The organism is Streptomyces sp. N35 (assembly GCF_016464295.1).
Classification (GTDB): domain Bacteria; phylum Actinomycetota; class Actinomycetes; order Streptomycetales; family Streptomycetaceae; genus Streptomyces.
This window is the reverse complement of record NZ_JAEIMH010000001.1, coordinates 109279-152071: the sequence shown is the minus strand read 5'-3', so window position 1 is coordinate 152071 and position 42793 is coordinate 109279. Positions and strand designations below refer to the sequence as shown.

At 71.1% G+C, this 42793-nt stretch carries 32 protein-coding genes and 1 pseudogene (1 of these 33 cut by a window edge); 9 read left to right on the top strand and 24 right to left on the bottom strand.

All coding sequences use genetic code 11. From position 1 onward, the window contains the following. Window positions 1-80: 80 nt before the first annotated feature. Window positions 81-1553: a VWA domain-containing protein gene (locus JAO81_RS00620; protein WP_199545710.1), complete on the top strand. Its 1473-nt coding sequence runs from the start codon at window positions 81-83 to the stop codon at window positions 1551-1553. On the opposite strand, the gene JAO81_RS00615 is transcribed toward JAO81_RS00620, so the two are convergent. Then, the gene (locus tag JAO81_RS00615) at window positions 1522-2133 is read right to left on the bottom strand and encodes an ATP-binding protein (protein WP_199545709.1); all 612 of its coding nucleotides are present in this window, start codon (window positions 2131-2133) and stop codon (window positions 1522-1524) included. The two genes, JAO81_RS00620 and JAO81_RS00615, sit on opposite strands and share 32 nt — an antisense overlap. 177 nt (window positions 2134-2310) lie before the next feature. Here JAO81_RS00615 and JAO81_RS00610 point away from each other — a divergent pair, with 177 nt between their 5' ends. The 3 genes from JAO81_RS00610 (at window position 2311) to JAO81_RS00600 (ending at window position 4638) form a co-directional block, all read left to right on the top strand. Further along, window positions 2311-2565: a DUF397 domain-containing protein gene (locus JAO81_RS00610; RefSeq protein ID WP_199545708.1), complete on the top strand. Its 255-nt coding sequence runs from the start codon at window positions 2311-2313 to the stop codon at window positions 2563-2565. 250 nt (window positions 2566-2815) lie between these two features. Then, window positions 2816-3742 (top strand): helix-turn-helix transcriptional regulator, encoded by a 927-nt coding sequence (locus tag JAO81_RS00605; RefSeq protein ID WP_199545707.1) that lies wholly within the window; start codon window positions 2816-2818, stop codon window positions 3740-3742. A gap of 86 nt (window positions 3743-3828) precedes the next feature. Further along, window positions 3829-4638, top strand: coding sequence for an SAM-dependent methyltransferase (locus JAO81_RS00600; RefSeq protein ID WP_199545706.1), 810 nt, complete (start codon window positions 3829-3831; stop codon window positions 4636-4638). A 22-nt stretch (window positions 4639-4660) separates the two neighbouring features. On the opposite strand, the gene JAO81_RS00595 is transcribed toward JAO81_RS00600, so the two are convergent. Both JAO81_RS00595 and JAO81_RS00590 read right to left on the bottom strand, forming a co-directional pair. Further along, window positions 4661-5080 (bottom strand): VOC family protein, encoded by a 420-nt coding sequence (locus JAO81_RS00595; RefSeq protein WP_199545705.1) that lies wholly within the window; start codon window positions 5078-5080, stop codon window positions 4661-4663. A gap of 69 nt (window positions 5081-5149) precedes the next feature. Then, window positions 5150-5524 carry a helix-turn-helix transcriptional regulator gene (locus JAO81_RS00590; protein WP_199545770.1) on the bottom strand — a complete coding sequence of 125 codons (375 nt, stop codon included), beginning with the start codon at window positions 5522-5524 and terminating at the stop codon, window positions 5150-5152. Between the two features lie 684 nt (window positions 5525-6208). Between JAO81_RS00590 and JAO81_RS43590 the strand changes: the two are divergent. Continuing rightward, a pseudogene (locus tag JAO81_RS43590) lies at window positions 6209-7216 on the top strand (polysaccharide deacetylase family protein); the annotation flags it as partial. Window positions 7217-7729: 513 nt separating this feature from the next. On the opposite strand, the gene JAO81_RS00580 reads toward JAO81_RS43590, so the two are convergent. Together JAO81_RS00580 and JAO81_RS00575 are read right to left on the bottom strand one after the other, a co-directional pair. After that, window positions 7730-9973 carry a glycosyltransferase gene (locus JAO81_RS00580; RefSeq protein ID WP_307813088.1) on the bottom strand — a complete coding sequence of 748 codons (2244 nt, stop codon included), beginning with the start codon at window positions 9971-9973 and terminating at the stop codon, window positions 7730-7732. Continuing rightward, on the bottom strand, window positions 9970-11241 hold the full coding sequence (locus tag JAO81_RS00575) for a nucleotide sugar dehydrogenase (RefSeq protein ID WP_199545704.1): 1272 nt from the start codon (window positions 11239-11241) through the stop codon (window positions 9970-9972). The genes JAO81_RS00580 and JAO81_RS00575 overlap by 4 nt, the downstream gene beginning before the upstream one ends. A gap of 338 nt (window positions 11242-11579) precedes the next feature. On the opposite strand from JAO81_RS00575, the gene JAO81_RS00570 reads away from it, so the two are divergent. Beyond that, complete coding sequence (locus JAO81_RS00570; RefSeq protein WP_199545703.1) at window positions 11580-13013, top strand: cellulose binding domain-containing protein; 1434 nt, start codon at window positions 11580-11582, stop codon at window positions 13011-13013. A 66-nt stretch (window positions 13014-13079) separates the two neighbouring features. Here the strand turns inward: JAO81_RS00570 and JAO81_RS00565 are convergent, their stop codons facing one another. The 11 genes from JAO81_RS00565 to JAO81_RS00510 all read right to left on the bottom strand — a co-directional run bounded on the left by JAO81_RS00565 (window position 13080) and on the right by JAO81_RS00510 (window position 32793). Next, window positions 13080-14387 carry an SPFH domain-containing protein gene (locus JAO81_RS00565; RefSeq protein WP_199545702.1) on the bottom strand — a complete coding sequence of 436 codons (1308 nt, stop codon included), beginning with the start codon at window positions 14385-14387 and terminating at the stop codon, window positions 13080-13082. Next, window positions 14384-16024, bottom strand: a complete 1641-nt coding sequence (locus tag JAO81_RS00560) for an SPFH domain-containing protein (protein WP_199545701.1) — start codon at window positions 16022-16024, stop codon at window positions 14384-14386. Before JAO81_RS00560 ends, JAO81_RS00565 begins: the two co-directional genes overlap by 4 nt. Before the next feature lie 262 nt (window positions 16025-16286). Next, complete coding sequence (locus tag JAO81_RS00555) at window positions 16287-17165, bottom strand: siderophore-interacting protein (RefSeq protein ID WP_199545700.1); 879 nt, start codon at window positions 17163-17165, stop codon at window positions 16287-16289. A gap of 81 nt (window positions 17166-17246) precedes the next feature. Next, window positions 17247-20324 (bottom strand): hypothetical protein, encoded by a 3078-nt coding sequence (locus JAO81_RS00550; RefSeq protein ID WP_199545699.1) that lies wholly within the window; start codon window positions 20322-20324, stop codon window positions 17247-17249. Between the two features lie 2 nt (window positions 20325-20326). Further along, window positions 20327-22153 carry an HSP90 family protein gene (locus JAO81_RS00545; protein ID WP_199545698.1) on the bottom strand — a complete coding sequence of 609 codons (1827 nt, stop codon included), beginning with the start codon at window positions 22151-22153 and terminating at the stop codon, window positions 20327-20329. Window positions 22154-22202: 49 nt separating this feature from the next. Beyond that, entirely contained in the window at window positions 22203-23183 is a 981-nt protein-coding gene (locus tag JAO81_RS00540; protein WP_199545697.1) for a hypothetical protein, read from the bottom strand. A gap of 157 nt (window positions 23184-23340) precedes the next feature. Beyond that, window positions 23341-27546, bottom strand: coding sequence for a S8 family serine peptidase (locus tag JAO81_RS00535; RefSeq protein WP_199545696.1), 4206 nt, complete (start codon window positions 27544-27546; stop codon window positions 23341-23343). Window positions 27547-27663: 117 nt separating this feature from the next. After that, window positions 27664-28662, bottom strand: coding sequence for a type I glyceraldehyde-3-phosphate dehydrogenase (gene gap, locus JAO81_RS00530; protein WP_199545695.1), 999 nt, complete (start codon window positions 28660-28662; stop codon window positions 27664-27666). A 141-nt stretch (window positions 28663-28803) separates the two neighbouring features. Beyond that, window positions 28804-29760, bottom strand: a complete 957-nt coding sequence (locus tag JAO81_RS00525; RefSeq protein ID WP_199545694.1) for a GlxA family transcriptional regulator — start codon at window positions 29758-29760, stop codon at window positions 28804-28806. A gap of 64 nt (window positions 29761-29824) precedes the next feature. Continuing rightward, window positions 29825-32176: a polysaccharide lyase family 1 protein gene (locus JAO81_RS42085; protein ID WP_233414729.1), complete on the bottom strand. Its 2352-nt coding sequence runs from the start codon at window positions 32174-32176 to the stop codon at window positions 29825-29827. Window positions 32177-32343: 167 nt separating this feature from the next. Continuing rightward, entirely contained in the window at window positions 32344-32793 is a 450-nt protein-coding gene (locus tag JAO81_RS00510; protein ID WP_199545693.1) for a carboxymuconolactone decarboxylase family protein, read from the bottom strand. 81 nt (window positions 32794-32874) lie between these two features. On the opposite strand from JAO81_RS00510, the gene JAO81_RS00505 reads away from it, so the two are divergent. Continuing rightward, window positions 32875-33765: a sigma-70 family RNA polymerase sigma factor gene (locus JAO81_RS00505; protein ID WP_199545692.1), complete on the top strand. Its 891-nt coding sequence runs from the start codon at window positions 32875-32877 to the stop codon at window positions 33763-33765. On the opposite strand, the gene JAO81_RS00500 is transcribed toward JAO81_RS00505, so the two are convergent. From JAO81_RS00500 to JAO81_RS00475, 6 genes are all read right to left on the bottom strand, one after another. After that, a complete protein-coding gene (locus JAO81_RS00500; protein WP_199545691.1) occupies window positions 33762-34274 on the bottom strand; it encodes a S26 family signal peptidase in 513 nt (170 codons plus the stop codon). The genes JAO81_RS00505 and JAO81_RS00500 overlap by 4 nt on opposite strands. Further along, window positions 34271-36175: an ABC transporter ATP-binding protein gene (locus JAO81_RS00495; RefSeq protein WP_199545690.1), complete on the bottom strand. Its 1905-nt coding sequence runs from the start codon at window positions 36173-36175 to the stop codon at window positions 34271-34273. Before JAO81_RS00495 ends, JAO81_RS00500 begins: the two co-directional genes overlap by 4 nt. Next, complete coding sequence (locus JAO81_RS00490; protein ID WP_199545689.1) at window positions 36172-36735, bottom strand: TlpA disulfide reductase family protein; 564 nt, start codon at window positions 36733-36735, stop codon at window positions 36172-36174. Before JAO81_RS00490 ends, JAO81_RS00495 begins: the two co-directional genes overlap by 4 nt. Before the next feature lie 116 nt (window positions 36736-36851). Next, window positions 36852-37385, bottom strand: a complete 534-nt coding sequence (locus JAO81_RS00485; RefSeq protein WP_199545688.1) for a MauE/DoxX family redox-associated membrane protein — start codon at window positions 37383-37385, stop codon at window positions 36852-36854. Between the two features lie 79 nt (window positions 37386-37464). Continuing rightward, window positions 37465-37644 carry a hypothetical protein gene (locus JAO81_RS00480; protein WP_199545687.1) on the bottom strand — a complete coding sequence of 60 codons (180 nt, stop codon included), beginning with the start codon at window positions 37642-37644 and terminating at the stop codon, window positions 37465-37467. A 72-nt stretch (window positions 37645-37716) separates the two neighbouring features. Further along, window positions 37717-38250 (bottom strand): hypothetical protein, encoded by a 534-nt coding sequence (locus JAO81_RS00475; protein ID WP_199545686.1) that lies wholly within the window; start codon window positions 38248-38250, stop codon window positions 37717-37719. Window positions 38251-38369: 119 nt separating this feature from the next. Here JAO81_RS00475 and JAO81_RS00470 point away from each other — a divergent pair, with 119 nt between their 5' ends. Further along, the gene (locus tag JAO81_RS00470) at window positions 38370-39167 is read left to right on the top strand and encodes an AfsR/SARP family transcriptional regulator (protein WP_199545685.1); all 798 of its coding nucleotides are present in this window, start codon (window positions 38370-38372) and stop codon (window positions 39165-39167) included. Between the two features lie 185 nt (window positions 39168-39352). Further along, window positions 39353-40507: an agmatine deiminase family protein gene (locus JAO81_RS00465; RefSeq protein ID WP_199545684.1), complete on the top strand. Its 1155-nt coding sequence runs from the start codon at window positions 39353-39355 to the stop codon at window positions 40505-40507. 198 nt (window positions 40508-40705) lie between these two features. Here the strand turns inward: JAO81_RS00465 and JAO81_RS00460 are convergent, their stop codons facing one another. Both JAO81_RS00460 and JAO81_RS00455 read right to left on the bottom strand, forming a co-directional pair. Then, window positions 40706-42001, bottom strand: coding sequence for a CehA/McbA family metallohydrolase (locus tag JAO81_RS00460; RefSeq protein ID WP_199545683.1), 1296 nt, complete (start codon window positions 41999-42001; stop codon window positions 40706-40708). Between the two features lie 107 nt (window positions 42002-42108). Then, a protein-coding gene (locus JAO81_RS00455; protein ID WP_199545682.1) for a GNAT family N-acetyltransferase crosses the window boundary here: on the bottom strand, window positions 42109-42793 show its 3' portion. Its footprint extends 53 nt past the window's final position; 685 of the gene's 738 nt are visible here — the last part of the coding sequence; its start codon lies beyond the right edge, outside the window; it ends in the stop codon at window positions 42109-42111.

Here is a 42793-nt window from a genome sequence, read left to right as displayed (position 1 = left end):
GGGGGGCGGGCGCGCGCGCCCGCCCCCCCCCCCGCCCCCCCCCCGGCGGGGGGGCGGGGGGGGAGGGGGTAACCACACCGATGCGCAAAGGCGCCAACATCCCGGTACCCGCCGCCTCCGTACGCGCGGTGCTCAGCTGGGCGGACCGGCCGGGCAGCCCCGACGCCGATGTCTCCGCACTGCTGCTCACCTCGGCCGGGCGGGTGCGCGACGACCTCGACTTCATCTTCTACAACCAGCCCGAGCACGCCTCGGGCGCCGTGCGCTACCTGGGCACCGAACGGCAGCCGGGCGTGGTCGCCAACTCCGTCGAGGTGCAGCTGTCGCGGCTCGAGGCGGAGATCGAACGGGTGGTGCTCACCGCATCGGCGGACGGCGGGACCTTCGGGCAGCTCGCCGAGCTCACGCTGCGGCTGCTCGACACCGGTACGGGCGCTGAGCTCGCGCGGTTCGAGACCGAGGCGGGGAGCGAGACCGCGTTCATCGGGGGCGAGCTCTATCTGCGCGGCGGGCAGTGGAAGTTCCGGGCCGTGGGGCAGGGGTACACCTCGGGGCTCGCCGGGCTCGCCACGGATTTCGGGATCAGCGTGGACGAGGAGGAGAGCGCGGCCCCGTCTCCCGGCGCCTCGTCTCCCGTTGCCCCGGCGCCCGTACCGTCGGCGCCCGTTCCGTCAGCGCCCGTACCGTCGGCGCCGGTGGCTCCCCCGCCCGCGCCGCCGTCCGCACCTCCTGTCGCGCCTCCGGTCGCGCCCGCCCCCTCCCTCGCGCCGACTCCCCCGCCTCCTCCCCGTATGACCAAAGGCGAGGAGAACCTCCCCGTCGACATGCGCAAGCGCCTCGACCTGCGCAAGGAGAAGGTCGCCGTCAGCCTCGCCAAGCACGGTGCCACCGGGGTACGGGCCCGGGTGATCCTGGTGCTCGACGCGTCCGGATCCATGTCGGCGCTCTACCAGCGCGGCACGGTCGCGAGCGTCGTGGAGCGGATGGCCGCCGTCGTCGCGCAGCTGGACGACGACGGGGCGATGCAGGCGTGGACCTTCGCGTCCAACCCGGCACGGCTGCCCGACCTGTGGCTCGGTGAACTGCCGCGCTGGCTCCAACTGCACGTGCGGGTGGGCGAGATCAGTCTGCTGCGGCCGAAGAAGCGCAAGAAGGGTTTGCTCGACGAGCAGGTCGACATGCGGCTCGTCGGCATCCAGAACGAGGAGCAGAAGGTCATCGCCGAGGTGCGCAGTTACGTCCGCGAGCATCCCTCGGCCGATCCGACCCTGGTGCTGTTCTTCTCGGACGGCGGGGTCTACCGCAACGCGGCGATCGAGGCCCAGCTGCGCGAGGCCGTCGAGGAACCGGTGTTCTGGCAGTTCGTCGGGCTCGGACGCGCCTCGTACGGCGTGCTCGAGCGCTTCGACACCCTGCCGGGCCGGCGCGTGGACAACGTGGGCTTCTTCGCCGTCGACGACATCGACAAGGTCTCCGACGAGGAGCTCTACGACCGGCTGCTGTCCGAGTTCCCGCAGTGGATCAGGGCTGCTCGGGGGGCGGGGATCCTCTGAACGGAGCTCCGCTCGCCGGGCCCTGGAACAGTCCCGTCACGCCCGGCGCCGCCTGCGCGGTGACCAGGCGGGGCCGCTCGTTGCCCGTGAAGAACTCCGCGAGGAGAAGCAGGCGTTGCACGGTGGCCGGTGCCGGGCCACCGCCGGACCGGGTCACCGCCGCCCATACGCCCTTGCCCCAGGGGCCCGGTTCGGTCCAGCCCCAGGCGTCGCTCACCGCGTCGACCACGTGCAGACCGTGGCCCGCCGCCTTGGCCGGGAGGCCAGGGCCCGGGTCGAAGACCGCGCACAGAAGGTCCGGGCCCTCGCTCAGGACGGCGACGACCAGCGGGTGCGGAAAGGGTTCTGCATCGGCGCCGGACAGGCCGTGTTCCAGCGCGTTGGCCACCAGCTCGCCGACGGCGGTGTGCACCCGGGGGGCGAGCGCGGTGCGCCGCCAGCGGTCCAGGGTCGCGTCCACGAACGCCCAGGCCGCCTTCTCCGAGCCGAAGTCGGCGGGGAGCGACAGCGTCGCCGAGTCGGCACCGGTCGCTGATGCGGGAAGCAACAGCTCCTCCGGGCGGCTTGCGGCAGTCGTCACCTGAACTCCCCTGTTCGAAAAGGCCCTTGGTCATGGGGCCATACGCCGACATGGTGGGGTGTCCCCCGCGTCACTGCAAGCACATCGGCAAGAACGCCTGCAAGAACGTCTGCAAGTACGTCTGTGCTTACGCTTGCAAGTGCATCCGCACGTACACGCCCAGGGGGAGAGATTCGCATGCGCTCACCACACGCCTTTACCGGGGACTATGACAACGGCATGTCCGCGGCCGCGCTCGAAGGTGTCCGGTGGCGCAAGAGCGGCCGCTCCAACGCCAACGGGGAGTGCGTCGAAGTCGCGGAACTCGCCGACGGGCAGATCGCCGTGCGCAACTCCCGCTTCCCCGACGGGCCCGCGCTGATCTATACGAGAGCCGAGCTCGCGGCGTTCGTCGCGGGAGCCAAGGACGGGGACTTCGACGACCTGACGTAGCGTCGGAGAACCGGTACGCGTACCGCGACTACCGTGCGTAGGCGCCCAACTAAGTCTGGACCACGTTTAGTTCGGAACGCTGTACACGTGGCGCGCGCCGGTGCGACACTGAGCCGCCGGGCGGCCCGGGCCCTGTTTTCTGCGCATGCGGGCCACCGGTCACAACAGAACTCGCCGGATCCACGGCGTACACAGCGGGGAGCACATGGGGTCTCCCCTGTTCGAGCGGATTCGAGAACTTGGGGATGGCATGACGGGCTCTCGGGCAGAGGGTGCTCCCGAGGTGGCGGGGGCGTCCGAACTCCGGTCGACACCTGCTCAGCGGCACGGCGGACCCACGGTGCTGCGCATCGTGCTCGGCACCCAGCTGCGCCGGCTGCGCGAGGCGCGCGGGATCACGCGCGAAGAAGCCGGTGACGCGATCCGCGGCTCGCACGCGAAGATCAGCCGCGTGGAGCTGGGCCGGGTGGCCCAGAAGGAGCGGGACGTCGCCGACCTGCTGACGCTCTACGGTGTCTCCGGCACCGACGAGCGGGCGGAGTATCTCGAACTGGCGCGGCGCGCGAGCAACCCCGGCTGGTGGCAGAAGTACAGCGACGTCATGCCCAACTGGCTGGAGACGATCCTCGGCCTGGAAGAAGCGGCCGCCGTGATACGCAGCTACCAGGTGCAGTTCGTGCCCGGTCTGCTGCAGACCGCGGACTACGCACGGTCCGTGGTGAGCCTCGGCGAGGCCCGCGGTTCGGTGCGCGAGATCGAGCGCAAGGTCGAACTACGGCTGCGCAGGCAGCAGTTGCTCACCCGGCCCGAGGCGCCGAAGCTCTGGTTCGTGGTGGACGAGGCAGCGCTGCGCCGTCCGATGGGCGGCCGCCTCACGATGCGTACCCAGCTGCGCCGCCTGATCGAGGTCGCCGGACTGCCCCATGTCACGCTGCAGGTGGCGCCGTTCGGCGCCGGCGGGCTCGCCGCGGCGGGCGGGCCGATAACGATTCTGCGCTTCGATGAGCCGGACCTGCCGGATATCGTCTATCTCGAACAGCTCACCAGCGCCCTGTATCTCGACAAACGCGCCGATGTCGAGAACTACATGATGGTGATGGACCAGGTCAGCGCGGCCGCCTCGACCACCGAGGACAGCGTGCGGTTCCTGGAGCAGCTGCTCGACGAGTACTACTGAGCCGACGAGTGTCCTCGCGTACCGCACGCAGGACGCGTGTCCCCACGTACCGCATACATCCTGTACGTCCCCTCAGGAGATGCCCCATGACCGCAGAAGCCCCCGCGCCCGGCCCGGCGATCGACATCACCGTCCCGTGCTCGCCCCGCATCTGGAACTACTGGCTGGGCGGCAAGGACAACTATGAGGTCGACCGCGCGGTCGGCGACCAGTTCTTCGAGATCTACCCGTCCATCGTGCCGATCGCCAAGCACTCGCGTGCCTTCCTCAGCCGCGCGGTGACGTATCTCGCGGGCGAGGCCGGCATACGGCAGTTCCTCGACATAGGCACGGGGCTGCCCACGCACGACAACACCCATCAGATCGCGCAGCGCACGGCGCCCGACGCGCACATCGTGTACGTGGACAACGACCCGGTCGTCCTCGCGCACGCGCGCGCCCTGCTCACGTCCAGCCCCGAAGGGGCCACGCACTACATCGACGCGGATCTGCGCGATCCGGACCTGATCCTGGAACGCGCGGGCAAGCTGCTCGACCTGGAGCGGCCCGTCGCGCTCTGCATGCTGAACATCCTCGGCCACATCGAGGACACCGCGGAGGCGACCTCGATCGCCAAGCGACTGGTGGACGCGCTGCCTTCGGGCAGCTACCTGGTCACCGCTGACGGCACCAACGTGGTCACCGGCGAGGCCTTCGAGCAGGCCATCGCCATCTGGAACCAGGTCGGCCGCCCGACCTACCACCTGCGCAACCCCGAGCAGATCGCCGGCTACTTCGACGGCCTCGAACTCCTGGAGCCCGGCGTGGTGTCCTGCTCGCGCTGGCGCCCGTCGGAGAATCCCTTCGGGCAGCCGGCGGAGGTCGACGAGTTCTGTGCGGTGGGGCGCAAGCCGTAGCCGCGCCCCACCAGCATGCGGCTCAGGCGGTCTTCGGGCGCTGGGCGAACCGCAGCAGGTTCCCGGCGGGGTCGCGGAAGGCGCAGTCGCGCACGCCGTACGGCATGTCCATGGGTTCCTGGATGACCTCGGCGCCCGAGGCCGCGAGCCGGTCGAAGGTCGCGTCGCAGTCCTCGGTCGAGAAGATCACGCCGCGCAGCATGCCCTTGGCCATCAACTCGGCCATGGCCTGGCGGTCGTCGGGCGAGGCGTTGGGGTCGGCCAGCGGCGGCTCGAGGACCACCTCGACATCGGGCTGCGTCGGCGAGGCGAGCGTCACCCAGCGCATGCCCTCGAAGCCGACGTCCTTCTGCACTTCGAGGCCGAGCGCGTCGCGGTAGAAGGCGAGCGCCTTGTCATGGTCGTCGACGGCGATGAAGCACTGCTTCAGCTTGATATCCATGGCGTTACGGTACGGCCGGGCGTGACCGCTCCGCTTCTCCATTCGTGACCGACCCGCCGAGGCCGCCTCCTAGCCCTTCTTCGGGTCCGGCTTGGCCTTCCGCAGCGGCCGCGAGTAGATCATCGCGACGCATGCCGGGATGTCGGAGACGTCCTCGTGGTCCCGCGCGCGGTACGCGCTGGGCGACTCCCCCACCAGCTCGGTGAAGCGCGTACTGAACGAACCCAGCGAGGTACAGCCGACCGCGAAGCACACCTCGGTGACCGACAGGTCCCCGCGCCTCAGGAGCGCCTTGGCGCGCTCGATCCGCCGCGTCATGAGATAGCTGTACGGCGTCTCGCCGAAGGCGGCCCGGAAGCTGCGCGAGAAGTGCCCGGCCGACATGTGCGCATGCCGGGCCAGCCGCTCGACGTCGAGGGGCTCCATGTAGTCGCGGTCCATCATGTCGCGGGCCCGCCGCAGCCGTACGAGATCGTCGAGCGGTACCTGTCCTGTCACTCGTCCAGGATCCCACGGCCCACGTCACAATCAGCCGCCGGCCGATGGCGGATTCTGCCGCGCGGCTATACTCCGGGCACATAAATCACATCTTCCGTTGCCTGACGTCGCAGGCGTGACGCCTCGCTGAGCCGGAAGTCGCAGGGGCCGGGGGAGCCGCAAGGTCCGGGGGATCCGGGGGGATCACGTCGACCGTCCTCACCCTGTAGGAACCGAGGAGTCGCCTTGAGCAACAGCAACTACCCGGCGGGCGGGCCCGAATACGGGGACCAGGATCCCGGATACGGATACTCCGAGGGCGGATACGGCCGGCCACGCACCGACCGTTACGGCCGGCCGCTCGACGAGGCGTACGGGCAGCCCGACTCCGCGTACGGCGGCCGACAGCCCGACCCGGCGTACGGCCAGCGCCCCGACCCCGCGTACGGCCAGCGCCCCGACCCGGCGTACGGCCAGCGCTCCGAACCTGCCTGCGGCCGGGAGCCCGCCCCCGTGCCCGGCGCGCCCGGGACCCCCGAGAGCCGACCGGAGGGGGGCGGGAACGAGGCCGGCGGCGATCGGCGAGCCGGCCGCGGCAAAGGCGGCGACGACGGCGGCAAGGGGCAGAACCGGCGCTCGGCCCTGAAGTTCATGGGCTTCGGTGGACTGCTGACCGCGGGCGGCGCGGCCGCGGGTGTGCTCGGCAAGGACCTCGTCATGCCGTCCACCGCGCAGGCGGCATCCGCCACCGGCGCCCTGAGCCTGCCCGCCGGCAGCCAGGTGGACGGTCTGACCGTGCCGTCGTTCGCTCCCTCGGGCCGTCGGCCGCGCTATCGCCGGGCCACGTGGAGCCAGCAGTTCCAGAAGGGGCACGGCTGGTCCATAGGCGGCTCCGGCACTGCTTCGTCCTCCCCTGACGACACCGAGGTGTTCACGCGCGGGACACAGTCCGCGCGGGCCACGACGACAGGTGCCGGAGCGCAGTCGTACATCCGCAAGTCCGCACTGCCGACGATGAACCTGACCGGCAAGATGCTCCGGCTCATCTTCCGGGTCGAGAACGTCGACCATCTGGCCAAGATGGTCTTCTACTTGGGCAGCGGCGGTTTCAAGGACACCTTCAGCTGGCGCTTCCACAGCCACTCGAAGACCGCCGCCAACTATGTGCAGTCCGGCGAATGGGTCACCGTCCACCTGCAGTGGGCCGATGTCGCCGCCGCTTCGGGCGCGTACGCGCTCTCGTCCACCGGGAAGCCCTCAGTGACGACCGGTTTCACCGATCTGTCCTTCGCGGTGTACGACGACGGCGTGGGCAAGGTGACCTACAACCTGCAGGCCGTGGAGGCCGTGCCGGATACGACGTCGAAGTTCCCCAAGGGCGTCGTGTCGATCACCTTCGACGACTCCCATCAGTCGATCCATGATCTGGGGCGCCCGGTCATGGACGAGCTGGGCATGCCCGGCACCATCTACAACATCGCCGACGCCATCGGCACCGGCACGTTTCTGACCATCGACGAGATGCGCAGCCTGCAGGATTCCTCGGGCTGGGAGATGGCCGGGCATTCGTACGCCAACTCGGCGCACACCGCGAGCTATGCGAAGCTCACGGCGGAACAAGTGGACGAGGACTTCCGGCGGTTGCGCGAGTGGCTGGTCGCCAACGGGTTCACCAGTGAGCACTTCGCGTATCCCCATGGCGCGTTCCAGAAGACCACCGACGGCGTGCCCGTCGATCTGCTCGCCGCGCGCCACTTCACCACGGCGCGGTCGATCATCTCCGAGACGATCGAGTCCTTCGCACCGGCGATGCCGTACCGCCTGAAGGCCCTGACGGGGATCAACGACGGCTCGGGGATCGGCGGTACGACGCTTGCCAAGGTCATCGGTCCCGGCGGGCAGCTGGACCGGTGTGCGGAGAGCGGTGACTGGCTGATCCTGTGTCTGCACAAGCTGACCGCGGGGCCGCCGAAGACCAGCACCGAGATCAGCCAGGCCGGACTGGGCAAGCTGCTCAAGGAGATCGAGAAGCGGGACATCGAGGTGCTCACCGTGCAGGAGGCCATGACGTACTACGCCGGCCGCCGGGGCCGCCAGGAACAGAGTCGTCAGGAACAGCAAGGGGCGGGGCCCGGTGCCGTGCCCCGGGCCCCGCCCCTTGCTGTTGCCCTGTCAGCGGCCTTCGCCGAACCACCCGTCCTGGGGGTGCGGTTCGCGGCTGCGCCGGGACTGACCGTACGCGGCCGCCTGCGGGTCCGTCCCGTCGTCGTACCCCTGCTGCCCGTGGCCGCCCTGCTGCGGCTGCTGCGGGATGCGGGGCGGCTGACCGCCCTGCTGATAGCCGCCTGCCTGGCCGGGGCCCTGCGGGTGCTGCCCCTGCGGGTAGCCCTGCTGCGGCCCGGACTGCCCTTGGCCGTACGGGACTTGGCCGCCCCGCGTCCGCCCGGCCATGGGGTGCGGCCCCTGCGGCTGCTGCGGGATGTGCCCACCCTGCGGGTGAGCGCCTTGGGGCTGGACGTACTGGCCCTGCTGGTACTGCCCCTGCTGGTGCTGGGCTGCCTGCTGGTACTGCCCCTGCTGCGGGTACTGGGCTTGCTGCGGGTGCGGCTCCTGCTGGTACCGGCCCTGGTGGGCCTGCGGCGGGTACTGGCCGTTCTGCGCCTGCGGCGGGTACTGGCCGTTCTGCGCCTGCGGCGGATACTGGCCGTTCTGCGCCTGCGGCGGGTACTGCCCGTTGTGCGCCTGCGGAACGTACTGCCCGCTCTGGTACACGGGCCGCTGGCCCTGCTGCGGGATGGGCTGCGGTTCGCCCGGCACGCCGCTCCATGCCACGCGCTGCTGCGGCATGCTGGCGCCGATGTCCTTCAACTCACCGTCGCTGTACTCGTCGTGATACGGCTGGCCGGCGAGCTGACGGCCGGTGTGGTGCGCCTGGGTGCGGGCGAGCGCGATGCCCTCGAGGCGCATCATCTCGATCGTGGAGGAGACCTGCTGCGAGGAGTTGAGGTCCTCTTCCTCCCAGACGGCGGAGAGCTCGTCCTCGTGGCCGGCCACCGAGACCTCGACACCGGCCTGGCGGGTGCCCCAGCTTCCCTTGTGCAGGGTGAGCAGCGCGTAGAAGCGCAGCGGCGTGAGCAGCAGGAGCTGGATCACTCCGTACAGCGGGGCGAGCAGGAACATGCCGAAGCGCTTGATGAAGCCCATGCCGCGGCGCGGGAAGTCCAGATAGCGGACGTTGCGCAGGTACCCCATCAGGACCATGAAGATCAGGTAGTCGCCGATGTGGTTGACGAACTGCGACGGGTGCATGATCGGCAGGATGACCATGGAGTAGAACATCGCCGAGCCGAAGATCAGCCACAGGGCGAGTTCCATGCAGGTCAGCCAGAACGCCGGCCGCCACTTCTTCTGGTTGCGGAAGGCCCACAGGGACTCGCGGAAGAAGGACTTGTTCCAGCGGACCTGCTGGCGCAGGAAGTGCGGGAGCTTCTCCGGAACGGCCGTGTAGCCGACGGCGGTCTCCTGGAAGACGACCTGGCCCTCGATCAGGCAGTAGTTCGTCATCCGGCGGTCGTCGCCGAAGACGGCGGGCTTGCCGAGGAACTGCTGGTTGAGGAAGTCCGGCAGGTACTTGCGTACGAGAGTGCCGCGGTAGACGGACAGGGCGCCGCAGCAGCACAGGACCGACTTCAGACGCGAGTACGCGGCCCGCTCGAAGAGGAACGAGTTGCCGTACCTGAGGTCCTGGAGGCGGGTGAAGATGTTGCTGTCGTGGTTGAGCGCGAGCACCATGCCGGTCGAGGCCATGATCTTCGGGTCCGCCATCGGCAGCAGCAGCTCACGGACGGTGTCGCGGGAGAGCACGGTGTCGGAGTCCACACACAGGAACAGGTCCGTGTACGGAGCCGCCTCGAAGCCCAGCGCGAGCGCCTCACGCTTGCCCTTGTTCTCGGGCTGGATGCTGACGGTGTACTTGACGCCCCTGGCCTCGAACTCGCGGCGCATCTTCTTGGCCGCTCGGATGCCGCCGGCGTCGGCGCTGCAGTCGTCGATGATGTGGATCTCGTTGGGCAGCCGGCTCTGCGCGAGCAGGGAGCGCATGCCCTGCTCGAACATCACCGGGTCCTCGTTGTAGATCGGGATGACCGCGGTGACCCACGCGTTGTCCAGGTACATCAGCTCTTCGCGGTCGGCCTTCGCGGGCCGGTAGAAGAGGGCGCCGAACATCTTCAGGGTCAGCAGGCCCATCGCGCCGAACGAGTACAGATGGAGCGAGTCCGGGTCGAGCTTGGTGGCGATCACCGCGGCGATGGCGATGAAGAAGATGTACGACACCTTCAGATGTCGTCGCCGCTTGTGCCGGCGGCGGCCGTCGGTATCGACGGCGCCGGGTATGTACGTGTCCGTATCACTCACAGCTTGACTACCTGGGGATGGTCGGCGGACTTGCCTCGGGTGTCGAAAAGCTTCGTCGCGTGGTCGGCCAGCTTGTCCAGGTCCAGCTCGCTGTGGTGCTGGAGCAGGATGGTCAGATCGGCCTGGGCCGCGCCCTCGAGGTAGTCGTCGACGCGCGCCACCTCGGCGCCGTCCACGGTCCAGCCCTCCACGCGCGGGTCGTAGTAGACGAGGTCGGCGCCGCGCTCGAGCAGCAGCTCGGCGACGTCCACGGCGGGACTCTCACGCTGGTCCGAGATGTCCGGCTTGTACGTCACGCCGAGGAGCAGCACCTTGGAGCCGCGCACCGGCTTGCCCTGGTCGTTGAGCAGATCCGCCGCGCGCGACACGACATGGGCGGGCATCCGCTGGTTGATCTCCTGGGCCAGCTCCACGAAGCGGAACGGTATGCCGAGCGAACGCACCTTGTACGAGAGGTAGTTGGGGTCGATCGGGATGCAGTGACCGCCGACACCCGGGCCCGGGTAGAAGGGGGCGAAGCCGAACGGCTTGCTGGAGGCGCAGCGGATCGAGTCCCAGAGGTCGACACCGATCTCACGGCAGAACATGGCCATCTCGTTGACGAGGGCGATGTTCACGTGCCGGTAGGTGTTCTCGAGCAGCTTGGCCATCTCGGCCTCGCGGGTGCCCTTGGCCTCGACGACCCCGCCGACGAAACCCTCGTACAGGGCGCGCGCGGCCTTGGTGCAGTCGGGGGTGGTGCCGCCGACGACCTTGGGAGTGTTCTCCAGGCCGTAGGTCGGGTTGCCCGGGTCGATGCGCTCGGGCGAGAAGGCGAGGTGGAAGTCGACGCCGGCCCGCAGGCCGCCGGCCTCGAGGGCGGGGCGGACGACCTCGTCGGTGGTGCCGGGGTACGTGGTGGACTCCAGGACCACCAGGGTGCCCGGGGTCATGTGGGCGGCGATGTCGGCGACCGAGGCGTTGACGGCGCCGAGCTCGGGGGCACCGTGGTCGGTCAGCGGGGTCGGCACGCAGATGACGACGGCGGCCGCCTCGGCTATGACCTCGGGGTTGTCGACCGCGCGGAAACCACGCTCGATCATCGCCTGGACATCCGCGTCACTGATGTCGTCAATGTGCGAGACGCCCGAGTTCAGCCCCTGGACGACCGGCGCGCTGCGGTCGAGGCCGACCACTCTCAGCCCGGACGCACTGGCGGCACGGGCGAGCGGCAGGCCGACATAGCCGAGCCCGACGACGACCAGGTCCACGGTTGCGCTTCTGTTCACAGCCACGCTTTCCCCACGGCGCCGCCGGCACCCCCGCGGGTGGTTGGCGCTCAAGTTCTCTCAAGAATCGAATAAACGACTGGTGATGCTATCGAGGAATGGCCAACTCTTCACATCTTGTGCACGGTCTCGATTCTCACAGCACACTCCGTACAACCCTTGAGCCCCTTGGAGAGTCGGCCTCTCTGCAAACCCAGTGGTAACAAGGAGGCCGGGCTTCCGTTATCCACTCTTCACCCTGCCCGAGCCCCGACACCCCGGTCGACTGCGGGTAATCTCGGCGCCGTTCCAACAGCCGGGCGCGCATCGCCCAGCGCGCCCCACTGAAGGAGTTTTCCGTGGCGACCTCCCGCCGCCGGCGGCCTCAAGGCCGCAGCCGAATAGGCAAGGTGTTCAAAACCCTGCTCGTCCTGGCCGTGCTGGCCGGTGCGGGTTTTGCCGCCAAACCGCTGTACAACCACTTCAATCCGGACGAACCCGACCTAACGGTGCGCTACCGCACCGAAACCAAGGCCGAGTCCGACGCCGCCCGCCCGTGGCTCGAGGTCCTCAATACGTCCGACAAGCCCCTGCCGTTGAGCGAAGTGAAGCTGCGCTACTACTTCACGGCCGAGGACGACGCCCCGTACGCCTTCAACTGTGTCGAGGCCCACATCGGCTGCTCGAACCTGTCCGGGACGATCGTCGCCATGGACAAGCCCAGCGAAAAGGCAGATCACTACCTGGAACTGGGCTTCTCGGACAAGTCGGGCACGGTGGCCCCGGGTGGCAACAGCAAGGGCCTTGAGCTCCAGCTGTTCCGCACCGACCACAAGCCGCTCCAGCAGGACGACGACTGGTCCTTCGACGCGACGAAGAGCGCGTACGCGGAAGCCGAGCAGATCGCGGCGTACCGGCAGGGCAAGCTCGCCTGGGGCGAGGAGCCGGACGGCGGGACGGGCACCACGGAGGCCGGCGGCTTCACCGAACTCCCGGCCGGGGCGGTCTTCGACAACTTCAACTACCAAGGCCCCAAGGACACCGCGCTGTTCAAGCACAACTGGCTGGTGCGGTCCAGCGAGGGCGGCCCCGGCGTCGAGGACACCTGGGAGGCGGGCGGTATCTCCTTCCCCGGCGCGAAGGACGCGGTCGACGGACAGGTGCTGAACCTCAGGGCGAGCACGGACGGCACCAAGTCGGGCACCAGCCAGTCGGCGATCGGCACCAGGAACGGAACGTTCCGCGCCGGCACCTACGCCGCCCGGGTCAAGTTCGCCGACAAGCCGGCCTCCGGCAAGAACGGCGACCCGATCCAGCAGACCTTCTTCACCATCGGCGGCAAGGGCGCCAAGTACAGCGAGCTCGACTTCGAGTACATGCCGAACGGCGGCTGGGGCGCCCCGGGTCCGCGGCTGACCACCACGACCTGGCGCAACGACGATCTCGAGGACATCGGCGCGCGCGTCACCCGCGAGCACGACAAGCGCCTGGGCGGCTGGCACACGATGGTCATCGTCGTCGACAAGGACGGCGTCACCTACAGCATGGACGGCAAGACGCTGTACCGCAGCAGCAAGAGCTATGTGCCGCGCTCGGACATGCACATCAACTTCAACACCTGGTTCGTGGACCTGGACAAGCCGCTCTCCGGTGAGCGGGTCTGGGACATGCAGATCGACTGGATGTACCAGGTCGCGGATCAGACGCTGACGGCCGAGGAGGCCGAGCAGGCGGCGGAGTCCTTCAAGGAGGGCGGGGTCGGATACTTCGATACGTCGAAGAAGACCGACTGACACAGCGACGACGGAAGGGGGCCGCCCGGGTTACAGCCCGGGCGGCCCCCTTCCGCGTGGCCCGCGTCAGCCGCTGCCGTCGCCTTCGTCGGGCCTCCCCTGCGGCAACGCGGCGATCCGCGGGATCAGTTGGGCCGCGAGCAGCGTGGACAGCGCCGATGTGTCGCCGCTGCCGGCGCCGTCCGTGCGGACCACCACCGGCTGCGGGGCCTTCATGGCCAGTTCGGCGCCCACTTCGAGGCGGCGGCGGGCCAGTTCGTACTGGAGGACCGCCCGGTTGTCGCGGTAGGCCTGGGCCAGGGCGCGCTGGGCGCGGGCCTCGTTCTGTGCGGAGATCAGACCGCTGCGGCCGCGGGTCTCGATCTCGAAGCGGACCCGCTGGGCGTTGGTCTCCTGCTCCTCCAGGAGCTGGGCGACCTGCTCGCGCGCCTTGTTGAGGGCCGCCTTGACCTCGACGATGCGGGCGTCGCGCACCTTCTTGGCGCGCTCGATGTCCATGCCCAGGCTGTCGATACGGCGCTTGCGCGTCAGCCCCCACTCCTGCTCGTACGCCGTGCGCTCCTTGGCGACCCGCTCGCGGGTGGCCAGGTGCTGCTGGTACTGGGCGGGCAGCTGGACATCCGGGATGTTGCAGCCGGTGATGCGGACGCCGTAGCGGTCGAGCTGCCGGTTGAGGAGCTGCTGCATATCGGCCACGTCCGAGCCGCGCAGATCGTACGCGCGCTCGGTGCTCACCAGACGGGCCCGCTGGCGGATGGCGTCCTGGACCGCGCTGGAGAGCACCAGGTCGAAGTTGCCCGCGCCGATGGTCCGTACGAAAAGGACGGCGTCGGTGATACGGAACTTGAGGAAGAACTCGATCGAGCGCAGCGGCACGTTCTCCCGGGTCGGGCAGGCCATCACCGGTGCGGAGTACGGGATTTCGGTGGCCGTGTCGACCACGAAGTCCACCCGCGACCAGGGGTGCCACAGATAGTGGCGGCCCGCTTCGAGGGTGCGGGTGACGGCTCCGTAGCGGGTCAGGACGCCGTTGGTGCCCTGTTCGATCTCGACGATCGAGGAGCGCCACCACCACAGGACGCCGATCACCAGGAACAGCGCACCGGACGTGTAGGAGAGCGTCGCGAGCGCACCGTACGCGAGATCGCCGAGGCCGTCGGACTCGGCTTCGCGCAGGGACAGCATGACCCCGGCGAGCAGCGTGAACAGGCCGAGCCACAGCGGGAGCATCCACCACAGACGGCGGGTGCTGCGCGGGATGATGACGGGGATCAGGGTGCCGGCCTCGCCCCCGCGCAGCAGCTGGGCGACGCGGCTCCAGGGCGCGACGGCCTCGGAGATGACCGACCGGCGGTGGGTACGGGTGGTGCTCATGCGTCGCCCTCCTCGTTGACGGTCTCCTCGGTGACGGCCTCTTCGGGGCCCGCCCCTTCCATGACGGCCACGACGGTCGGCCGCTCGGCCGCGAGCAGCTCGTCGATCTCCTCCTGGCGGGCGGCGATCCGCGTCTCGACCTCGTCGAGACGGTCCCGTACGGCCGCCATGTCGGCCTCGGTGAACAGAGCTTCGCCGCGCTCCCCCACCAACTCCCGTGCCAGGCGCAGGAAGTCGACCCCGGCCGCCCCGTCGGCGTCCGCGCCACCGATCCGCACCAGGTGCGGCAGATGGTCGGCGACCTGTTCCAGGGTGTCGAGGATCTGCCGCTGGTGGCGGTATTCGAGGATCTCGGGCGCCTGGGCCGCGGTCACCGCCCGGATGTCGAGGGCCTGCGCTTCCAGGAGCGCCGCGTTCGCCTTCGCCTCCGACTCGGCCTGGACATAGCGCTGGTGGGCCAGGGCCTGGGCGCGGTTGGTCTCGCGCTCGACGGCGGTGTCCATCTGCGCCTGGTACTGGGCGATATCGGCCTGGATCGCGGAGAGGATCTCGTGGCTGGTCGCGAGCTCCTTGCTCAGATCGCCCTCGTCCTGCTCCTTGCGCAGCATCAGCGCGTACTCGTGCGTGTAGGCCTCCTTCGCCATCCGCACCATCTCGGGTGCGGCCAGGTCCATCCGGTACGCCTGGTCGGAGGGCTCGGCGTGCGTGATGTTGGCGTTGGTGAGCTCGACCGCGGGGCGGAACTGGTGGTTGAGCTGTTCCAGGAGCCGGCCGGTGTCCTCGCCGACCATGTCGTAGATGCCTGCGGCCTCCTGCTCGTAGATGAGGCTGCGGATGGTCTCGCTGACCGCGTTGGCGAGCTTCTCCTCGAAACCGCGCACCGCGCCGAGGGTGTAGACGAACTCGGTGGGATCGCTGATCCGGAACTGGATGAACAGATCGATCGAGGCCTTCACGCCGCCCGTGGTGGGTGCCTCGCGCACGGGCGCGTTGAAGGGGTATTCGCGGGTGGTGTTGACGATGTACGAGACCCGCTTCCACGGGCTGATCAGCGTCACGCGCCCCGGTCCGACCACCTTCTCCAGCTTGCCGAAGCGGGTGATCAGGGCCTGGCAGCCGTCCGGCACCATCACCATGCCCTGCCGCCACCACACGAACGCGACCGCGGCGAGCGCGATGACCCAGTAGTGCGCGCCGAACAAGGGATGGGTGAGCGGTGAGCCGTCCGCGGCGGAGACCACGGCCGTGCCCACGGCGCCGATGACGAGGAGCACGAGCACCGGGAGCATGCTGATGAAGGAGCGGCCCTTGGGCAGCACCATCGGACAGATCACATGGACCTTCTCGCCGTCCTCGCGCCGCTGTTCGCTCTGGTTGAGCGCCTCGCCGGCCTCGTCGAGCGAGACGGTCTTCTGGACCATCACGGTCGCCAGGGAGCCGCCCTGTTCCCGCGCGGCCGGGAAGTCGGCCGGGTCCATCCCCTCTTCCTCGGGTGCGAAGCCGCCGCGCGCCGTGAAGGGCTCGCCCTCGCCGCCGACGCGCCGCCGGATCTCCTCCTCGGCCAGCTGCCGCGGGTCGGCCCCGGCGGCCACCGCCGAGATCACCCTGCGCGCGCTCTGCGCCCGTGTTCGCGCCATGTTCGTCCCCTCGCCCCCGTGTCGTACCTGTGTACGTCCGGATGCTGGCAGGGGTGCGTACGGCTGCGCATTGCCGTGGTCCGGCAGCGTTCGGGACGGAACGGTGCCGTGTTCTTGTGGGCGGAACGGTGCCGTGTTCCCGTGGGCGGTGCGGCGCGTTCCGCTCGGTGGGCGCTGTGGCGGCTGCCGCGCGATTCCCGTCAGCGACGGGGCGGCTTCCGCGCGGTCCCGTCAGCGCGAGGGCGGCTTCCGCGCGGTCCCGTCAGCGCCAGTAGCCGGTGAACGTCACCGAGTCCTTCGGGAAGCCGCGCTCGCCCACGAGATGACGCCGCACCTCGGTCGCGAGCCTCCGGCCGCCGGCCACCCAGGCGTATCCGGGGCCGTCCGGCAGGTCGGCCGCCTTGACCTCGGCCAGCACGCCGTCACCGCAAGCGGCGCCGCTCTTCCTGGTCACCCAGTGCACGGTGCTGCCTTCGGGGGCGTCGAGCGGCTGAATGTCGTCCTCGTGCGGGATCTCGATGTACGCGTGGACGGGTACGCCTCCGCCCGCGCTTGCGGCCTGGCTCTCGCCCCGGGTCCCGCCTCCGCTCCCGCCCGCCGAGCGGAGGATCCCCGCGATGGCCGGGAGTGCCGTCTCATCGCCGACGAGCAGATGGTGGCGGGCCGTTGAGGGCGGCAGGAAGGTGATGCCTTCGTCGAGGATGCCGGCCTCGTCGCCTTCCGCCCCGTCGCGCGCCCAGGCTGACGCCGGTCCGAGCCCGCCCTCGGCGTCCTCGTGGAGGGCGAAGTCGACATCGATCTCGGGCCCGTCGCTGTGGACGCCCTGCTCGCGGTGGGCGCGCACGGTGTAGTTGCGGCCGACCGGCCGGGTGTCCTTGGACATCAGCATGTACTCGGCGACCCAGAGCCCGCCCGTGCGCTTGGGCAGCCGCAGGCCGCGTTCGCCCGGCAGGAACAGGCGGAACCACTGGTCGTATCCCAGGGGCGTGAACCCCCGCAGGGCGGGGCCGCCGAGGGTGACGCGGACGAAGCCGGGGCTGATCTGTTTGCGGGCCACGGCCTGGACGACGAGGAAATCCCGCTGTTCGGGCTTGAGGTACTTGCCGCTCCTGGCCACCGCCAACTCCCCACCCCTGGACATCAAGTTAGGTAACCCTAACCCAGGGTGGCGTGCCCGGGGTAGGCACAGGGGCCGGCCCGATTCCGGGCCGGCCCCGCCTCGTCACTCGTCCCGGAGTTGAGCCGCCAGTTCGGTCAGCGGTGCGGCCTCCTCGGCCGCCCCCATCGCGGTCAGCCGGGCTATCGCCGTGTCCACCCGGGCGAGGGCCGGGGCGGTGCGCTCCATGTAGAGGCCCTCGACGGCGCCCGCGAGGCGCACGCACTCGGTCCACTCGCCGAGCCGTCCGTCCGCGGGGCCGAGGTCGCCGAGCAAGGAGATGGCCTGGTCAAGGGCGGCCAACGCGCCTTCGTACTCGCCCACATAGGCGTTCACACGGCCGTGCTCGTACGCGAGGGCCGTCTCCAGGGAACGGCCCATCGGCTTGAACCCGTTCCGGTCCGCCGCCACGGCGACCCGTTCGGCGTCGGCGAGCAGGGCACGCGCGTCGCGGAGACCTTCCGTCCCCTGCTGCTTGGCCTGCAGACGGGCGACCTCGCGCAGGTGGTTGCTGATCTGCTCGTAGCGCGGAGCCTTGGCGTGGGCGGCCAGCGCCTGGTCGAGGGCGGCGCGCGCGGCACCGAACTCGCCGGTCTCCGCGAGGAGTACGGCCGTCTCGCCGGCGATCATGGCGTGGCTGCCGGGGTCGTCGTCCCACCCGGCCGACTCGGCGGCGAGCTCGGCGAACTCCGCCGTGGCCGCCTTGAGGTCGCCGCCCGCGTGCAGGGCGCGGGCCCGGATCAGCCGCAGCTGGGCGGTCAACCGGTCGTCCAACTCGCCGTTCGCGATATCGGGTTCGGCCAGTACGGAGTCGAGCAGCGCGATGGCGTCCTCGATCCGGTCCAGGTCCACGCTGAGCTGTGCGGCGTTGCTGTAGGCGCAGAAGCCGTCCACGCGGCTGCCGTACCGCAGATGCTGCTCCGCCGCCCGGGTCAGGTGCCGCAGCGCCTCGTCGGGGCGGCCCAGGTGCATGCAGACCTCGGCCAGGTCCTGGTGGTAGCGGCCCCGGTCGTCCGAGTCGGCGGGCCACTCGGCGGCGTGGCGCAGGGCCTCGGTCAGATCCGTGTACGCCGACTGCGGGTCCTGCAGACCGAGATGGAGGCGGCCGCGCAGACCCAGGGTGCGCGGCAGGTGCCACGCGGGGCCTTCGCTCCGCAGCCGGACGAGCAGGGCGTCGATCCGGGTGACGGCGCCCGGCAGATCTCCGGAGAGCGCGTGCAGGGTGGCGCGCAGGAGTCCGGCGCCGGAGCTCTGTCCGGCGAGCCGGTGCCGGTCGGCGCACTCCTGCAGCAGGTCGAGCTCGGCGTGGGCCGGGGCGATGTGCTCCTCGCGGTGCGAGGTCTGCAGACGGATGCCGAGGGCGGAGGCGCGCAGGCGCAGGAGCCGGGCCTCGTGGTGCGGGGTGAGGCCCGGGGTCTCCTGATGGAGGCGGACGATGGACGCGTGGGCGGCGGTCAGGGCGTCGATCTGCGCGGCGGTCGCGGCGGCCTCGTCGCCGCCGGAGCCGTCGGAACCGTGGGAGCCGCCGGAGCCGTCGGAACCCTGGGAGCCGCCTGGACCGTGGGAGCCGTCGGAACCCTGCGAGCCGTCGGAACCGTCGGCCCCGGACGCGCCCGCCCCTTCCCGCGCCGGCGCCTCCGCCGCCGCGAGCAGGGCGCACGCCTGCGCGACGGCCGCGTGGCCGGCGAGCCCGGCGTCCTCGTAGAGCCCGGCCGCCTCCTCGTGCAGCGCCACGGCCTCGTCGAACTCGTCCTTGTTGCGGGCCGTGTAGGCCTCGTCGGTCAGCAGGTCGGCCCGCAGCCGGGCGAGCGGCCCGACGGCCGGATCGTCGGGGTGCCGGTAGTCGCGCGCGGCGGTCAGCACGCGCAGCCGTGCCCAGCAGGCCGTATCGCCCGGGTGACCCAGCTCGTCCAGCTCCCGTGCCCGCAGGATCAGTTCGGTGAGCGACTCGGGCACGGAGGGGGCCGGGCGGGCGGGAACGGGGGCGGGGGCGGGACCGGCGACTGGGGCCGCCAGGTCGTCGAGCACCCGTGGCCGCAGCGTCAGCTCGAGGGCGTCGAGCAGCGGCGCGCGGTCCAGGCGGGCGCGGCGGCGCCCGCTGACGGCCGCGGTGCCGTTGCGGGCGCCGAAGCGTCCGGCGAGCCCGTCGGCGCGGCGGCCCACCTCGGCGCGCAGCCCGGCGACCGTCCAGGTGCGGCCCGGGTATCCGGCGGCGGCGAGCTCGCCGTGGCCGAGGAACTCGACGCGCCGGAGCAGGACTTCCACGCCGGTGAGGAAGGAGAGCAGGTCGGCAGGCGAGTCCACCTCCGCGAACAGGCTCCGGTTCTCGGCGAGCAGTTCAAGACCGCGCGCCTCGTTCCCGGTCAGCGCGCAGAACTCCAGATGCCGGCCGACCTCGCCGGCCGTCGAGGGGTTGCGGCGGCAGGCACGGTACCCGGCGAGGTGCAGCTCGCGGGCCCGGTCGGCCTGGCCGGTGCGGAGCAGGGCGAGCAGGGCGTACGAGATGGAGCGGGCGGGCTCCTCCTGGCAGGAGTCCTTGCCGGTGAGCACCGGTTCCCAGACCCGCAGGGCACCCTGGTCGTCGCCCGCCGCGAGGTGGTGCCGGGCGCGTTCGCAGATCTCGCAGGCCTCGCAGTCGCTGTACCGGCTGCGGGCGCGGGCCGCCCACAACTCGTAGGCGAGGGCGGTGTCCTCGCCGGCATGGACGGCGAGCTGGTACGCCTGCCCGTAATACGGCTGCAGGTCGAGACCGGCCTTCGTGTACCGGTCGCGCATCTCGGCCAGCCACTGGCGCAGTGTGGCGAGCGGCACCTCGGGCAGCGAGAGCAGGGCGTCCGCCCCCCACTTGAAGCCCAAGAAGAGCTGGTGGCCCGGGCGCTCGTCGAAGACGTCCGGCTGCTCGTCGTAGAGGTTGAGCAGCCGGGCGAAGACGACCGGGGACTTACGGGGTTCGGAGCCGTAGGTGTACGCCTCCTGGAGTTCGAGCAGTGCGTCGGCGAGCGCGGCGGGATCGTCGAACTGCTCGGCCGCGTCCACGAGTTCCTCGGCCGTGACGGTGCGCGTCCGGCCGTAGGGGCGCTGGTCGTTGTCGCGCAGCGCCTCGTAGAGCTCGTCGGTGTTCTGCGGCGGGTGTGCGGTCGGCATCGTCAGCTGTCCTTGCGGAGGGCGTGGGCGAGCAGGTCGAGGAAGGAGCGGTTGATGAGGCTGGATTCGGCGGGCCGCAGCGGCCGCCGCGACAGCATCGCGGCCTGCCCGTAGAGGGCTTCGGCGCTGGTGCGGGCGAGTTCGGGCTCCTCGATGGTCACGGCGGTGCGGACCAGGGGGTTGAGCTGGTTGAGGATCAGCTGGGCCCGCGGCACCTCCTGGCGCAGGGAGCCGAGGATGTCGCCCCACAGGCCGCCTTCCTGCTCGCGGGCGAGCTGGGAGCGGGTGCGTTCGTGCCGGGCGTCGCGGCTGTCGATGAGCAGGGCCGGGGCGGACGCGGGCTGAAAAGTGCGCAGGGCGACATCGCAGTCGAAGACGGCGAGGGCGTCGCGGGCGCGCGCGAGATAGGCCGCGGCGGCCAGTTCGGTCTCGCGGTCGACGGGGTCGAGATGGGCGGTGAGCGTCTCCGGGTCGAGGTCGGCGACGCTCACCTCGGGCCGGATCTCGGGCAGCCGGTGGACGAGCTCGCGGTCGTACGTGTAGCCGCCGTTGACCACGCCGAGTCCGGCCGCGGACGCGATCGCGGCGACCTGCCGGAACTCCTCCACGCTCGCGGTGACGAGCACGGTGCGGTGGGTGCGGGCGAACTCGTCGAGCGTGGCGTGTCCGTCGGTGGTCTCGAACGGCAGCCAGGGCAGCAGCATCCGCAGGATCTCGTCGTCGTGCACGGCGAGGGACTTCACGGCCAGGTGATGGACCTGGAGGAAGCGGGCGAGCAGGTCGGGGTCGCTGGCGGCGGCCTTGGCGATCCACTCGCGAAGCCGTTCGGCGAGTGCGTCGCGTACGGCGGCGAGGGTGTCGTCCTCGTACAGGGACTCGCGCGAGGCCGTCGGGCGCAGGGACTCGGCGTCGACGACGCAGCGGACGAAGAAGGCCCAGTCGGGCAGGATCTCCGGGGCCTGTTCGGACAGGAGCATGCCCTTGACGTGCACGCGGTGGCCGTGGCGGCGGCCACTCGGCACGGCGTCGGGCAGGATGCAGGCGATGCCCTTCAACCCGACGGCGGGCAGGTCGAGTTCGATGGTGTCGAGCGGCTTGAAGCCGAAGACCTCTTCGCCGTACGCGGCCAGGGCGCGGCCCCGCGCACCGGGTGTCGGGTGCGTCAGGGACCAGGGCGCGGGCTCCGGGTTGACGGGCACGGCCGGTCCGCCCGCACCGTCGTCGAAGGTCACCGGGTGGCGAAGGAGCGAGCCGAAGTGCCGTGCCAGGGCGTGCACTTGGGCCGGGCGGGTCCATTCGGCCGCGTCGGCGCGGGGCGTGAGCGTCACGGTGGTGCCCGGCTGCGGGCGGGCCGAGGCCGGGAGCGTACGCACGGTGTAGCTGCCGTCGCCGCGGCCGCGCCATTCGACGGCGGGGGCATCGGGGGTGCAGGCGCTGCGGCTGACCACGTGGATCTCGTCCGCGACAAGGAAGCAGGAGAGCAGGCCGATGCCGAACTGGCCGATGAAGTCGGCCCGTTGCTCGGCGATCTTGTCGGCTCGTTTGCTGGAGCGGCCGATGGTGGCGAGGAAGGTGTGCACATCGGCCTCGGTGAGACCGACACCGTCGTCCTCGACGCGGACGACGCCGCCGTCCGCGTACAGCCGGATGCCGAAGGCGCCCTGGGGTTCGAGGGCGCGGCGGGCGGTCAGGGCGTCCACCGCGTTCTGCATGAGCTCACGCAGGTAGACCCGGGGGCTGGAGTAGAGGTGGTGGGAGAGGAGGTCGACGAGGCCGCGCAGATCGACCTGGAAGGTGCGGTCGGCGGCGGTGTTCTCGGGCAGGCTCATAGGGCAGTCCGGAGTGTGGTGGGCGGCGGGCAGACGAAGGGGTGGCGGCTCAGAAGGCCTTGCGGAAGCGCGCGTACGTCTTCTGCGGGTCCGCCATGAAGGTCCACGGCCACTCGGTGAACACACCGTCCAGCTCGCGGAAGACGTTCGAGGCCTTGCTGCTGCCGGCGAGGGAGAGGGCCATGGCGAAGATGTTGTAGTCGCCCTGCCAGCCCGGGCGGCGCTCGTACGCGTGGTGCAGGACGCTGCGCTCCGCCGCTTCCCTCAACTCGGTCCGGATCCTGGGGTCCTGGAGGCAGTCGCTGTCGTCCGACTCCACCCACTGCTCGACGTACGCCATGGCCACGGCACAGCCGAGCCGGTGCCCGTCGGGTGCGGCGGCGAAGGCCTTGCGGGCGAACTCCAGGGCCTGCCCCGGCTCGCCGCCCCAGCGGGGCTGCAGCTGCGAGACCCACTCCAGGTGGATGTCCAGGTTCAGCGGATCGCGGCGCAGACCGGCCGCGAGCCGGGCCTCCTTGACGCTGTCGTCGACGGACATGCCGCGGCCCGAGGTGAGCAGATGGCGCCACGGCGTGATCCAGTCGGGCCGGAGCTCCGCTGCCTGGAGGAGGTGCTCCTCGGCGATCCGCAGCCGCTCGTAGAAGATCTGCCACTGCTCGCGCGTGACGTTCTTGGCCAGGTCCGAAGTACGTGCCTCCCAGCCCCAGTGGACATGGCGCGCACCCGAGATCAGCAGGGCGGTCGCCCGGTGCTCCTCGTCCTCGTCGGCGGCCCGGACGATCCACTGCTCCAGACCGTCGATATCGGTCAGCTGACCGAGGACCGCCTGGTCGCGCCCGAGGTCGAACGGCGCGAGGGCCGCCTTCACCGCGGTCCAGTCCCCCGCGTCGGCGGCCTCCACGGCGGCGAGCACCCGCGGGTCGCCGAGCGCCCGCAGCGTGTACACCCCGTGCTTGCCCTTGCGGGGCGCAAGGGCGTGCGGATCCCCCGCCGGGCCTTCCCCGCCCCTGCCGAACAGCTTCCCCAGCATGCCGCGCCCTCCCCAGGTGCTGCGTGATCGTCCGCGCAGCATAAGCGGGGCCTGCGACACCGCTTCCACGGGGTTCTCACAGAACCGGCACAGGGTGGGGCCGGCCCGAAACCGGGCCGGACCCACCCTGGCGGTCAGTCGTCCAGATGCGCGGGGATCAGTCGTCCAGCGTCAGCCGGAGCACACCGCCCTCGTACGTACCGGCGTACAACGCGTCGCCGGAAGGATCGGCGACGAGGGACTGCACGTCGGTGTTCTGCATTCCGCGCGCGAGACTGTCCCAAGTGCGGCCGCCGTCATCGGACTTGAGCACGCCGCGGCCCCCGAACGGGTTGCCCCAGTCCCAGCGGCTCTGCGTGCCGGCGTACAGATCTCCGTCGATCTCCACGATGTCGGAGACCTTCATCCGCAGCCCGCCCGAGTCACCGGTACGGAAGGTCCGTCCGCCGTCGGTCGAGTAGCGCAGGTCCGGGCCGCCCGCGATGATCCGCGAGCCCTCGAAGGCGATCGCGGTGGTCTCCTTGTCGTCCGCCTTCTTCAGCGTCTTCCCGCCGTCGTCGGAGTACCACAGGCCGAGCGGGCCGCCGAGCCACAGCCGGCCGGAGCCGGGCTTCTGTGCCAGGGCGCCCACGTACAGCTTGTGGTTGTACGAGGTCCAGCTCTCGCCGCCGTCGGAGGTGGTGTACACCCCGCCGGCCCGGCGGTTGGCGTAGCCGACGGTCACCTTGTCGGGGTTGCGCGGATCGATGTGCAGCGCGGTGAGGTCGCCGTCGAGCTGTCCGCGCTCCTCCCACGTCGTACCGCCGTCCGTGCTGCGCTGGAGGAAGGAGCCGAACAGGCCGTCGAGGACCCGCCAGACCGTCTTGCCGGAGGCCTGCATCAGCGGGAAGCCGGCGCCGGTGGAACCCTCGAACTCGCCCTGGCCCCAGTCGGGTTCATCCGACCCGAGAGGGGCGCGGTAGACGCCGCTCTCGGTGCCGGCCAGGACCTTGCCGTCGGAGACGGTGAGCGAGGACACCGTGCTGCCCTGGACGCCGATCCTGTCGTACGCGCCGTTCTCGCCGCCGCGCATGATGCCGGAGGTGAAGCCCACGGTGTGCGAGCCGTCGGCCCACACGTCGAAGTCCTCGGTCACCGTGTCGCGGTTGGGCTTGTCCACGCTCGTCCAGCTCTTGCCGCCGTCGGTGCTGCGGCTGAGTCTGCCCTGGTCGTCGTGGAGGATCTGCCCGTCCGACACGTTCACCATGCCGTTGGGCCGCCGCTTGGTGTTGGTCCAGGTGCGGCCGCCGTCCTCGCTGACCCTGAGGCCCGCGTCGGTGCCCTGCACCTGCAGGGTGACGAGCGGCCCGGAGACGTCGTAACCGAAGAACGTCTGTTCCGCGGTGCCGGTGAAGACCTTCTCCGCGGGCTTCGGGTCCCCGGACAGGAAGTCCCGGATCACCCAGATGTTCTTGCCCTCCCAGCCGTAGAGGTCATCGCCGCCGAGCTGCACGGACAGGATGTAGTCCGTCGGGAAGCCGAGATCCTCGACCTTCCAGGTCCGGCCCCGGTCACGGCTCACGGTGTACTGCCCGAGCAGGTCCTCGGCGATCAGCACGCGGTGCTTCGGGTCGGAGATCAGGTTGACGTACGGGGAGGCCGGGGCGTTCAGCTTGGTCCAGGTGCGGCCGTTGTCCCGGGTCTCCATGAGCAGACCGCCGTACTGCACCGGCGGGTGGTCGGAGCGGACCGCGACCCACCAGTGCGCGGCATCGCTCTCGTCGACCACGATGACCGGCGGCTGCTTGGCGCCGCCGAACGGCAGCCGGGTGCGCTGCTGCCAGGACCTGCCCTTGTCGGTGGTGACCCAGGCGCCGCCGGTGGTGCCGGTGGACACCACGCCCTGGTCCGGGTCGCTCGGGGCGAGCGTGAGGTTGCTGCCGGCGCTGTACGGGCCGACCGGCTTCCACTTGCCGCTGTACTCGGTCTCGCGGGTGACCTCGAAGGCCCCTTCGCCATAGACCGTGTTGCCGTACACCGAGCGGCCGTTCACCGTCAGGTCGTACGTGCCCGGCCGCAGGTCCTCGAACTCGGCCACGTAGTGCGTCGGCGCCGCCTTCTTCAGCGGCACCTCGTACGACCGGCCGTGGCGCGGGTCGACCTTCAGCTTCGAGGTGGACTCGATGGCGACCTGGGAGTAGACGTACACGGTCGCCGTGCCGTCCGAGGGGTCGGGCGTGGCCTCGACCTCCAGGGGCATGAAGGTGAGCTGGTACGGGACGGTGAGGTCGGGGCCGCGCTCCGGGTCGACCGAGATCCGGCCCGTGATGTCCTCGTAGACGGCGGGGCGGTCGGCCTCCGCGGACACGGTCACCTTGACGTTGCCGTGCGCCGGGATCCGGACGGACGACGGGGAGACGCGCGCCTGGTCGTCACCGCGGACGCGGGCGTTGACCGCGCGGTCCGAGGAGTTGTGCAGGGTGAGGGTCCTGCGCCCCTCGACCTCGTCCTCGTCGGCGTCGGGGTGGCCGAAGGCCAGCGTCGCCGGGGAGGCGGAGATCCGGGCGTCGGCGGCGGCGTCGGTGTTCAGGCGGCCGGCGCCCTGAGCGGTGATCGCGGCGTCGAGCGGCTTGGCGGTCCCGGTCAGTTCGTCGCGCAGTTCCGCGGCGGTCTTGTCCGGGTGCAGCTGGCGCAGGAGCGCGGCGGACCCGGCGACCAGCGGGGAGGCCATCGAGGTGCCCGAGAGCCGGAAGTACCCGGTGGAGACAAGGGACTTGGGCACGGTGGAGCGGATCTCCACGCCCGGGGCCACGATCTCGGGCTCCAGGCCGAAGCGCGGGCTCGGGCCGCGCGAGGAGAACGAGGCGATCTGGTCGCTGGAGTCGGTGGAGCTGACAGTAATCTCGGTGTCGGTGCCGGCCAGCTTGCCCAGCTCCTGACCGGTCAGCCGGTCCACACCGAGGATCGCCAGCTTGTCCATCCGCCAGTGGTCGGTGCCGAGAGTGCCGAGGGTGCCGCTGTTGGGCGCCACCCGCGCCTCGCCCTTGGGCGTCTCCTGCGGCTGCTCGGCCTGCTCGCGGCCCTGTTCGGCGGCGACCGGCGCGCCGCTCGGGCTCACACCGCCGATCACGGCGAGGGCGCCGCGCTTCTCGGCCTCCTCGTAGAACTTCTGCTCGAAGTCCTGGACGCCGTCCTCTTCGGTCTGCCCGGGCGGATACGCGAAGAGCAGCACCTTGCCCTTGACGTCGCCGGCGCGCTCCCAGTCCGCGGGCTCGCCCCAGCCCAGGTCGACGACCCGGCCGGTGGCCGGCTCGGTGGGACCGTAGGCGGTCATCACACCCGGGTACGTCTGGATCTCGTCCTTGCCGACGGCCGCGTGCGGCACCCGCGTACGGGAGGTGGAGGCGCCGACGGTCAGGACGCCCTCCGCCGAACCGGGCGAGCCGATCGCGTACTGCTGACCATCGTTGCCCGCCGCGGCGACCACGATGATGCCCGCGTCGGAGGCGGCGGTGGCGGCGAGGCCGACCGGGTCGGTGCCGTCGATACCGGGTCCGGTGGCGCCGATGCTGAGGTTGATGATGTCCGGGCGGTGGGGGTTGGCCGGGTCGGCGCCCGCCTCGATGCCGGCGATGACGTCGGACATCTCGCCGTAGCCGTCCTGGTCCATCACCTTGTACGCGAGCAGCTCGGCGTCGGGTGCGGCACCCGTGACACCGTTGTCCGTCGCGGACTTGGCGGCGACGATGCCGCCGACGTGCGTGCCGTGCCCGTTGTCGTCCATCGGGTCGGCGTCGTCCTCGACGAAGTCGTATCCGCCGACGACCTTGCAGTCCTCGCCCAGGCAGCCGCCCAGGTCGGGGTGTGTGTAGTCGATACCGGAGTCGATGACGGCGACCGTGACGCCCTTGCCGGTCACCTTCTGTCCCTTGGCGTCCTCGCGCTGCCATACGCCGGTGTTGCCGACGAGTTCGTTGGCATCGGCCATGGTGATCTTCATCCGGGCGTCCGGCACCACGGACTTGACCCCGGGCAGCTTCTTCAGCGCCGCGATCTCGTCCGCGTCGACGGTCATCGCCACGGCGTTCACCAGGAGCCCGAGCTTGCGCACGGACTTCGGGTCGACCCCGGCGCCCTTCGCGCGGCCCAGGAAGTCCTTCTGCTGCCCGGCGATGCCGGCCCGTTCGGCCTTGACCTCGCCGGGCTTCGCGTCCTTCGAGGCACCCGCGGGTGCCTCGATCGCCGAGGCCCCGTCGAGCACGACGATGACCTTCTGCTGTCCGGTGGCGGCAGGCGCTGCGGCGGCGGATGCCGACTGGACCGATGTGAGCAGTCCGCCGAGCACCGCGGCCGACAGGCCTATGTGCATGGTTCTTCGATTCACGTACCCCATGCGGCAGCACACTCGCCGTATACCTCTGGGTACGACAACGGCTTGAGGTGACCTACCCGTGCCGGTGGCACCGTTGGGCCACCGGTACGGGTGCTGCAGAAGTGGCGGTCAGCCGGCGGCGAGCAGTTCGAGGGTGTCGATCACACGGTTCGAAAAGCCCCACTCGTTGTCGTACCAGGCGACGACCTTGATGTGGCGGCCGTCGACCCGGGTGAGCGCCGAGTCGAAGATCGACGAGGCCGGGTTGCCGGTGATGTCGGACGAGACGAGCGCGTCCTCGGAGTACTCCAGGACGCCGGCCAACGGGCCCTCGGCCGCGGTGCGGTAGGCGGCGAGCACCTCGTCGAGGGTCACGTCGCGGGCGACGGTGGTGTTGAGCTCGACGATCGAGCCGACCGGTACGGGCACACGGATCGAGTCGCCGGACAGCTTGCCGTCGAGGTTCGGCAGAACCAGGCCGATCGCCTTGGCGGCGCCGGTCGTGGTCGGCACGATGTTGACGCCGGCGGCGCGGGCGCGGCGGGGGTCGCGGTGCGGGCCGTCCTGCAGGTTCTGCTCCTGCGTGTAGGCGTGCACGGTGGTCATGAACCCGTGCTCGATACCGGCGAGTTGGTCGAGGACCTGGGCCAGCGGTGCGAGCGCGTTGGTGGTGCAGGACGCGTTCGAGACGATGGTGTGCAGGTCCGGGTCGTACGCGTCGGAGTTGACCCCGTACGCGAGCGTGATGTCGGCGCCGTCCGATGGCGCGCTGACCAGGACCTTGCGTGCGCCCGCGTCGAGGTGGGCGCGGGCCGCCTTCGCCGAGGTGAAGCGGCCGGTGGCCTCGAGCACGAGGTCGACGCCGAGTTCGGCCCAGGGCAGCTGCGCGGGCTCGCGTTCGGCGAGCACCTTGATGCGGTGGCCGTCGACGACGAGCGTGTCCCCGTCGACGGTCACGGGGCGGCCGAGCCGTCCGGAGGTGCTGTCGAAGGCGAGCAGGCGGGCGAGCGCGGCGGGTTCGGTGAGGTCGTTGACGGCGACGACCTCCAGGCCGCTGTCGCGTTCGAGCAGGGCGCGCAGCACATTGCGTCCGATGCGGCCGAATCCGTTGATGGCGATGCGAGTCATGAGTGGTGTCCCCTTTTCCGTCTGTCCTTCGCCACCAGGCTCGCTCGCCGCGCCTCGCGCGGACAGTGGCGGGATCGCCATGGTTCGAAAGGATCCCGCCAGGCGCCCGTCTGCGGTGTCAGGTACCTCGCGTGCCCGGGGTCAGGTACCTCGCGTGAAGGTGCGCCGGTACTCGCTCGGTGTGGTGCCGAGGATCTGCTGGAAGTGCGTCCGCAGATTCGCCCCGGTGCCGAGCCCGACGTCGGCGGCGATCTGCTCGACGCTGCGCTGTGAGCGTTCGAGCAGTTCACGGGCCAGATCAAGGCGGGCGCGCAGCACCCACTGCATCGGCGTGTACCCGGTCTCCTCGGCGAAGCGCCGGGAGAAGGTGCGCGCCGACACCCCTGCCTGGCGCGCCAGTTCGTCCAGGGTGAGGGGTTCGCCGAGCCGGTGCAGCGCCCACTCGCGGGTGACGGCGAACCGCTCACCGAGCGGCTCGGGCACACTGCGCGGCACGTACTGCGCCTGGCCGCCGCTGCGGTAGGGGGCGGCGACAAGACGCCTGGCCGCATGGTTGGACGCGGCCACCCCGAGGTCGCCGCGCACGATGTGCAGGCACAGGTCGATACCGGAGGCGGCGCCGGCCGAGGTCAGCACGCTGCCCTCGTCGACGAAGAGCACGTTCTCGTCCACCTGGACGCGCGGGTACCGGGCCGCGAGCGCCCGGGTGTAGTGCCAGTGCGTCGTGGCCCGCCGACCGTCCAGGAGTCCCGTGGCGGCCAGCGCGAACGCCCCCGTCGAGATCGCGGCGAGCCGTGCGCCCCGCTCATGGGCGCCGAGCAGCGCGCCCACGACGTTGCCCGGCGGGTCCTCGCGGTCCGGGAACCGGTAGCCGGGCACGAAGACGATCTCGGCCCACTCCAGGGCGTCGAGCCCGTGCGCGACCGAGTACGCGAGCCCGTCGCCCCCCGTCACGAGCCCGGGCGCCGCCCCGCAGACCCGCACCTCGTACGGCATGCTCGCGCGGGTCGTGAACACCTGCGCGGGAATGCCGACGTCGAGCGGCTTGGCGCCTTCGAGCACGAGGACGGCGACGCGGTTCAGGCGGGGAGCTGGCACAGGGAGAGGTTAGGCGGTGCGCGGCGCCCGGGAGGCCCGGGTGCCGCGCCGGCGGACGTGGCGCCTACTGCGGTCCGGAGAACGCGCGGACCAGTGCCGGTACCGCACGCGCCGGGTCGAGCCGGTAGCGGTAGAAGGACCGCGGGTCGAAGGCCGCGCCCCACTCGTCATGGCGGCCCGTGGTGTTCTTCAGGACCGAGCCCCGCTCCACCAACTCGGCTCCGGCGTCCGCCTGATAGGGGTGCTGCACGCCGTCGTAGTAACTGTTCTCGATCACCATCTTCGTGCTGCCGCGCGCCCAGTTCCCGTACGTCCACACGGGATCGCCGTCGTCGACCTGGGCCGACAGGTAGTTGTTGTAGAGGTGCGCGTAGGCGCAGTTGTCGGCCGACGGGTTGCGCTGCTTGGTGCCGAGGAACCAGTTGTGGTCGATGGTGATCCGGGTCTTCGTGTTCTCGGTCCAGCCGATGCCGAGCGCCTTGTTGTGGTTCTCGAAGCGGTTGTAGGAGACGGTGATGTAGTCGCTGTCCTTGCGGATGTCGAGCAGCCCGTCGCCCATGCGCGTCAGGCGGTTGTGGTCGATCCACACGTGGTGCACGGAGTCCATCTGGATCGCGTCGAAGTCGGTGGTCTTGCCGTCCCAGTCGCCCTCGACGTACGAGTCGCGGATGGTGAGGTTGCGGATGATGACGTTGCTCGTGCCGGGGTTGAGGTGCAGCTCGCCGTGCACGATCTCGCCCGAGGTGCCGACGCCGACGAGGGTCTTGTCGGAGGCCACCACGATGTCCGAGCCGAAGGGCGCCACCTCGATCGCGCCCGCGATCCGGATGACGTACGGCTCGGGCGCGGCCGCGTACTTGGCCAGGTCGGCCTGGGTACGGACGGTGACGACCTTGCCGCCGGCTCCCCCGGTGGTGCCGCCGGCGAGGGAGGCGAAGCCGTGGGGGCGGTCGGTGTGCCGGACAGTTGTGGCGCTCGCGTGGGCGGCCTGGTCTGCGCCAACTGCGGTCTTCGCAGCGCTAGTTGAGGGAGCGGACAGGTTCAGGCGGCCCGCACCCGCCTCGCGCGCCACGTCCCGCGCCGCCACCCGCGCGCCGTCGATCCGGCCGTGCAGCTCGGGGGTCCAGCCGACGTCCGCGACGAGATCGCGCTCGCTGCCGGAGTTGTACGCGTTGTAGGTGGCGAGCAGGTCGACGGGGAAGCCGTTGAACTCGTTGCCCCGCTGGCTCAGCGCTGTACCGTTCCAGCTCTTCACGAGGTCCGCGACCTCGATATGGGCGGGGGCGGTGAAGGAGTTGTTCTCGGCGACGATCCGCGACTCGGTGGAGACACCGATCGAGTAGCGGTAGTCGCCTTCGCGGCCGTCCGGGACGTCGTAGCGGTTGTTGTAGAGGTGCACCTGGCCGAAGCGCACGCGCGGAGCGCGCTGGACGACGGACTTGAACCGGTTGTGGTGGAGGGTGACACGCAGTTTGCCGCGGTCGGTGGTGACACCGTCGCCGTTGCCGATCAGCATCGCCTTGTCGTGCTCGTCGAAGACGCTCCACGAGACGGTGACCAGGTCGGCGCCGTTGGTGATGTCCAGGAGCCCGTCGTGGCGCAGATAGGGGCGGGCGAAGTACACGGGCTCGCGTGCGTCGGGGCGGTCGCCGTCGCTCGCGGTGACGTGGTCGATCCAGACGTGGGTGGCGCCGCGCAGCCAGATGGTGTCGTACGCGGACTTCCAGTCGCCGAGGCCGCCGGTGTTGGGCTGCCAGGCGGGGAAACAGTCGTAGGCGTCGCGTACTTCGAGGTTGCGGATGATGACGTTGTCCGCGTTCTCGACCTGGAGGCTGCCGCCCTCGAGCACGGCGTCTGAACCCTGGCCGACGAGCGTGGTGTTGGAGCCGACGGCGAGTTCGACGCGTTCTGCCTGCCGTGCGGCGGAGGCGGCGCGGGCCTGCTCCTGGGGTCCGGAGGGCTTGGCGGCGCCCCAGGTGCGGGGGTCGTACGCCTTCAGATAGGCCTTGAGGTCGAATCCCCCGGTCGCGTAGTCCGCGCAGTCGAGCGGGCGGCCGCGGTCGTCGGTGTTGGCGTCGACCGTGCCCACCAGCTTGATGATCTTCGGGGTGTCGCTGCCGCCGTCCAGGGCCCGCACCAGCTCGGCGCGGGTGCGCACGGTGAAGACATGCGCGGCGTCCGCGGCGGCGCCGCCCGTGGTGCCGCCGCCCTCGCTCGCCCAGCCATCCCCTTCGGGCAGCACCTCGCGGCCGAGGTCACGGGCGGCTTGCCGTACCGGGGTGTCGGCGGTGGACCGTACGACTGTCTCCCGTGCCGGCTGCCGGCCGTCGGCCTGCACCGCGCCCGAAGCGACCAGCAAAGCACCCAGCGCGAGGACCGAAACCTTCCACGCCGCTCTCCTGCGTCCCGCTCTCATGCGTCAGCCTCGTCTCGGATCAGATATCGCGTCTCGTATATGAGATATGGCGAAGGACGCGACGAAGCTAGGGCGGGCACAGGTATTCGTCAACGGCTCTGACAAACTCCGTTCCCCCAGGGCCTGGTCACCTGGGGGAACGTCAACCACCGCCGACTCAGCCGGAGTTACCAGGTCTTGCCGGCCTGCTCCCGGATCGTGTGGTTGATGCGGTTGAAGAAGTTGGTCATGGCGATCTCCAGGGTGATCGCGCCCAGCTGCTCCTCGGTGAAGTGGTCGGCGGCCGCGTCCCAGATCTCGTCCGTCACTCCGGGGGCGCCGTCCTGGATACGGGTGGCGGCCTCGGTGAGCGCGAGGGCGGCCCGCTCCTCGTCGGTGAAGAAGGGCGTCTCGCGCCAGGTGCCCGCGGCGTGCAGCCGCTCGTCCGTCTCGCCCGCCTTCTTCGCCGCGGTCACCGAGGCGTGGACGCAGGGTGCGCAGCCGTTGATCTGGCTGGCGCGCAGATGCACCAGGCTGAGCACCCGGTGGTCCACGCCGCCGGCGGCTATCGCCTTGTAGAGATGCTTGACCGCGGTGGTCACGTCGGCATTCGGCGTGCTCTTGATCCGTGCTTCCATCGGGATGCTCCTCACTCGTTACCCGGACCCGTTCGGGCCCGTCATCACCCATGACGGAGCACTCCCGAGGAAGGTAACAACATGCCCGAACCCCGCCCGGCCGAGCCCGTGGCGCAGGCCTTCGAGGACCAGCGCGGCAGGCTGCACGCGGTCGCCCACCGGATGCTCGGCTCGCATGCGGACGCCGAGGACGTGGTCCAGGAGGCCTGGCTGCGCCTCGCGCGGCAGGACACCGCGGCCATCGACAACCTGGGCGGCTGGCTGACCACCGTCGTCAGCCGGCTCAGCCTCGACGTGCTGCGCTCACGCAAGACCCACCCCCAGGCCTCGTACGACGATCAGCTGCCGGAGCTCGTGGTGACCCTCGGAACCGACCCCGCGCCCGCTCCCGAGGAGACCGCGGCGCTCGCCGACTCGGTCGGGGCCGCGCTCCTGGTCGTCCTGGAGTCGCTCGGGCCGAACGAGCGGCTCGCGTTCGTCCTGCACGACCTGTTCGCGGTGCCGTTCGACGAGATCGGCCGGATCCTCGGCAAGTCCACCGACGCGGCGAAGATGATGGCCAGCCGTGCCCGGCGCAAGGTGCAGTCGGCCGAACGTCCCGAGGAGACCGGGCCCGAACAGCGTGCGGTGGTCCGCGCCTTCCTTGCGGCCTCCCGAAGCGGCAACTTCGACGACCTCCTGCGGGTGCTCGACCCCGAGGTCCGCCTGAGCGTCGACACCGGGGGCGAGCCGGTCGTGGTCCTCGGCGCCACCAAGGTCGCGGCCAACGCCCGCTTCGGCGCGGGCGGCGCCACGGTCGGGCGCCCGGCGCTGGTAGACGGCCGCCTCGGGCTTGTCGCCTGGGGTGCGGACGGCCGGGTCATGTCGGTGCTCGCGTTCACGGTCGCGGACGGCCGGATCACCGAGATCTCGGTGGTGAGCGACCCGGTCAGGCTCGGACGGCTGGATCTGCCGATGCCCGAGGTGAACTAGGGCCTGGTTCCCGGGGCGTCCGGCGCGGCGGGTGCGGCGGGTGCGACGGGTGCGGCGGGCGCATCCGCCCGTTCGGCCGCCCGGAGCCGGACCAAGACGGTGCCGATGACCTTGTCCTCGGGGCAGTAGCCCCACTGCTTCGAGTCCGACGAGCCCGGCTGCTCGCCGAGCAGCACGAGCATGCGCGAGGGTACGCGGGGTCCCGCGCACCGGTGGGCCCAGTCGGGTACGGGTTCTCCGGCGACGGCCACGACATGCTTCACGTACCAGGTCGTGGGCGTGTCCCCGGCGGGTGGCCGCCAGCCGTGCTCGGGGTGGGGGGCGACCACGACGGCCATCCGTCCGGGGGCGATACGGCGCCGGCCGCGGAGCATGAGGACCCGGTCGCCGGGCATGAGCGTGGGCGACATGCTGTACCCGCGGACGGTCACGGCCACCAGGCGCCCGCGCAGCAACAGCAGCGCGAGCAGCGGCAGTCCGGCCGAGGCGAGGAGCACCGCCGCGGTCACCGGACGGTCTCCTCGGCACTCTGCTCCACGGCGTACCCCTCGGCCTGCGTCGTGAACAGCTCGGCGTAGGCGCCGCCGAGGGACATCAGCTCCTCGTGCGTGCCTGCCTCCCGTACGGTTCCGTCGGCGATGACCACGATGTGGTCGGCGGCGCGTGCGGTGCCCATGCGGTGCGAGACGAGGATGCTGGTAGCGCCCTGGCGCAGTGCGGTGAGCCGGTCGTGGATATGGCGTTCGGCGACCGCGTCGAGGCCGGTGCCTGGCTCGTCGAGGATCATCAGGTCGCGTCCGGAGCGCATCAGGGCCCGGGCGAGCGCGAGCCGTTGCCACTGGCCGCCCGACAACTGGACGCCCGGGGCGCTCTCTTCGGTGTCGTCGGGGAAGAACATCCGGCTGAGCATGGTGTCGTAGCCCTGCGGGAGGCGGGCGAGCGCCGTGTGGATGTCCGCGTCCGCGGCGGCGGCGTGGATACGGGCCGGGTCGCGCAGGGCGTCGAGGTCGCCGAGCCCGATGTTCTCGCCGGCGGTCAGGTCGTACTCCATGGGGTCCTGGAAGACGACGCTGATCCGTCGGCGCAGCAGGTCGGCGGGGATGTCCCTGAGGTCGGTGCCGTCCCACAGGATGCTGCCGCGCTGCGGGTCGTAGAGCCGGCAGAGCAGTTTCACGAGGGTGCTCTTGCCGGCCCCGTTGAGTCCGACGACGGCCAGGCTCGTGCCGTACGCGATGGTCAGGTCGACGCCGCGCAGGATCCACGGTCCGTCGTCGGAGTAGCGGAACCACACGTCACGGAGCTCGATCCCCCGGCTCAGGGGCGGCGGTTCGATCGGGGCGGACGGTGCGGGGAGGTCGTCCTCGACCTGCGTGACGTACAGGAAATGGCCGAACAGCAAGGCGGTCTGGTGGCTCTGGGCGATGCATCCGACCAGGCCGATGAGGGAGGACTGCACTCCGGCGAGCGCGGCGACAAGCAGCGAGACGTCGCCGGCGGTCAGGGCGTGCGTGGCGGCCTGGTGCACGCCCCAGACGAGCGCCCCGGTGGAGACGGCCGCGCCGAGGACGGCGAGCGCCGTCTCATGGCGGACGAGGCGGCGGTCGAGGTGCTCCTCCTGCCCGTTGATGCCGTCCAGATCGTCGCGCAGACGCTGGGCGAAGTAGGAGCCGAGCCCGTAGAGGCGGATCTCCTTCGCGGCCTGGGTGTCGGTGAGCAGCCCCCGGTAGAAGATCTGGCGGCGGGCGAGATTGCTGGTGCGCCAGAACATGTCCGCGCGGTGGCGGCTGTTGGCCAGCTGGGCGAAGAGAGCGGGGACGGCGGCGGCCACCACGATCAGGGCCAGGGTGGGGCTGATGAGCAGCAGGCTGCCGAGGAAGCCCAGCAGGGTGAGGAGGGACTGCGCGCCCTGGAGTGCGGCGCCGACGAGGCGCTCGGCTCCTTGCGCGCTCTGGATGGCGAGTTGGAGGCGGTCGTGGAAGGCGGGCTGTTCGAGCCGGGACAGGCCGCTGAGCCGGTTGACGGCCTCGAGCAGCTCGCTCTGGGCACGGGTGGCGGTGGCGCGCCGGATGCGGGCGTCCGCATACGAGCCGACGGACGAGCCGGCGGCGAGCAGCACGGTGAGCAGGCCGATCCCGGCGGCGGCCCAGGTGAGGTCGGCGACCCGGACCTGCTGCGAAGTGAGCTGGTCCACCACGTACTTGAGGAGCCAGGACGCGGCGATGGGGGCCGCGCCGGCGATGACGACGGTGGCCACGCGGGCGGCGAGTGCACCGGGGCAGGCCCGCAGGGTGAGCGCGAAGACGGCGGTGAGACCGCGCAGTACGCCGGCCCGGCGCTGCTCGGGCTCGCCCCGGTTCGGTGCGGAAGGCGTGCCCTTCTGTTCCTTCGCGCCCTTCGTGCGGTCGTTCATACGGTGACGAGGTCGAGCGCCGTCAGGGAGCCGTTCCCGATGCCTGTCTCGGTGACGGTTCCGTCCGCGTCCAGGAGGACGAAGGACGGGTGGTGGCGCACGCCGAAGGTCTCGGCGAGCGGACCGTTCGGCGCTTCGACGACCGTCAACTCCGTGAACGGGCCCACCGCTTCGAGCAGCGGTCCGGCGGCGTCGGGGGCCCCGTTGATGACGGCGACGACCCGCGCGCCCGAGGGGGCGTTAGCCTCCGCCCACCGCTGGACGGCGGGGAGGCTCTCGCGGGTGGGGCCGCAGTCGGGGCGCAGGAAGCAGACGAGTGCCGGGTGGCCGGTCAGGTCGGACGCGGTGAGAGCGCCCTGGGGTGTGTGCAGCGTGAACTCCGGCGCCCGGTCGCCCTCTTGTACGGCGAGGGCGGGCGGCCCGGAGGGCGCGGCGGCCTGCGCCCCGGCGGCAGGTGCGGTGACGGCGGCCCGCCAGCGCTTGACGACCGCGGCGGTGAGGAGGGCGTTCGCGAGGGTGATCGCGGCGAGCAGGGCGAGGCCGGCGATGGCGTAGCTCACGGGTGGTCGTCCTTTCGGCGGGGGCGGCGGGGTGGCGGGGTGGCGGGAGCCGGGCGGCACGGGGCAGGTCAGCGTTGCCCGGCCGGGGCGGGTCTGCGTTGCCCGGCCAAGGCAGGTCAGCGTTGCCCGGCCGGGGCGGAGAAGAACGCGGCGAGGTCGTCGGTGAAGACGGCGAACACCGTGAGGTAGCCGGCGGCGGCCGCCGCGAGGGCAACTGCCGGGATGCTGAAGGGAGTCGAGGCTCCTTGGCCGACAACGATCGCGCCGCCGAGCAGCGCGAGCGCGGTGAGGACGGCGTTGCGGGCGATGTGCCAGGGCCCCATCGGCACCGTGGTCCTGCTGCCGAAGCAGGGGCAGCCTACGGCGGTGCCGCGCCGCATCGCCGCGAAGGCCACCGCGCAGAACGCCGCGCACAGGACGGCGGCGAGGCCCAGACCGGCGGCGAGGGTCCCGGGCACGGCCAGCAGTACGGCGGCGGCGAGTTCGGCCACCGGGACCAGGACCGCCAGCGCGGGTCTCGCACCGGCCGGCACGAAGGTGAAGCCGGCGAGTGCGGCGGCGAACCGGCGGCGGTCGCGGAGCTTGGCGAGGCCGGCCACGGCGAGCACGCAGATCAGGGTCAGACGGCAGACGAGCAGCAGGTCGGACAAGGGTCACTCCGGGGAGGTGGGTTCGCGGGCCGGGCGCGGACGGAACGGGGCGGGCCGCACGCGGCCCGCCCCGCGGGTGTCAGCAGTAGTCCCAGCTACCGCAGCTCACGCCGCACCGGGCCGTGTAGCAGCAGCGACGACAACGCTGGGCGCTGGTGCTCCACTCCGTCCAGCAGTCCGGCGGGCAGCCGGCCTCCGCCTCGGCCTTGGGCAGGATCCGCTCGATCAGGCGGCCGGCACCGGCCTTGAGTGTGCGCATGGTTCTCCTCTTCCTGTGAGTGGGGATGGACGTACTCCGCGGTGCGGCCGCGATCCGCGACCGCACCGGGGTTCAGGAGGCCGCCGGTACCGGTTCGCGGTCGGCGGCGAAGGGAGCGGTGACCACACCGTCCCGGTAGCGCAGGATCGTGGGGAACGCGGGCACCTGCAGGGCACGGAACAGCGAGGACGCCTCGGGGTGCACCACGATCTCGTCCGCGGTGTCGGCGAGCAGACCGGTCAGCGCGCTGTCACCGGCCTCCTCCCCCATCACGAGGGCCACGGCCCGGCCGCCCGACGCACGGGCGAGGTCGGCCTGCGCGGCGAAGTCCGGGAGGCTGTCCGTACAGGACGGGCAGTCGTGCGAGAAGACGCCGAGGAGCAGCTCCCCGGAGCGCAGGCCGTCCCGGGTCAGGGTCCTGCCGCTCAGCGCGGTGGAGCTGAACTCCGGTAGCAGGTCGCCCGGTTGGGGACCTTGGCCCGCGAAGCCGTCACGGCGGCGTACGGCTTCGAGCTCCTGCCAGCGGCGCAGGATGACGACGAGCAGGACCACGTTGAGCGCGGCGATGGTGCCGACGAGCACCAGACCGGCGATGACGAAAGGCACGTTCCAACCCCCTGGCGCGGATGGGCGCAGATGCAGGAGGGATCAGTGTGAAAGGTGGTGCCTGTCGGGAGAATGCCAAGATCTTGCCAGGAACATGACGAGGTGAGCATGATGCGGCCATGCTTGCCACGGGGTCGCAGTTCAGAGTGCTCGGCACCGTCGAATGGACCGTCGACGGACGCCCCACCGCCATCGGCCGCCGCCGCGAACGCCTGCTGCTCGGCCTGCTGTTGGTGGAGATCGGCCGCCCGCTGCCGATGGACCGGCTCATCGATCTGCTGGCGGACGAGGACGAACGTCCGCGCCCCCGGGCCGATCTGTACGTGGACGTCTGCCGGTTACGGGCCAGCCTGCGCCAAGGCGGCGGCGACGGATCCGTACAGCTGTTACGCAGCGGCTCCACGTACACCCTGGCCGGCGACCCCCAGCTGGTCGACCTGCACCGTTTCACCCACCTCCTCGACCGGGCCCAGCGCGCCACGGCCCCGCAGGAGGTGTCACGCCTCGCCTCGCTCGCCCTCACGGAATGGCGGGGCGCCGTGCTCGACGACGTGGCATCCGACCGCATACGCCACGGAGTCGGCGCCTCCTTCGGCGAACTCCATCTGACGGCCCAACTCCTGCACGTCGCTGCCGAGTTCGAGCTGGGCAACTACTGGCCGCTGGCCGCGGAGCTCGCCCGCCTCACCGAGGCGCACCCCCAGCACGAGAAGCTCCTGGCCTTCCGCGCCGCAACCCTCTACGCATGCGGCCGCCGCGCGGACGCCCTGAACGTCCTGTCGTCGGCACGGGCACGGATGACGGCCCAGCTGGGCCTCGACCTGACCCGCGAACTCAAGGACCTCCAGGACACGATCCTGCGCGACGGACCAGTGAATCCCCGCCTGTTCCGCCGGGGCGCGCTGGGCGCCGTATGACGGGCGGCGCCTTGCGGCCGTGCCGATGCCGGTGCCGGTGTCGGTGCCCGTGCCGGTGGCATTGATGGGCCAGGGGGACGGAACCGATCGCCATGCGCGCCGCGCTCTTCCTGGGGGCGACGGCGATTGCGGGCATGATCGCCACATTCGGCCGGTTCAGCCCTGCACGATGATCGGAGCTCCGCGTGTCCCCCCTCCTCCCCTCCCGCCGCTCGACCCTGCGGGCCGCCACCGCGCTCGGCGCCGCGGTGCTCGGCACCTCGGCCTGCCGGTCCGGCGACGAGGCGACGCCCGCTCCGAGCGGGCCCGGTGAGGACACCGCGGCCAAGGGACTGCGGATGGGCGCCGAGTGGGAGAGCCACGCCCGTACGTTCATGTCCTGGCCCGCCCTCACGTCGGTATGGGGTGAGGATCTCCCTTCCGTACGCGAGGACATCGCCCGTATCGCGCGGGCCGTCGCGGAGTACGAGTACGTGGTGATGCTGGCCCGGCCCGGCCAGCAGGCCGCCGCCCAGAAGGCGTGCGGGCGCGAAGTCGAGGTCATCCCGCTGGCCGTCGACGACCTGTGGGCCCGTGACACGGTGCCGGTGTTCGTGGAGGACGACGGCAAGGTCACCGGCGTCGACTTCCGCTTCAACGGCTGGGGCGACAAGCAGGAGCACCCGAACGACGGCCTGGTGGCCGCCACCCTCCTGAGCAGGTACGGCATCCCGCGGCGCAAGGCGCCCCTGGTGTCCGAAGGCGGGTCCTTCGAGACGGACGGCGAGGGCACGCTCCTGGTCACCGAGAGCTCGATCGTCAACGACAACCGCAACCCGGGAAAGAGCCGGGACCGGATCGAGGCCGAACTCAAGGAGACCCTGGGCGTGGAGAAGGTGATCTGGCTGAAGGGAGTGCGCGGTGAGGACATCACCGACGCCCACGTCGACAGCCTCGTCCGCTTCACCGAGCCCGGCGTGGCCCTCCTCGACCGCGCCCACCCGGACACCCCCGCCGACTCCTGGTCCCGCGCGGCCGACCAGGCCAAGGCCGTGCTGAGCAAAGCGACCGACGCCAAGGGCCGGCCCTTCGAGATCGTCGATCTGCCGCAGCCCGACCTGTACGAGATCACCGGCGAGGGCGACGACTTCGTCTCGACGTACGCCAACTTCTATGTGGCCAACGACTCGGTGTTCCTGCCCGAGTTCGGCGACCGCAAGGCCGACCGCCGCGCCCGCAGCATCCTCGAGGAACACTTCCCGCAGCGCGACGTCGTGCCGGTGCGCATCGACACGATCGCCTCCGGGGGCGGGGGGATCCACTGCGCTACGCATGATGAGCCGGGGAGCCCGGTGGACTGAGTTGCGGGCCGGAGAAGCCGGTGGACCGAGTCGCGGGCCGGAGAGGCCGGTGGACTGCGCGCCTGAAGGACGGCCGACGCGGCCGGGGCGGGGCCCACGGCCGGATCGTGCAGGCAGGCGTTCAACTCCGCGAGCAGGCTGCTCGGCGAGCTGCGGCGCCCGGATCAGCAGTAGGGCGCCGCAAGCACGAAGTCCGGATCAGGACCCCAGCCACCAAGGACTCGTATACGCGACTCCGAAGTCGTTGCAGGCATGGCCCGCCGGACCCGGGGTGCCGTTGGCCACGGCCGGGTCGGAGATGCGCAGGACCACCCAGGTGCCGTCGGCGGCGTTCAGCGGCACGGTGAGGTCGGCGACGGCGCCGTTCACCGTGTCGACCACGTCGACGACCGTCGGGACCCGCGTACCGGGCCGGAGCACCTGGACCCGCAGGGGCTTGCCGTCCCAGTCGGGGCCCCGGTCGATGTCGACGAGGAAGCGGACGTCGCCGGAGGCGAGCGGGATGACGCTGCCCATCCGTACGCCATTGGCCGTGGCGTCCACCCGCAGCCCGGAGACCCGGGTCGCGAACGAGCGCCGGGCCCGCATCGCCTCGAAGACGGCGGCACGGGTGTTCTCGGTGACCCACAGACCGCTGCGGCCCTTGCCCTCGTGGAACCCCCAGGTGGTGCCGTGCTCGTCGGTGACCCCCGTGAGACCGGGCCGCCACCCGGAGTTGAGGCAGACGCACAGGGGTGAGGCCTTGCCGGACGACCAGCCCTCGAAAAGGTAGTCGTCGGTGCGGTTGAACATCTCCAGGCCGACCATCTGCTGGAGCACCGAGGGCTTGAAGGCGAACTCGTTGAACCGGCCCGGCTCACGCCCGGGGTGGTTGAAGCTCGCGAGACCCGCGGGCCGGGCCGCCAGCCAGTTGTACAGGTTGCCGGGGCCCGCGGCCCTGAGCAGATCGGCGAAGTCGCCGGTGTTCCAGACGTTGATATGGCCTTCGAGCGGGCTCGACCACTCGAAGCCGCGCACCGCCGTGAACTGCCCCGGATCGTTGGCGGCATCCGCCAGTTGCCCCTGCGTGTTCCACTCCCCCGAGCTCAGCCCGTCGATGGCGAACAGGGTCGCGTGATCCGTGAGCGCCGCGACATCGAGCCCGGCCTCACGCATCGACCCGAACGCGGCCTGCGCCGAGCCGTCACCGTCGGACATCACGGTGTGGTTGTGCATATCGGCATGGACGAGCGTCGTGCCCTGCGTGAGCTTCGAGGTGCGCGAGGCGGCGACGAGCGGCACCGCGGAGCCCGCCCGGGTGGCATGGGCGGCCCGCGCGCTGCCGGGCATCGCGGCGAGCATCAGGAGCCCGCCGGCGGAGGACAGCAGGGCCCGTCTCGCGACGCCTCCGTGGTGGTGGTCGACATGGCCGTACGGAGTGGCGGGGTCGGCGTGGCCGTGCCCGTGGTCGCGGTCGTGCCCGTGGTCGCAGGAGTGCGCGTGGTGGGGAGTCATGGCGCGCAAGCTAGCGCGGGCATGCCAAGGGCGATACGGCCCGGAGCGTACGACCGGGCGAACACTTCCGTACGGGCCAACTCACGTTGCGAATACGGGGGTTACCTTCACTTGGAGGCCCACCAGGTGGAGTCAGTGAGGGCGGTGAAGCCCAGCGACTCGTACAGCGGCCGGCCGAGCCGTGAGGCGGTCAGCGTCACCGGCAGATCCGCCATGGGCGCGAGCGAACCCAGCATGACGGCCCGCCCGACACCGCGGGAGCGGTGCTCGGCCGGAGTGCCGACCCAGTAGAGGCTGCCGATCCCCTCGTCGACGACGGTGACACAGGCGCCGACCGGCTCACCGTCGAGCACGGCGAGGAACACGTCCACGCCCGGCTGCTCGAGCAGCGCCGGAGGGAACAACTCCCCGGGGCGGTGGGGCTCGAACCGGTCGAGCCCGAAACCCGCGATCACCATCCGCTCGGCAGCGTGCAGGTCGTGGGGCCGCCGTACGCGGATCACGTCCATCGCGGGCGGGGCGACAGGACCCGGCTCGCGCACCATCACCGGCATCTGCCAGTTCCTCGAGCCCAGATGGCCGAGGTCGGTCGCGCCGAACGGGTCCTCGGCATCCACCGGGCCCCTCGCGCGCTCCGCCAGCTCGGTCAGCTCGGCGAGCTCCGCCGGGCCGAGATCGGGCTCCTGCACCAGGAACCGCGTCCCGGCCCGCTCGTCACCGAGCACGGCGAGGAACCCGCGGCGGTGCACCACCTCGTGACCACGGGACTTCCCGGTCGCAGCCCAGAAGGCG

Coding starts and splice junctions, on each gene's coding strand:
- JAO81_RS00620 (WP_199545710.1), top strand. CDS start 81: ATGCGCAAAGGCGCCAACATCCCGGTACCCGCCGCCTCCGTACGCGCG.
- JAO81_RS00610 (WP_199545708.1), top strand. CDS start 2,311: ATGCGCTCACCACACGCCTTTACCGGGGACTATGACAACGGCATGTCC.
- JAO81_RS00605 (WP_199545707.1), top strand. CDS start 2,816: ATGACGGGCTCTCGGGCAGAGGGTGCTCCCGAGGTGGCGGGGGCGTCC.
- JAO81_RS00600 (WP_199545706.1), top strand. CDS start 3,829: ATGACCGCAGAAGCCCCCGCGCCCGGCCCGGCGATCGACATCACCGTC.
- JAO81_RS00595 (WP_199545705.1), bottom strand. CDS start 5,080: ATGGATATCAAGCTGAAGCAGTGCTTCATCGCCGTCGACGACCATGAC.
- JAO81_RS00590 (WP_199545770.1), bottom strand. CDS start 5,524: ATGATGGACCGCGACTACATGGAGCCCCTCGACGTCGAGCGGCTGGCC.
- JAO81_RS00565 (WP_199545702.1), bottom strand. CDS start 14,387: ATGAGCACCACCCGTACCCACCGCCGGTCGGTCATCTCCGAGGCCGTC.
- JAO81_RS00560 (WP_199545701.1), bottom strand. CDS start 16,024: ATGGCGCGAACACGGGCGCAGAGCGCGCGCAGGGTGATCTCGGCGGTG.
- JAO81_RS00555 (WP_199545700.1), bottom strand. CDS start 17,165: ATGTCCAGGGGTGGGGAGTTGGCGGTGGCCAGGAGCGGCAAGTACCTC.
- JAO81_RS00550 (WP_199545699.1), bottom strand. CDS start 20,324: ATGCCGACCGCACACCCGCCGCAGAACACCGACGAGCTCTACGAGGCG.
- JAO81_RS00545 (WP_199545698.1), bottom strand. CDS start 22,153: ATGAGCCTGCCCGAGAACACCGCCGCCGACCGCACCTTCCAGGTCGAT.
- JAO81_RS00540 (WP_199545697.1), bottom strand. CDS start 23,183: ATGCTGGGGAAGCTGTTCGGCAGGGGCGGGGAAGGCCCGGCGGGGGAT.
- gap (WP_199545695.1), bottom strand. CDS start 28,662: ATGACTCGCATCGCCATCAACGGATTCGGCCGCATCGGACGCAATGTG.
- JAO81_RS42085 (WP_233414729.1), bottom strand. CDS start 32,176: ATGAGAGCGGGACGCAGGAGAGCGGCGTGGAAGGTTTCGGTCCTCGCG.
- JAO81_RS00510 (WP_199545693.1), bottom strand. CDS start 32,793: ATGGAAGCACGGATCAAGAGCACGCCGAATGCCGACGTGACCACCGCG.
- JAO81_RS00505 (WP_199545692.1), top strand. CDS start 32,875: ATGCCCGAACCCCGCCCGGCCGAGCCCGTGGCGCAGGCCTTCGAGGAC.
- JAO81_RS00495 (WP_199545690.1), bottom strand. CDS start 36,175: ATGAACGACCGCACGAAGGGCGCGAAGGAACAGAAGGGCACGCCTTCC.
- JAO81_RS00480 (WP_199545687.1), bottom strand. CDS start 37,644: ATGCGCACACTCAAGGCCGGTGCCGGCCGCCTGATCGAGCGGATCCTG.
- JAO81_RS00470 (WP_199545685.1), top strand. CDS start 38,370: ATGCTTGCCACGGGGTCGCAGTTCAGAGTGCTCGGCACCGTCGAATGG.
- JAO81_RS00460 (WP_199545683.1), bottom strand. CDS start 42,001: ATGACTCCCCACCACGCGCACTCCTGCGACCACGGGCACGACCGCGAC.